The organism is Micromonospora sp. DT43 (genome assembly GCF_049841645.1).
GTDB lineage: Bacteria > Actinomycetota > Actinomycetes > Mycobacteriales > Micromonosporaceae > Micromonospora.
Genome location: NZ_JBNCKR010000009.1, coordinates 1 through 57671 on the forward strand (window position 1 = coordinate 1; position 57671 = coordinate 57671).

General features: G+C 72.5%; 51 protein-coding genes and 1 tRNA gene (1 of these 52 running past the window's edge). 27 read left to right on the forward strand and 25 right to left on the reverse strand.

Annotated features, from left to right (window positions below; all coding sequences use genetic code 11):
• Position 1: 1 nt before the first annotated feature.
• Positions 2-74: transfer RNA gene (locus ACLQ26_RS21035), tRNA-Gly, on the reverse strand.
• Between the two features lie 410 nt (positions 75-484).
• Between ACLQ26_RS21035 and ACLQ26_RS21040 the strand changes: the two genes are divergently transcribed.
• From ACLQ26_RS21040 to ACLQ26_RS21050, 3 genes are all read left to right on the forward strand, one after another.
• Positions 485-1087: a TetR/AcrR family transcriptional regulator gene (locus ACLQ26_RS21040; RefSeq protein ID WP_363682436.1), complete on the forward strand. Its 603-nt coding sequence runs from the start codon at positions 485-487 to the stop codon at positions 1085-1087.
• Positions 1088-1221: 134 nt separating this feature from the next.
• Positions 1222-1803 (forward strand): TIGR03086 family metal-binding protein, encoded by a 582-nt coding sequence (locus ACLQ26_RS21045; RefSeq protein ID WP_425746057.1) that lies wholly within the window; start codon positions 1222-1224, stop codon positions 1801-1803.
• 333 nt (positions 1804-2136) lie between these two features.
• On the forward strand, positions 2137-5070 hold the full coding sequence (locus ACLQ26_RS21050; protein WP_425746058.1) for a M36 family metallopeptidase: 2934 nt from the start codon (positions 2137-2139) through the stop codon (positions 5068-5070).
• An 87-nt stretch (positions 5071-5157) separates the two neighbouring features.
• On the opposite strand, the gene ACLQ26_RS21055 is transcribed toward ACLQ26_RS21050, so the two are convergent.
• Positions 5158-6042 (reverse strand): hypothetical protein, encoded by an 885-nt coding sequence (locus ACLQ26_RS21055; protein WP_425746059.1) that lies wholly within the window; start codon positions 6040-6042, stop codon positions 5158-5160.
• A gap of 150 nt (positions 6043-6192) precedes the next feature.
• On the opposite strand from ACLQ26_RS21055, the gene ACLQ26_RS21060 reads away from it, so the two are divergent.
• From ACLQ26_RS21060 to ACLQ26_RS21080, 5 genes are all read left to right on the forward strand, one after another.
• Complete coding sequence (locus ACLQ26_RS21060) at positions 6193-6861, forward strand: class I SAM-dependent methyltransferase (RefSeq protein WP_363682428.1); 669 nt, start codon at positions 6193-6195, stop codon at positions 6859-6861.
• Between the two features lie 9 nt (positions 6862-6870).
• Positions 6871-8061, forward strand: a complete 1191-nt coding sequence (locus ACLQ26_RS21065; RefSeq protein WP_425746060.1) for a cytochrome P450 — start codon at positions 6871-6873, stop codon at positions 8059-8061.
• A gap of 24 nt (positions 8062-8085) precedes the next feature.
• Positions 8086-8943: a polysaccharide deacetylase family protein gene (locus ACLQ26_RS21070; RefSeq protein ID WP_425746061.1), complete on the forward strand. Its 858-nt coding sequence runs from the start codon at positions 8086-8088 to the stop codon at positions 8941-8943.
• A gap of 83 nt (positions 8944-9026) precedes the next feature.
• Positions 9027-9959 carry an ABC transporter ATP-binding protein gene (locus ACLQ26_RS21075; RefSeq protein ID WP_425746062.1) on the forward strand — a complete coding sequence of 311 codons (933 nt, stop codon included), beginning with the start codon at positions 9027-9029 and terminating at the stop codon, positions 9957-9959.
• A complete protein-coding gene (locus ACLQ26_RS21080) occupies positions 9956-10777 on the forward strand; it encodes an ABC transporter permease (protein WP_425746063.1) in 822 nt (273 codons plus the stop codon). The genes ACLQ26_RS21075 and ACLQ26_RS21080 overlap by 4 nt, the downstream gene beginning before the upstream one ends.
• Positions 10778-10808: 31 nt before the next feature.
• Here ACLQ26_RS21080 and ACLQ26_RS21085 read toward each other — a convergent pair whose 3' ends face one another.
• Genes ACLQ26_RS21085 through ACLQ26_RS21100 form a run of 4 tightly spaced genes read right to left on the reverse strand, consistent with a single transcriptional unit; the run spans position 10809 to position 15048 of the window.
• The gene (locus ACLQ26_RS21085; protein WP_425746249.1) at positions 10809-11426 is read right to left on the reverse strand and encodes a response regulator; all 618 of its coding nucleotides are present in this window, start codon (positions 11424-11426) and stop codon (positions 10809-10811) included.
• Positions 11427-11482: 56 nt separating this feature from the next.
• On the reverse strand, positions 11483-13075 hold the full coding sequence (locus tag ACLQ26_RS21090; protein WP_425746064.1) for a sensor histidine kinase: 1593 nt from the start codon (positions 13073-13075) through the stop codon (positions 11483-11485).
• A gap of 54 nt (positions 13076-13129) precedes the next feature.
• Positions 13130-13834: a dethiobiotin synthase gene (gene bioD, locus ACLQ26_RS21095; RefSeq protein WP_425746250.1), complete on the reverse strand. Its 705-nt coding sequence runs from the start codon at positions 13832-13834 to the stop codon at positions 13130-13132.
• 17 nt (positions 13835-13851) lie between these two features.
• Positions 13852-15048 carry an 8-amino-7-oxononanoate synthase gene (locus tag ACLQ26_RS21100; RefSeq protein ID WP_425746251.1) on the reverse strand — a complete coding sequence of 399 codons (1197 nt, stop codon included), beginning with the start codon at positions 15046-15048 and terminating at the stop codon, positions 13852-13854.
• A 251-nt stretch (positions 15049-15299) separates the two neighbouring features.
• Between ACLQ26_RS21100 and bioB the strand changes: the two genes are divergently transcribed.
• From bioB to ACLQ26_RS21115, 3 genes are read left to right on the forward strand one after another with little or no spacing between them, the layout of a single operon-like run.
• The gene (gene bioB, locus ACLQ26_RS21105) at positions 15300-16295 is read left to right on the forward strand and encodes a biotin synthase BioB (protein WP_425746065.1); all 996 of its coding nucleotides are present in this window, start codon (positions 15300-15302) and stop codon (positions 16293-16295) included.
• Between the two features lie 20 nt (positions 16296-16315).
• Positions 16316-16516 (forward strand): hypothetical protein, encoded by a 201-nt coding sequence (locus tag ACLQ26_RS21110; protein WP_363682414.1) that lies wholly within the window; start codon positions 16316-16318, stop codon positions 16514-16516.
• A gap of 4 nt (positions 16517-16520) precedes the next feature.
• Positions 16521-17027, forward strand: coding sequence for a GNAT family N-acetyltransferase (locus ACLQ26_RS21115; RefSeq protein ID WP_425746066.1), 507 nt, complete (start codon positions 16521-16523; stop codon positions 17025-17027).
• Between the two features lie 68 nt (positions 17028-17095).
• On the opposite strand, the gene ACLQ26_RS21120 is transcribed toward ACLQ26_RS21115, so the two are convergent.
• The 7 genes from ACLQ26_RS21120 to ACLQ26_RS21150 form a co-directional block, all read right to left on the reverse strand.
• Entirely contained in the window at positions 17096-19597 is a 2502-nt protein-coding gene (locus tag ACLQ26_RS21120) for a non-reducing end alpha-L-arabinofuranosidase family hydrolase (protein WP_425746067.1), read from the reverse strand.
• Positions 19598-20073: 476 nt separating this feature from the next.
• Positions 20074-20460, reverse strand: coding sequence for a hypothetical protein (locus ACLQ26_RS21125; RefSeq protein ID WP_425746068.1), 387 nt, complete (start codon positions 20458-20460; stop codon positions 20074-20076).
• Positions 20461-20608: 148 nt separating this feature from the next.
• Positions 20609-23500 (reverse strand): glycoside hydrolase family 9 protein, encoded by a 2892-nt coding sequence (locus tag ACLQ26_RS21130; protein WP_425746069.1) that lies wholly within the window; start codon positions 23498-23500, stop codon positions 20609-20611.
• Positions 23501-23674: 174 nt separating this feature from the next.
• Positions 23675-24160: a hypothetical protein gene (locus tag ACLQ26_RS21135; RefSeq protein WP_425746070.1), complete on the reverse strand. Its 486-nt coding sequence runs from the start codon at positions 24158-24160 to the stop codon at positions 23675-23677.
• A gap of 30 nt (positions 24161-24190) precedes the next feature.
• Positions 24191-27664, reverse strand: coding sequence for an ALF repeat-containing protein (locus ACLQ26_RS21140; RefSeq protein WP_425746071.1), 3474 nt, complete (start codon positions 27662-27664; stop codon positions 24191-24193).
• Positions 27665-27827: 163 nt separating this feature from the next.
• Positions 27828-28904 (reverse strand): GNAT family N-acetyltransferase, encoded by a 1077-nt coding sequence (locus ACLQ26_RS21145; RefSeq protein ID WP_425746072.1) that lies wholly within the window; start codon positions 28902-28904, stop codon positions 27828-27830.
• Positions 28905-29170: 266 nt separating this feature from the next.
• Positions 29171-29872: an amino acid-binding protein gene (locus ACLQ26_RS21150; protein ID WP_425746073.1), complete on the reverse strand. Its 702-nt coding sequence runs from the start codon at positions 29870-29872 to the stop codon at positions 29171-29173.
• Between the two features lie 150 nt (positions 29873-30022).
• Here ACLQ26_RS21150 and ACLQ26_RS21155 point away from each other — a divergent pair, with 150 nt between their 5' ends.
• Entirely contained in the window at positions 30023-31102 is a 1080-nt protein-coding gene (locus tag ACLQ26_RS21155; protein WP_425746074.1) for a phosphotransferase family protein, read from the forward strand.
• Positions 31102-32310 carry an acyl-CoA dehydrogenase family protein gene (locus ACLQ26_RS21160; RefSeq protein ID WP_425746075.1) on the forward strand — a complete coding sequence of 403 codons (1209 nt, stop codon included), beginning with the start codon at positions 31102-31104 and terminating at the stop codon, positions 32308-32310. The genes ACLQ26_RS21155 and ACLQ26_RS21160 overlap by 1 nt, the downstream gene beginning before the upstream one ends.
• Positions 32311-32446: 136 nt before the next feature.
• Here the strand turns inward: ACLQ26_RS21160 and ACLQ26_RS21165 are convergent, their stop codons facing one another.
• The 6 genes from ACLQ26_RS21165 to ACLQ26_RS21190 all read right to left on the reverse strand — a co-directional run bounded on the left by ACLQ26_RS21165 (position 32447) and on the right by ACLQ26_RS21190 (position 39145).
• Positions 32447-33493, reverse strand: coding sequence for a LacI family DNA-binding transcriptional regulator (locus tag ACLQ26_RS21165; protein ID WP_425746076.1), 1047 nt, complete (start codon positions 33491-33493; stop codon positions 32447-32449).
• Positions 33494-33575: 82 nt separating this feature from the next.
• The gene (locus ACLQ26_RS21170; RefSeq protein ID WP_425746077.1) at positions 33576-35009 is read right to left on the reverse strand and encodes a GH1 family beta-glucosidase; all 1434 of its coding nucleotides are present in this window, start codon (positions 35007-35009) and stop codon (positions 33576-33578) included.
• Positions 35006-35908: a carbohydrate ABC transporter permease gene (locus ACLQ26_RS21175; RefSeq protein WP_425746078.1), complete on the reverse strand. Its 903-nt coding sequence runs from the start codon at positions 35906-35908 to the stop codon at positions 35006-35008. The genes ACLQ26_RS21170 and ACLQ26_RS21175 overlap by 4 nt, the downstream gene beginning before the upstream one ends.
• 13 nt (positions 35909-35921) lie before the next feature.
• Complete coding sequence (locus ACLQ26_RS21180; protein WP_425746079.1) at positions 35922-36908, reverse strand: carbohydrate ABC transporter permease; 987 nt, start codon at positions 36906-36908, stop codon at positions 35922-35924.
• Positions 36909-37020: 112 nt separating this feature from the next.
• Positions 37021-38331, reverse strand: coding sequence for an ABC transporter substrate-binding protein (locus ACLQ26_RS21185; RefSeq protein ID WP_393294995.1), 1311 nt, complete (start codon positions 38329-38331; stop codon positions 37021-37023).
• A gap of 268 nt (positions 38332-38599) precedes the next feature.
• The gene (locus ACLQ26_RS21190; RefSeq protein ID WP_425746080.1) at positions 38600-39145 is read right to left on the reverse strand and encodes a plasmid pRiA4b ORF-3 family protein; all 546 of its coding nucleotides are present in this window, start codon (positions 39143-39145) and stop codon (positions 38600-38602) included.
• A 150-nt stretch (positions 39146-39295) separates the two neighbouring features.
• Here ACLQ26_RS21190 and ACLQ26_RS21195 point away from each other — a divergent pair, with 150 nt between their 5' ends.
• Positions 39296-40042 carry a pyrimidine reductase family protein gene (locus ACLQ26_RS21195; protein ID WP_425746081.1) on the forward strand — a complete coding sequence of 249 codons (747 nt, stop codon included), beginning with the start codon at positions 39296-39298 and terminating at the stop codon, positions 40040-40042.
• Positions 40043-40046: 4 nt separating this feature from the next.
• On the opposite strand, the gene ACLQ26_RS21200 is transcribed toward ACLQ26_RS21195, so the two are convergent.
• Entirely contained in the window at positions 40047-40466 is a 420-nt protein-coding gene (locus tag ACLQ26_RS21200; protein ID WP_425746082.1) for a hypothetical protein, read from the reverse strand.
• Between the two features lie 238 nt (positions 40467-40704).
• Between ACLQ26_RS21200 and ACLQ26_RS21205 the strand changes: the two genes are divergently transcribed.
• The 10 genes from ACLQ26_RS21205 (at position 40705) to ACLQ26_RS21250 (ending at position 51981) form a co-directional block, all read left to right on the forward strand.
• Positions 40705-42456: an ATP-binding protein gene (locus tag ACLQ26_RS21205; RefSeq protein ID WP_363682380.1), complete on the forward strand. Its 1752-nt coding sequence runs from the start codon at positions 40705-40707 to the stop codon at positions 42454-42456.
• Between the two features lie 18 nt (positions 42457-42474).
• Positions 42475-43623 (forward strand): exonuclease SbcCD subunit D, encoded by a 1149-nt coding sequence (locus ACLQ26_RS21210; RefSeq protein ID WP_425746083.1) that lies wholly within the window; start codon positions 42475-42477, stop codon positions 43621-43623.
• A complete protein-coding gene (locus tag ACLQ26_RS21215) occupies positions 43623-46097 on the forward strand; it encodes an AAA family ATPase (RefSeq protein WP_425746084.1) in 2475 nt (824 codons plus the stop codon). The genes ACLQ26_RS21210 and ACLQ26_RS21215 overlap by 1 nt, the downstream gene beginning before the upstream one ends.
• Entirely contained in the window at positions 46094-47062 is a 969-nt protein-coding gene (locus ACLQ26_RS21220; protein ID WP_425746085.1) for a hypothetical protein, read from the forward strand. The genes ACLQ26_RS21215 and ACLQ26_RS21220 overlap by 4 nt, the downstream gene beginning before the upstream one ends.
• A gap of 16 nt (positions 47063-47078) precedes the next feature.
• Positions 47079-47936: a spermidine synthase gene (locus ACLQ26_RS21225; protein ID WP_425746086.1), complete on the forward strand. Its 858-nt coding sequence runs from the start codon at positions 47079-47081 to the stop codon at positions 47934-47936.
• 154 nt (positions 47937-48090) lie between these two features.
• Positions 48091-48783 carry a sigma-70 family RNA polymerase sigma factor gene (locus tag ACLQ26_RS21230; RefSeq protein WP_425746087.1) on the forward strand — a complete coding sequence of 231 codons (693 nt, stop codon included), beginning with the start codon at positions 48091-48093 and terminating at the stop codon, positions 48781-48783.
• A complete protein-coding gene (locus ACLQ26_RS21235) occupies positions 48780-49562 on the forward strand; it encodes an anti-sigma factor family protein (protein WP_425746088.1) in 783 nt (260 codons plus the stop codon). Before ACLQ26_RS21230 ends, ACLQ26_RS21235 begins: the two co-directional genes overlap by 4 nt.
• A gap of 204 nt (positions 49563-49766) precedes the next feature.
• On the forward strand, positions 49767-50417 hold the full coding sequence (locus tag ACLQ26_RS21240) for a COG4315 family predicted lipoprotein (protein WP_007457034.1): 651 nt from the start codon (positions 49767-49769) through the stop codon (positions 50415-50417).
• 117 nt (positions 50418-50534) lie between these two features.
• Positions 50535-51455 (forward strand): DNA-3-methyladenine glycosylase family protein, encoded by a 921-nt coding sequence (locus tag ACLQ26_RS21245; protein ID WP_425746089.1) that lies wholly within the window; start codon positions 50535-50537, stop codon positions 51453-51455.
• 31 nt (positions 51456-51486) lie between these two features.
• The gene (locus ACLQ26_RS21250; RefSeq protein ID WP_425746090.1) at positions 51487-51981 is read left to right on the forward strand and encodes a GNAT family N-acetyltransferase; all 495 of its coding nucleotides are present in this window, start codon (positions 51487-51489) and stop codon (positions 51979-51981) included.
• Here the strand turns inward: ACLQ26_RS21250 and ACLQ26_RS21255 are convergent.
• The gene (locus ACLQ26_RS21255) at positions 51956-52378 is read right to left on the reverse strand and encodes an SRPBCC family protein (RefSeq protein ID WP_425746091.1); all 423 of its coding nucleotides are present in this window, start codon (positions 52376-52378) and stop codon (positions 51956-51958) included. The two genes, ACLQ26_RS21250 and ACLQ26_RS21255, sit on opposite strands and share 26 nt — an antisense overlap.
• A 131-nt stretch (positions 52379-52509) precedes the next feature.
• Positions 52510-52722 (reverse strand): hypothetical protein, encoded by a 213-nt coding sequence (locus ACLQ26_RS21260; RefSeq protein ID WP_039905709.1) that lies wholly within the window; start codon positions 52720-52722, stop codon positions 52510-52512.
• A gap of 135 nt (positions 52723-52857) precedes the next feature.
• On the opposite strand from ACLQ26_RS21260, the gene ACLQ26_RS21265 reads away from it, so the two are divergent.
• Both ACLQ26_RS21265 and ACLQ26_RS21270 read left to right on the forward strand, forming a co-directional pair.
• Entirely contained in the window at positions 52858-53973 is a 1116-nt protein-coding gene (locus tag ACLQ26_RS21265) for an ATP-dependent DNA ligase (protein ID WP_425746092.1), read from the forward strand.
• A 58-nt stretch (positions 53974-54031) separates the two neighbouring features.
• Positions 54032-55603, forward strand: coding sequence for an alpha/beta hydrolase (locus ACLQ26_RS21270; protein WP_425746252.1), 1572 nt, complete (start codon positions 54032-54034; stop codon positions 55601-55603).
• On the opposite strand, the gene ACLQ26_RS21275 is transcribed toward ACLQ26_RS21270, so the two are convergent.
• Entirely contained in the window at positions 55530-56042 is a 513-nt protein-coding gene (locus ACLQ26_RS21275; RefSeq protein ID WP_425746093.1) for a potassium channel family protein, read from the reverse strand. The genes ACLQ26_RS21270 and ACLQ26_RS21275 overlap by 74 nt on opposite strands.
• Before the next feature lie 73 nt (positions 56043-56115).
• Between ACLQ26_RS21275 and ACLQ26_RS21280 the strand changes: the two genes are divergently transcribed.
• Positions 56116-56568: a GNAT family N-acetyltransferase gene (locus ACLQ26_RS21280; protein WP_425746094.1), complete on the forward strand. Its 453-nt coding sequence runs from the start codon at positions 56116-56118 to the stop codon at positions 56566-56568.
• A 47-nt stretch (positions 56569-56615) separates the two neighbouring features.
• On the opposite strand, the gene ACLQ26_RS21285 is transcribed toward ACLQ26_RS21280, so the two are convergent.
• The gene (locus tag ACLQ26_RS21285) at positions 56616-57341 is read right to left on the reverse strand and encodes an ABC transporter ATP-binding protein (protein WP_425746253.1); all 726 of its coding nucleotides are present in this window, start codon (positions 57339-57341) and stop codon (positions 56616-56618) included.
• Positions 57342-57352: 11 nt separating this feature from the next.
• Positions 57353-57671 carry the final stretch of an ABC transporter ATP-binding protein gene (locus tag ACLQ26_RS21290; protein ID WP_425746095.1) on the reverse strand. 677 nt of this gene lie beyond the right edge of the window, so 319 of the gene's 996 nt are visible here — the last part of the coding sequence; the start codon falls outside the window, past its right edge — the gene reads right to left on this strand; it ends in the stop codon at positions 57353-57355.

Here is a 57671-nt window from a genome sequence, read left to right on the forward strand (position 1 = left end):
GAGCGGACGACGGGATTCGAACCCGCGACCCTCACCTTGGCAAGGTGATGCGCTACCAGCTGCGCTACGTCCGCACGCCCCCGGCGTTCCCGGGTGACGGATGAGAACTTTAGCCGAGCCGGTGAACGACTGCCAACTCGGGGTCTGGGTCGGCGCGCCCTCTCCCTCTCGGACGGGTCGGTCGTGCCGGGCGCCGGGGACGTCCGGCCCACCCATCGCAGGTTTCCTAGGGAGCTGGACTGGTTTCTCGGTTGACGTCCGGCCGGCACGGTCCGGCATGAACCGACGGTCGGTGTGGCCTCGGAGCGAAAGGCCGTTGACCGGCGGCGACGGACCTCGTCGACGGGCGGCGGACCTCGACGAACGTGACCCGGAAACCGGCCCACGGCACCTGCGGAAACTGTCCGGATTCCGACTCTTGCCCCACGAATCGGACGGTAGCGGTAACTGTTCGTGTTCGGGGGGATGGGCTACGGTAACGGTCGTGACGAGACGTGCGGCCGAGATCCGCCTGGATGCCCTGCTGCGCACCGCCTGTGACGTGATCGTGGAGCGCGGTCTGGCCAACACCCGCACGGCGGACGTGGCACAGGCCGCCGGCGTGAGCCAGGCACTTGTGTTCTATCACTTCGCCACCAAGGAGCGGTTGCTCGCGCAGGCGTTCGCGTACGCCGTCGAGCAGGATCTGGCGCGCCTCGACGCGGTCACCCGCTCCTCCGCCCCGCCGTTGACGAAGCTCCGCCGCATTCTCAAGCTCTACACCCCGGCCGGCCGGGCGACCTCCTGGTCGATGTGGATCGACGGCTGGTCCGAGTCGCTGCGCACCCCCGAGCTGGAGAAGGTGTCCCGCCGGCTCGACCTGCGCTGGCGGCAGGACCTCGCCGCCGTGATCTCCGCCGGGGTCGCCGACGGCACCTTCCAGTGCGCCGACCCGGAGGGGGCCGCCTGGCGGATCAGCGCCGTGATGGACGGCCTCGCCGTACAGCTCGCCGTGCACGACCGGGTGATCTCCCGCCGGCAGCTCGGGGAGTGGGTACGCCTGGTCACCTCACGGGAGCTGGGCCTGGCCCCGACCGACCTGGACTGAGCGGGCCGGGCGGGGCGACACCGATCCCCGCAGCGGGCAGCACGACCCGGGCTCCGCTGCGGGCAGCACGACTCGGGCTCCCGGGCCGGGCAAAACGGCTCGGGCCACCGCCGGCGAGGAGAACAATCGACGGCATGGATCTACTGGAGGCGTACCGCCGGAGCCTGGCCGAGTTCGTCGACCGGGTGGACCAGATCGGGCCCGGCCAGTGGGCCGAGGAGACACCGTGCCCGGACTGGGACGTCCGCACCCTTGTCAACCATGTGGTCGGCGAGGACCGGTGGAGCGTGCCGCTGCTCGCCGGCCGCACCATCGAGGAGGTCGGCGACCGCCTCGACGGTGATGTGCTCGGCGCCGACCCGGTCACGACGGCGCGGGAGGCGACGGCGCAGGCCGAGATAGCCGTCACCCATCCCGGCACGATCGACCGCACCGTGCACCTGTCCGCCGGCGCGACCCCGGCCGCCGAGTACGTCCAGCAGCTCCTCGCCGAACACCTGGTGCACGGCTGGGATCTGGCGGTGGCGATCGGCGCCGACCCGCGCCTGGACCCGGACGCGGTGCACGTGTGTGCCCAGTGGTTCGCCGGCCGGGTCGACGACTACCGCCGCGACAAGCTGGTCGGCGACGGCGCACAGGTGCCCGCCGGCGCCGACGAGCAGGACCGCCTGCTGGCCGCCTTCGGCCGCGACCCCGACTGGGCCCCGGGCGACTGAGCGGTCACCGTCGGGGCCCCGTGTTTGTCGGGCCCACGTCACCACCGTCGTGCGCGAGCACCCGGTGGTCCATCACCCGCCGCCACAGCGGCGGGACCAGCGCCACGACCGCCATCGTCGCGTGCCCGGCGGGCAGCGGCGGTGAGGCGGCGAAGCTGCGCCGCGTCTGGTAGCGGGCGGTCTTTGTGAAGTCGACCTATCTCGATTGAGTGGCGCATCAGCGACCTCGGGCCTTGCCGCCACTCCCACCGACTGATATCCACAGATGCGCATGCGTCACCGCGCTGTGTCGGTCGGCAGCCGCCGGCCCTTCCGCTCCCACGAGGAGGTCCCGTGCCACAACCGGACTGGTCACCCCCGATGAGCCGGCGTCGACGCCGGCTCATCGCCGTCCTGGCGACTACCGCGACCATCGCCGCGCTGCTACCCACAGGCGCGAGCACCGCGGCCCCCGCCGGCGGCACGCCGTCCACCCAACGCTCGTCCGGACCGTTCGCCGAGGGCAACCACGAACCCGCCGACCTCGACAACCGCCCCGGTACGGCGGCACCCGACGCCCGGCAACGCGGCCTGGCCCGCGCCGCCGATCCCGACGTGCGGTGGAACCGGTTCGGCACCCCGCAGGCGCTCGGCCCCGGTCGTACCCCCCTCGCCAGCGGACTGCCAGGCGACCCGGAGGCCGCCGCCCGCGCCTACCTGAGGACCAACCGTGACCTGTACGGCATGGACGCCGCGACGGTCGCCGACCTGGAACGGGTGCTGGTCCGACCGATCGGCAGCGGCGCCGTGGTGACCCTGCGGCAGCACTTCGGCGACCTGCCGGCCGGGCCCGACGGCCTGGTCACAGTCGCGGTCTCCGGCGGCTCGGTGCTCGCCGTCAACTCCTCGCTGGCCCGCGACACCAGCGCACCCGCCCCGGCCACCCGCACCGCCGAGCAGGCGTACGCCGACGCCCTCGCCGACGCCGGGCTGACCGCGACGGCCGTGGCCAGCCACACCGTGCGCGCCGTGGCCGTGCCCACCCCGCTGGACGGGCCCCGGGCGGCCTACGAGGTGACCATGATCGGCGCGGACACCGACCACCCGGCCGCGTTCACCAGCTACGTGGACGGCAGCACCGGAAAGGTGCTGGTCCGCGAGGACCTCGTCGACTTCGACTCGGACAACCCGAGCTGGGCGGTCTTCCCGGCCACCCCGCCCCGCGACCTCGCCGCCGGGCAGGACCCCCGGGTGCGCTGGTGCGGCGACCCGGCTCCAGGCTGCCAGGCCGCCCAGCGGGACCCGGCCACCGGCCAGCCGTGGGACGTCGACGCGACCACCGGCACACCTACCTTCACCTCGCGCGGCAACTCGGCCAACACCGTGCTCTCCTGGGGCGCCGGCACCCCTGTCGTCCCGGCCACCCCCAGCCCGGAACGCCGCTACGAGTACCCGTTCACCGACCAGTGGCACCAGGCGAAGTGCAACCCGGAAGTGTTCACGTCCGCGCAGCGCAACGACGCGGACGCGGCGATCGCCAACCTCTTCGTCATGCACAACCGCATGCACGACTGGGCGTACCAGTTGGGCTTCACCGAGTCGGCGTGGAACCTCCAGGCGGTCAACCTGACCCCGTCCGGACTGGGCGGCGACGCCGAGCAGGGCCGCGCCCAGCAGGGCGCGCTGACCGGCAACCGCAACAACGCCAACCAGGGCACCGGGCGCGACGGCCAGCCGCCGACCACGAACATGTACCTGTGGCAGCCCCAGGCCGGCGGCCCGTACCCGCCGTGCGTTGACGGCGACTACGACATGACGGTGATCGGCCACGAGTACACGCACGCCATCACCAACCGGATGATCGCCGGCCCGGACAGCGGGATCGGCGGCCACCAGGGCGGGGCGATGGGTGAGTCGTGGGGCGACCTGCTCGCCGGCGAGTACCTCTACCAGAACGGGCTGCGCGCCCCCGGCGAGACGCCCTTCGTCACCGGCGGCTACGTCACCGGCAACCTGGTCAGCGGCATCCGCAACTACGACCTGAGCCGCAGCCCGCTGAACTACTCCGACATCGGTTACAACACCGGTGGCCCGGCCGTGCACGCCGACGGGGAGATCTGGGGCGCGACCAACTACCGGGTCCGCTCGGCGCTTGTCAAGCGGTACGGCCTCGGCACGCCGCAGCGGCAACTGGAGTGCGCACAGGGCAGGGTCGCCGCCGACAGGTGCCCGGGCAACAGGCGCTGGTCGCAACTGGTCTTCGACTCGTTCCTGCTCCAGGCGGCCAGCCAGGTCAGCATGCTCGACATGCGCGACAACATGCTCACCGCCGACCTGCTGCGCTTCGGGGGCGCGAACCAGGACCTGATCTGGGCCGAGTTCGCGCGCTCCGGGATGGGCCGCGACGCCGCCACCAACGGCGCCGCGGACACCGACCCGACGCCGAGCTTCGCCTCGCCCCGCGGCGGCAACGCGACGTTCACCCTGCGCCCCCGAGGGGACAGCGTCGACGCGCCGATCCGGGTGTACGTCGGGGCGTACGAGGCGCGGGCCACCCCCATCGCGGACACCGATCCGGCGACGCCGATCCCGGACACGGTGGAGCTGGTGGCCGGCACGTACGACCTCCTGGCCGTCGCGCCCGGCTTCGGGCACCAGCGGCTCAGCGTGGTCGCCGAGGCCGGCCGGACCGGTTACGTGGACCTGCGGATGAGCCGCAACCTCGCGTCCACGGCCTCCGGGGCCACGATCACCGGCGACGGGGTCAACCTGGACCGGATCGCCGACGACACCGAGGCGACGAACTGGGCCTCCCTGGACGGGGTGGCCGGCCGGCAGCTCACAGTGGACCTGCCGGGCGACGGCCCGCAGACGGTCAAGCGGGTGAACGTCAGCGCGATGCTGCGTCCCGCGATCACCGGGGACGCCGACACCGGCAGTCAGAACGCGCTCACCGCACTGCGCTCGTTCGCGGTGTCCGCGTGCGACGCGACGACTACCGACTGCACGGATCCGGCGCGCTGGCAGCGGATCTACACCAGCGCGGGCGACGCGTTCCCCGGCGGGGCGTACCGGGCGTACAGCCGCGACATCAACCTGCGGACGTTCGCGGTGCCCGCCACCCTGGCCACCCATCTGCGCCTGGAGGTGCTGGCCAGCCAGTGCACCGGCGGCCCGCAGTACGCCGGTGAGCAGGACGACGACCCGGCCACGACCACTGACTGCGCGACCGCCAGCCCGGCCCGTGCCCAGGTCAGGATCGCCGAGTTCCAGGCGTTCACGAAGTGACACCGTCGGGGCCGGCGGATCTCCGCCGGCCCCGACACCTCCGGGCACAGCGGCGGCGGTCGCCGGGCCGGCCGGCATGACCCCGGGTCAGCGGCGGGCCGGCCGCCAGGGGTCGGCCGGTGCCTGTCGCTCCCAGAGCCGGTCCACCGGCGGGTCGTCCTCCACCGCCGTCGCGGCCCGGGTGAGGTGGCGCAGCCGCAGCAGCAACCCCAACCCGAGCGAGAGCAGCAGCCCGCCGAGCAGGAACGCGGCGTGCACCACGCCGAATCCGCCGGTCTGGGAGACCGGACGGCCGGCGCCGGCCGCGGGTGGCGCGGCGTCGATCGGCTGGTCCGCTACCGGCTCGTCGGCCGGGCTGCTCTCCTCGGCCTGCTCGCTCGGGGGGTCGGTGGGCTCCGGTGGTGTCGGGGTCGGCTCGGCCGATGCGCTTGGCGTGCCGCCCACTCCCACCACCGAACGGGTGGCCGTCTGGCGGGCCAACAGGCGCAGGTTGACGTCGTACGCCTCGGCGGCGAGGGTGACCCGTCCCTGGGTGACGTCCTCGTCGAAGGCCACCCGGTAGCGGGCGGTCACCGTGCGGCCCGGGCAGAGCGTGCCCGGGTCGAGTTGCCTGTCGGTCAACCGGGCCACGTCGCCATCCGCCCGGATCTCCAGCGGGAAGTCGCCGGTCTCCTCCACCCGGTCCATCTTCACCTGGTCGAGCCGGATGCCCTGCACGCGGAGCACCATCGACCAGCGCACCTTCGCGCAGCGGCCGCGCCGGTCCGTCTGCGAGACCACCGCGGAGATCGTGCGGACCTGGTCCCCGGCGGTGAACCGGGCCGGTAGGCCGCTCATCTCGGTCGCGAAGGCCGCCTGCGCCGGAGCGGCCAACGCCAGCTCCACCCCGCTCAGGCAGGCCAGCACCACCCCGATCCGTAGCGCACTTCGCCACACCGTCACCACAGCCGCCCTCCGTTCGGTCGCCTCCACCCCGCAACGCTAGGAGCGCGGTGTCGAGGGAGCCAGACGGGTGTGTTCGCACCGGGCGGCAAGGAGAGGGGGCCTTATCACCGACAGTGGTGAACCGGTCACCGGGCCCCGCGACACGCCCGGCAGTCGGCCGCTGGGACAATCGCCAGCGTGTCCGAGCTCTCCAGCACGTTCGTCCGGCTGCACGCCCGGCTGGCCCCGGTGGCGTTCGTACCCGAGGTGCGCCTGCACCAGGCGGACGAACCGATCGGGCTCTGGGAGCTGACCGAGGGTGAGTTCTCCAGCGACCGGCCGCCGCCGTTCTGGGCCTTCGCGTGGGCCGGCGGGCAGGCCCTCGCCCGGTACGTCACCGACCACCCGGAGCTGGTCGCCGGCCGCCGGGTGCTCGATCTCGCCTCCGGCTCCGGTCTGGTGGCCATCGCCGCCGCCCGGGCCGGAGCGGCGTCCGTGCGAGCCGTCGAGGTGGACGAGCTGGCGGTCGCGGCGGTCGCGCTCAACGCCGAGGCCAACGGGGTACGCGTCGACGCCGAGTTCGGCGACATCCTCGACGGCGACGCGGGCGACGCCGAGGTGGTGCTCGCCGGGGACGTGTTCTACAGCGAGGCGATGGCCCGCCGGGTGCTGCGCTTCCTGCTGCGGGCCGCCCGGGCCGGGGCGCCGGCGCTTGTCGGTGACCCCGGCCGGGCGTTCCTGCCCCGGGACCGCTTCGACGAGCTGGCCGCGTACGACGTGCCGGTGCCGGAGGCCCTGGAGAGTGTCCGGGTGAAGCGCACCACCGTCTGGCAGTTGCGCGCCGGCCTGCCGGGGGCTGCCGGCTAGCGTGTCGACGTGCTGTTCTCCGGCTGGGCGTCCGAGGTCGAGGCACCCTGGCCGGACGTCGCCGAGGTGACCGACCACGTCGGCGTACGTCACCTCGTCGTCACCCGGCACGCGCTGGTCCGCCAGGTCCTCGCCGACCCGGTCCGCTACCGACCGGACAACGCCCTGGACGCGGTGACCCCGATGCCGGTGACCGCGCTGCGGGTGCTCGCCGGGCACCGGTTCCGGCTACCGCCGACCCTCGCGAACAACTCTGCCGCCAGCCATCCCGGAATCCGGGCGATCGTCGCCGACGCGCTGCACCCCACCCGGGTCGCCGCGCAGCGGCCCTGGCTCACCGCACTGGTTCGGGATCGGGTGGCCCGGCTGCGTGCCGCGCTCGACGCCGGTGCGCCTGTCGACCTGTACGCGGACCTCGCCGCCGACCTGCCCCTGCTGGTGCTGGCCCGGCTGGTGGAACTGCCCGACGCGCCGGTCGGCGCGGTCAAGGAGTTCGCCCGGGCGGCGCTTGAGTTGTTCTGGGCGCCCCTGGACGACGACAGGCAGGTGGCGCTCGCCACCGAGGTGGGCCGTTTCCACGGCGTCCTGCGTGAGTTCGCTGCCACCGGCGGTGGCCTGGCCGCCGAGCTGCGCGCGAACGGCCACCCACCGGACGTGGTGGTCGGCGCGCTCTTCTTCCTGTTGGTCGCCGGTCAGGAGACCACCTCGCAGTTCCTCACCCTGCTGCTGCACCGGCTGGCCGGCGAACCGGCGGTACGCGCCGGTCTGCGCACCGGCGATGTTGCGGTCGCCGACGTCGTCGAGGAGGGCCTGCGCCTCGAACCGCCCATCGTCACGTGGCGTCGCGTCGCGGCGGTCGACGGCACGCTGGGTGCGGTCACCGTGCCGGCGGGCACCAGCATCGTGCTGTGGCTGGCCCGCGCCGGCCGGGACCCGGCGATCGTCGAGTCGCCCGACGAGTTCCGCCCGGGGCAGCGCGGGTCGCGCCGGCACCTGGCGTTCGGGGCGGGTGCGCACCGCTGCGTCGGGGACGTCCTGGCCCGGATGGAGGCGGCTGTGGTGGTGGCCGAGGCGACGTCGCTGCTGGACGGGGTGACAGTGCTCCGGCCGCCGTGGTGCCCGGACAACCTCACCTTTCGGATGCCTGACGCGTTCGTGATCCGCCGTGGGCCGCAGAGGACCGGGCTGACCGGATCCTGACATTCACTCGGTATGTTTCCGGGCGTGTCCGCCACCCCTGTCCGTCGGATCCTCGCCGCCGCAACGCTTCTGGCCCTGCTGGCGCTGAGCGCCTGCACAGTCGGACCGGCGTTCCACGCCCGGCAGATCACCGCGGCCCCGCCGAGCCCCGCGGTTCCGACAAGCATGCCGTCGGCCCCGCCATCCCCGTCGGCCGCGCCGACGACGACCCGGCCCGCCCACGGGAGCCTGGACTGGTACCTGTCCCAGGTGCCGACCTTTCCCGAGGCGCCGCCGCCGCAGCCGGTGCCGCTGACCGCGACCGGAGCGCTCCCGTTCTGGCACCGCCTGCCGACCGAGCAGAAGGTCGCCTTCATCACCATCGACGACGGTGGGCTGGCCCGCCCGCCCGCGGTGGCCGAATTCATCTGGCGGGCGCACATCCCGGTCACGATGTTCCTGAACTCACCGGCGGCCGAGGAACACGACGTCTACTTCCGGCAGATCCAGGTGGCCGGCGGGGTCGTGGAGAACCACACGATCAGCCACACCTCGCTGGCCGGCCGGTCGTACGACTACCAGAAGCAGGAGATTTGCGGCGCCGCGGACAGGCTGGAGACGCTGTTCGGCAAGCGGGCGACCCTGTTCCGCCCCCCGTTCGGCGAGTACGACAGCACCACGCTTACCGCCGCGCGGGACTGCGGCGCGAAGGCGGTCCTGCACTGGTCCGAGACCGTCCACGAGGGCAAGGTGCGCTACCAGACCCCGGAGAAGGTGGTCCAACCCGGCGACGTGCTGCTCATGCACTTCCGACCGGCGCTGATGGACGACCTCCTCGCGGCGTTGAAGGCGATCCACCGGGCGGGGCTCACCCCGGCGCTGCTGGAGGACTACATCCGCTGACCCGGGCGGCCTGACGAAAGTCAGGGTCGGGTGCTGTCCTTCGGGCGCGGCGGACCGGCGTGGCGGACGCCTAGCGTCAGCGCATGATCACATTACGTGGGTTGACGAAACGGTTCGGGCCGACAGTCGCGGTCGACGCGCTGACAGTCGACATCGCGCCCGGTCGGGTCACCGGTTTCCTCGGCCCCAACGGCGCCGGCAAGTCCACGACCATGCGGATGATCCTCGGCCTGGACCGGCCCACCTCCGGAACGGCGCTCGTCGACGGCCGGTCGTACCGGGAGCTGCGGCGACCGCTGCACGAGGTGGGCGCGCTGCTCGACGCCCGGGCCATCCACCCCACCCGGTCCGGGCGCGCGCACCTGCTGGCCATGGCCCGCAGCAACGGCATCCCCGCCCGACGGGTCGACGAGGTGCTCGACACCGTCGGGCTGGACGCGCGTGCCGCCGCCAAACCGGGCCGTACCCTCTCCCTGGGCATGGGCCAGCGGCTCGGCATCGCCGGAGCGCTGCTCGGCGATCCGCCGGTGCTGATGTTCGACGAGCCGGTGAACGGCCTCGACCCGGACGGGGTGCGCTGGGTGCGGCACCTGTTGCGCTCCCTGGCCGGGCAGGGCCGCACGGTCTTCGTCTCCAGCCACCTGATGAGCGAGATGCAGCTCACCGCCGACCAGCTCGTGGTGATCGGCCGGGGACGACTGCTCGCCGACGCCCCGGTCGGCGACGTCATCGCGGGCAGTGGGAACGCCGTACGGGTCCGCAGCCCGCACCCGGAAGGGCTCGCCACCCTCGCCGCACGTCTCGCCGCGCACGGCGCCACAGTCGACCCGGCCGGCCCGGACGAGCTGACAGTCACCGGCACCACAGTCGACCGGATCGGTGACCTGGCGTACGAGCTGGGGGTGCGGTTGCACGAGCTGAGCCCGCACGGCGCGTCGCTGGAGCAGGCGTTCATGGAGCTGACCGCCGACAGCGTCGAGTACGCCGGCGGCCCGACCGGAGGTGACGCACGATGAGCACAAAGACAGTGGTGGGCAGCCGTCCCACCGCCACGCCGGCGGTAAGCGCGCCGGCCGCCTTCCGCGCCGCGGTGGCCGCCGAGTGGACCAAGCTGGTCTCGGTACGCAGCACCTGGTGGACGATGCTGGCCGGGCTGCTCGTGATGGCCGCGAGCGCCGGACAACTCGCCATCTACGCGGCCAACGCCAACACCAACGACGACCCGGCCGACGACCGGGGCATCGTCGCCGCCGGAAGTGTGCTGATCGACGCCGTCGACCTGACCCAGTACGCCGTGCTGGCGCTGGGCCTGCTCGCCATCACCACGGAGTTCACAAGCGGCACCATCCGGACCACCCTGCAGTGCACCCCGGCACGCGGCCGGGTGCTCCTGGCCAAGGCCGTGGTGGCCGGCGCCGTCACCTTCGTCCTCGGACTGCTGCTCGGCGGTGTCGCCGTCCTGGTCGCCCGGCCGGTGCTCGGCGAGTGGGGCAGCGCGCCGCTCGCCGGCACGATCGGCGACATCGTGGCGGTGGCGACCTACCTGGCCCTGGTCAGCGTCCTCGCGCTCGGCCTGGGCGCGGCACTGCGCAGCGCGGTGCTCACGATCGTCGTGCTCTTCGCCACCCTGATGATCGTGCCGCTGTCCCTGCAGGAACCGGACATCGCCGTCCTGAACCGGATCGCGGACGCGTTCCCCGGCGTGGCGGGTGGGCACTTCATGGCCGGCGACACCGACCCGTATCCGGGCTCGGTGGGGTTGCTGGTGCTCGCCGGTTGGGCGGGCGCGGCCCTGCTGCTCGGCCGGGCCGCCCTGCGCCGCCGCGACGCCTGAGGCAGTGAGCGGGGGCCCGCGCGGCCCCCGCTCACTGCTCGACCAGCCCCGCCTCGTACGCGAGGATCGCCGCCTGCACCCGGTTCCGCACGTCCAGTCGGGTGAAGATGCTTGTCAGATAGCTCTTCACGGTGCCCTCGACCAGGTGCAACCGGCGGGCGATCTCGGCGTTGGACAGCCCCGCCCCGACCAGGGCCAGCACCTCACGTTCCCGCTCGGTCAGCCCGGCCGTCCGGTCCCGCGCGGCGGGTCGGCGCGCCAGCCGCCCGGCCCCCAACTCGATCACCCGACGGGCCACCCTCGGCGACAGGTACGCCCCGCCGTCCGCTACCGCGTGCACCCCGGCGATCAGCTCGCGCGGGTCGCCGGACTTGAGCAGGAACCCGCTGGCGCCGTGCCCGAGCGCGCGGGCCACGTGGTCGTCCTCGCCGAAGGTGGTCAACATGAGCGTCGCGGTGGCCGGCGCGACCCGGTGGATCTCGGCGGCCGCGGCCAGTCCGTCCAACCGGGGCATCCGGATGTCCAGCAACGCCACCCGGGGTCGGTGCGCGCGCACCAACTCCACCGCGGCCCGCCCGTCGCCGGCCTCGGCGACCACCTCGATGCCCGGATCGGAGGCGAGGATGGCCCGGACGCCGGCCCGGATCATCGCCTCGTCGTCGGCGAGGACCACCCGGACCGGCGCCGGCACTGTCGTGTCGGTGTTCACGACTCGATCCGCTCCTTGCTGGCCAGTCGGCCGTCGGTGAAGCAGAGCCGCCACGTCGGCTCGGCGAGGGGGAAGTTGCCGTCGGTGTAGTACTCGCAGCCCGGCGACGACACGCCGAGCGGCGGCGTGAGCTGCCGGCGGGGCAACCCGGGCAGGTCGGCGCGCTCGGTCCCGGGCCGCATCCGGTCGTACGCCGACTCGTCCAGCACCGTCCCGGCCGTGGCGAACGAGTAGTAGAGCAGCGACAGGACGAGCCCGAAACCGGCCGGGGCGGCGAGGGCCGTCAGCAGGCTGCGCCGAGCCCGCCGACGCGCCTCCCGCAGCCGACGCTCGGCGTCCGCCGGCCGTTCCGGGCCCCCGCCGACCAGGGCGGCACCATCGAACGTCGCATCGATCACGGCCCCCGCCGGAGCGGGCAGCCCCGACCAACCCGCGCCGGAGCGCGATTCGACGGGCAGCGGCAGCCGGGCGCGCACCGCGAAGCCACCATCGGGTGACGGGCCGGCATCCAGTACGCCACCGGCCAGCCGGACCCGCTCGGCGAGGGCCAGCAGGCCACTCCCCGAGGAGGCCGGTCGGGGCAGCGGGCCGGCCGGCGGCGACGCGTTGCGTACCCGCACCTCCACCCCGTCCGCGTCGCGGGCCAGGGTGACGGTCACCGGCGCGCCCGGGGCGTACCGGGCCGCGTTGGTGAGCGCCTCCCGCACCACCTGATGGGCGGCGGAACCGGTCATCCCGGGCAACTCCACGGTGTCGGGCGGGGCGTCCAGCAGTACCGCCATCCCTGCCTCCCGGGCCCCGGCCACCAGGTCCGCGACGGTCTCGCCCACCGGGCGGACGCCGGCCGGACCACCCTCCTCCCGCAGCACCCCGATGATGCCGTGCAGGCGTTCGGTGGCCGCGGCGACGCTGGCCCGCAGCTCACCCACTGCCGTCCGGTGCTCCGGGGCGAGGTCGTCGGCCAGCTCCAACGCGGCGGCCCGCACCGCGATCAGGCTGAGATCGTGGCCGAGCGAGTCGTGCATCTCCTCGGCGATGCGGGCCCGCTCCCGCAGCCGTACCCGCTCCGCAGCGCCCCGCCGCTCCCGCGTCAGCGCCTCGACGTGCCGGCGGCCGGCGTCGGCCAGCTCCTGCTGCTGTCGCCGGTACCGGCCCACCAGCCAGGGGAACACCCCGGCGAACAGCAGCACCGAAGCGAGCAGGAACCAGGTCGCCGCCCCGGTGCCGAGCAACCCCAGGTTCAGCACCGTGCCACCGAGGGCGATCACGCCGAACAGCACGGCCGCCGGCGCGGGACCCGCACTGCGGCGCCCGCTCAGATAGCTGAACACCGGGATGGCGAAGACGAAGTTGCCGTCCACCAGCGAACCGAGCACCACCAGCAGCAACCCCGCCAGCGGCCAGCGCCGCGCCGACGCCACCGCGGCCGCCAGCAGCGCCAGCGAACCCAGCAGCAGCGCCACGTCGAAACGCGGGTACGGCGGACTCAGCCGGGCAGCCGCGATCGGGGCGGACACCACCGCCCACAGCAGCACGTCCAGCAGCGGACGCCGCCACCGCCCGGGCACCGACCGGTCCAGGATCCTCACGGCGGCCAGGCTACCCACGCCCGACCTGCGCGGACACCGACGAAAGTCAGGTGTTCAGCTGCTCTCCTCGGCCCAGACGCGCCAGTCGTCGAGCACCCCGTGCAGCGCCGGCGTGAGCCAACCCGGCGCCGACCGCCGGAACACCCCCGGGTCGATCGCGCCCGCGCCGGCCGGCACCGCGCCCAGCAGGTTCGGCACCAGGTCGGTCAGGTTCGTCCAGTGCACCAGCTCCGGCGACGCCGGCCAGGCGCCGATCACCACGCCGGCCGGCACCGCACGACGGTCCAGCGCCTCCAGGGTCAGCGCGGTGTGGTTGAGCGTGCCCAACCCCGCGCGGGTGACCACCACCGCGGGCGCGCCGAGCGACACCGCCAGATCGGCCATCGTCCACGCCTCGCCGGACGGCCGCAGCCCCATCGGCACCAGCAGGCCACCGGCCCCCTCGACCAGGACCAGGTCGTGCTTGTCCGCCTCCTCCCGGACGGCGTCCACCGCCGCGTACAGCTCCAGCGGCGGCAGGTCCGCGACCCGGGCGGCGGCCAGCGGGGCGAGGGGATCCGGAAAACTCGCAAGCGTACGACCGGTCAGCGGGGCAGCCAGCCGATTGACCGCGTCCACGTCGCCCGGCTCCCCACCGGCCGTGCCGGTCTGACCCGGCTTGACCACCGCCACCCGCAGGCCGGCGGCCTGCGCGGCCGCCGCGATCGCCGCGGTGACCACCGTCTTGCCCACCTCGGTGTCGGTGCCGGTGACAAGCACCGGCCCCTCCCACGCGCTCACGGCGTCGCCTCGGTTCGCGACTGCGGGGCTCGCAAAACCGGCTCACTCCTCGCGCTCACCGGACCACACTCCACGATGACGTCCAACGCCCGCTCGAAATCCGACCGGGACACCCCGGCGCTGACGGTGAGGCGCAGCCGGGAGCGGCTGTCCGGGGTGGAGGGCGGCCGGAAGCAGCCCACCGCGACTCCCCGGTCCCGGCAGTCGGCCGCCCAGGCGGTCGCCGCCTCCGGGCCGGGCGCCGCCACCGAGATCACCGCCGCGTCCGGCGCGGAGACGGCAAGGCCGGCCGCGCCCAGTCGACCGACCGCCAACGCCACCCGGTCGGCCAGCTCGGCGCGCAGATCGTCGCCGGCCCGGGCCAGCCGCAGCGCCGCGTGCACACCGGCCGCGACGGCCGGCGGCAGCGCGGTGTCGAAGATGAACGTACGGCTCGTCTCGACCAGGTGTCGGACGAACTCCGCCGGGCCGGCGACCACCCCACCCGCCCCGCCGAGTGCCTTGGAGAGGGTGGCGGTGACCACCACGTCCGGCTCGCCGGCCAGCCCGGCGGCCGCGACCGCGCCGGCCCCGGACGGCCCGGTCACGCCCAGTGCGTGCGCGTCGTCGACAAGCAGCAGCGCGCCGTAGCGGCGGGCCACCGCGTGCAGGTCGGCAAGCGGCGCGAGGTCGCCGTCGACCGAGAAGACCGACTCGGTGACCACCACCGCCGGGCGTCCCGGCGCCACGGCCAGCGCGGCGGCCACCGCCGTCACGTCGGCGTGCGCGCTGACCACCGTCTCCGCGCCGGAGATCCGGCAGCCGTCGATGAGCGACGCGTGGTTGTGCGCGTCCGAGACGAGCAGGGTCCGGGGCTGGACGAGGGCCCGCAGCGCGCCGAGGTTGGCCAGGTATCCGGAGGAGAAGACGAGAGCCCGGTCGGTGCCCAGCCACTGCGCCAGCTCGTTCTCCAGGGCCTCGTGCGCGTCGGTCGAACCGCGCACCAGCCGCGACCCGGTCGCTCCCAGCCCGTACGCCGACAGTGCCGCCGTGGCCGCGGCGGTGACCTCCGGGTGGGTGGCCAGGCCGAGGTAGTCGTTGCCGGCCAGGTCGGTCATCCGGTCGTCGGCGGGACGCGGGTGCAGCCGACGGGTCAGGCCGGCCTTCGCCCGCAACTGCGCGCGACGATCGAGCGCCGCCAGCCAGTCCGCCACCGTCACCCCTTCACCGCCGTCCGCGCCGGTCACGCCGACACCCGCCGGGCGAAATTACCACCCGCCACCACCGACCCGGCGAATCCACGGCACGCGGGGCCACCCACTGGTGAAGCCGAGGAGCGAGCGACCACCCAACGTCAACGATCAGTGACTCGCTGCCACCGCGCCGTCGGCGCGGCGTCGCTGGTGGAGATCGACCGGACGGCAGGTCGTACCCGCCTGACCGGGGGCCTTGTAGGGTACGAGCCATGCCAGAGATCCTCGACCAGGCCCGCACCCAGGTCCTGGGTGACGGCGTCGGCCTCGACCAGGCCGGCGTCCTCGCCGTGCTGAACCTGCCCGACGAGCACCTGCCCGCCGCCCTCCAGCTCGCCCACGACGTGCGGATGCGGTGGTGTGGCCCGGAGGTCGAGGTCGAGGGCATCGTCTCGCTGAAGACCGGCGGCTGCCCGGAGGACTGCCACTTCTGCTCGCAGTCGGGCCTGTTCACCTCCCCGGTGCGCTCGGTCTGGCTGGACATCCCGTCGCTCGTCGAGGCCGCGAAGCAGACGGCGAAGACCGGGGCGACCGAGTTCTGCATCGTCGCGGCGGTGCGCGGCCCGGACGACCGGCTGATGAAGCAGATGCGCGAGGGCGTCGCCGCCATCAGGGCCGAGGTCGACATCCAGGTCGCCGCGTCGCTGGGGATGCTCTCCCAGGAGCAGGTCGACGACCTGGTCGACATGGGCGTGCACCGCTACAACCACAACCTGGAGACCTGCAGGTCGTACTTCCCCAACGTGGTCACCACCCACTCGTGGGAGGAGCGGTGGGAGACGCTGCGGATGGTCCGCGACTCCGGCATGGAGGTGTGCTGCGGCGGCATCCTCGGCCTCGGCGAGACCGTCGAGCAGCGCGCGGAGTTCGCCGCGCAGCTCGCCGAGCTGAACCCGCACGAGGTGCCGCTCAACTTCCTCAACCCGCGCCCCGGCACCCCGCTCGGCGACCGTCCGGTGGTCGAGGGCAAGGACGCGCTGCGGGCCATCGCCGCGTTCCGGCTGGCCATGCCGCGCACCATCCTCCGGTACGCGGGCGGCCGGGAGATCACCCTCGGTGACCTGGGCACCCGCGACGGCCTGCTCGGCGGCATCAACGCGGTGATCGTCGGCAACTACCTGACCACCCTGGGTCGGCCGGCGACCGCCGACCTGGACCTGCTCGACGAGCTGAAGATGCCGGTCAAGGCCCTGTCCGCGACCCTCTGAGCTGAACCGGTGAGGACGACGTGACCGAGGTTGTGGCAGCACAGCGCTGGTGTGACCGCTGCGGTGAGGACGCGTCGGCCGCCGGGCACGAGTCGTGCGCGGCGGCCCGGGCGCTGGAGCCGCCGCGCTACTGCCCGGCTTGCCGACGCCGGATGAAGGTGCAGGTGCTGCCGGTCGGCTGGTCGGCGGTCTGCGTCGAGCACGGCGAGAGTCGGGGCTGAACCGATGCTGCGTGGGCGTGCGGTGACCCTCCGACCGGCGACAGTCGCGGACGTGCCGGCCCTCGCGGCCATCCGGGCCGACCCGGAGGTACGCCGGTGGTGGCGCGGCGGCGACGACCTGACCGCCGCCGTCCACGCCGACCTGGGCGACGACGACCTCGCCCTGTACGCCGTCGAGCACGACGGCCGGCTGATCGGTGCGATCCAGTGGCACGCCGAACCGGACCCGGACTACCGGCACGCCAGCCTGGACATCTTCCTCGACCCGGCGGTGCGCGGCGCCGGGCTCGGCGTCGACGCGATCCGCACTCTGGCCCGGCACCTGATCGACGAGTACGGCCACCACCGGTTCACCATCGACCCGGCCGCGGCGAACAGCGCGGCCATCCGGGCGTACGCGAAGGTGGGTTTCCGTCCGGTGGGCATCATGCGCCGCTACGAGCGCGGCGAGGACGGCCGCTGGCACGATGCCCTGCTGATGGACCTGCTCGCCGACGACCTGACCGACTGAATCGGAGGGGCGTGCCCGGCACCGCATGGTGCCGGGCACGCCCCGGTTATCCGTGAAGGGAGTGACGCCTAGCGCTGGAGGGTCAGCACACCCGGCCGCCACGGCAGCCGGTTGTAGTCGCCGCTCGCGTTGGGGTCCTTGCCCTGGTACAGCAACTGCAGGTTGCAGGCGTCGACGGTCTTGGTCTGGTCGGGGTTGGTGCGGACCAGGTCACCGTGGCTGATGTCGTTGGTCCACGTCGCGCCGCTGTTGGCCTTGCCGGCGAACGGGTTGCTCTCGCTGGCGGCCTGCGGGGTCCACGAGCCGCCCAGGCTGCTGGACGTGAACGACCGGAAGTAGCGTTGCCCCTGGCTTCCGATCGCCTCGACGATCATGAGGTACTGGTTCTGGCCCTGCACCTTGTAGACCTCGACGCCCTCGAACAGATTGTTCGTCGAGTCGGTCATGACAGTCGTGTAGCTCGAGCCGAAGCTGCCCGGGAAGTTCCCGAGCGGCATGCTCGACCGGTAGATCTTGCCGTTGTCCCCGGCGAAGAACAGGTACATGTTCTGGTCGTCGCCGATGAGGGTCTGGTCGATCACGCCGTACGGGGCGTCCGGGAGGGTGGCGGTGGACAGCGTCTGCGCCGAGGACCAGCCGTTGGCGTTCGTCGGGTCGCTCGACGTCTTGTAGCTGAACGAGGTCGGTCCCCACTGGTACGCCAGCACCCAGGTGTTCTTCGGGGCGAAGTACAGCAGCGTGGGCGCCACCGTGCCCTGACTCATTCCGGTCTGGCTGGCCGAGGCCATGTCGGACCAGTTCGTGAACAGGCCAAAGTTCATCGAGCCGTACGAGCCGCTGCTGTTGACGTTCGACGCGTAGACCAGGTGCTTGCCGTTGTAGACGACGTTTGTGAAGTCCTTGACCGAGAGCCAGCCGTTCTTCGGGCTCGTCAGGGCGCCTGTCGACGACCACCGGTAGGTCGACGGGAGCGCGCAGCCGCCCGGCGGCGCCGTGGTGGGCGGCGTGGAGGTCGGCGGCGCGGAGGTCGGCGGCGCGGAGGTCGGCGGCGTGGTGCCACCGAAGTCGGTCCGCCACTGCTGGTTGGTCTGCCCGTGGCAGTCGTACAGCTGAACCTGCTGGCCGTTGCCGGTGCCCCAGACGTCCAGGCACCGGCCGGACTGCGCGCCGCTGATGGTGCCGTTGGAGTTGATGTTCCACTGCTGGTTCGACTGGCCGTTGCAGTCCCAGATGATGATTCCGGTGCCGTTCGCGGAGCCCGCGCCGTTCGCGTCGAGGCACTTGCTGCCGTAGACCCGCAACTGCTTGCCGGTGGTGTACGTCCACTGCTGGTTCGACTGGCTGTTGCAGTCGTAGAGCTGGACGCGTGTGCCGTTGGTCTGCGTGGAGTTGGGCACGTCGATGCACCGGCCCGACTGCACGCCGGTGATCCGGCCGGTGCCGCCACTCGGCGGCGGGCTCGTGGTCGGGCTCACCGTCGGACTCACGGTTGGGCTCACCGTCGGGCTCGCGGTCGGGCTCGAGGTCGGGGGGGCCGCGTTGAGCGCGTTGAGGACCGAGTTGTAGGCGGCCTTCTTGTTGCCGCCGCCGTCGAAGAGCAGCGGGCTCTCGTTGGAGCGCCAGGAGTCGCTGTCGCGTACGCCCCAGACGGTGATGCCGATGCAGCGCGGAACGTTCAGGCACGCCTGGGTCAGTCCGGCGTACTGGGTGGTGGAGGAGTTGGTGACGTCGACCTCGGTCAGCGCCACGTCCACGCCGAGCGCGGCGAAGCTGGACAGCGTGGTCTGGAAGTTGCTCGGCAGCGAGCTGCCGCCGGTGAAGTGGGTCTGCAACCCGACGCAGTCGATCGGCACGCCACGGGACTTGAAGTCCTGGATCATGCGGTAGACGCCCTGCGTCTTGCCGTACGACCAGTTCTCGATGTTGTAGTCGTTGTAGCAGAGCTTGACCGACGGGTCGGCCGCCCGCGCGGTGCGGAACGCCACCTCGATCCAGTCGTTGCCGGTGCCCTGGAGGTTCGACGAACGACGGCTGCCGTCCTCGTTGAACGCCTCGTTCACCACGTCCCACGCGGCGAGCTTGCCCCGGTAGTGGCCCATCACGCCGTTGATGTGGTCGATCATCGCCTGACGCAGGGTGCTGCCGTTCAGGCTCTGCATCCACCCCGGCTGTTGCCCGTGCCAGGCCAGGGTGTGCCCACGGACCTTCAGGCCGCGCTGGGTCGCCCAGTTGTAGATCTGGTCACCGGAGTTGAAGTTGAACTGGCCCCGCTGGGGCTCCGTCGCGTCCGGCTTCATCTCGTTCTCGGCCGTGATCATGTTGAACTCGCGCGCGGCGATCGTGCTGTACGTCGAGTCGCCGAGTCTGCCCGCCGCGATGGCGGTGCCGAAGTACCGGCCCGACTGCGCGGCGGCCGCGCCGAGCGTGGTCGCGGCGGCGTTCGCCGAGGGCATCATCACCGCCACGGCGGCCACAGTCACGACGCTGAACGCGCCGGCGAGCAGCGCTCGGACGGCGGGCGATCGCCGTCGCCGAGTCCGGCCGGGATGATCGGTTGGGCTCATTGCCATTTCGGCCTCCTAATTGGCCAACACCAGGGCCGCCGAGGCGGGACGACCGGAGGTCTCGGGGGGAATCCAACTCAGTCGATGCTTGCACACGCGCCAGCCCGGGCAATGATGTTTCGGAAAAGTTTCGGAACCGCGTCGGGCCGGCCGGCGATCGGTGACCTGGACCTGCTCGACGAGCTGAAGATGTCGGTCACGGCCCTGTCCGCGACCCGCTGAGCTGACCGGTGCGGACGACGTGACCGAGCTCGCGGAGCGACGGGCCTCAGCCGACCCGGCACAGGTGCCCGTCCGGGCGCCGACGGGCACCCTCGGCGGGCTGGTGTGGGCTGAGCCGTCCCCCCGGCAGGAGGTGCGTCACAGGCGTCTCGTGGCCGATCACCGCGACGTCGGCGATCAGCCGACGATGGCATGCCCCGTATCCCGCCGGCTTATCCCCGGTCCGCGGCGAGATCACGGCAACTGTCCACGATCCGGGGTCAGGTGAGCGGTGCGGTGGGTTCCGACCGCTGCGGCAGCCGCCGGGCGGCGTTGGTGGCGAGCACCCCGGCGACCAGCGCGGTCAGCACCCCGACCAACTGGATCGCCTGTCCGGTAGCCACGTCGGCCCCGTGCCGCCCGAGCAGGTTGTCCACGCCGGTGGGGCTGATCGCGAACCCGACGGCCACGAACAGGCCCAGCAGCGCCCCCACCGCGGGCGAGAAGCGCCACGGGGCGAGCGCGACGAAGAGAGCGCCGGCCAACAGAATGATCATCCCGGGTGGTACGGCGATGGGGAACTCGACTCCGGCGGCCCACAGCACGCCGATGCCCGCGGCGCCGACGACGAGGCCGGCGATGGTGAAGGTCCGTGCGGTAACAGTCATCTCACCACCCTGGTCCGACGCGATCCGGTCCGCGTCCGCCCGGCGACGTCATCCCTGGTACGACTGTGCGCGTACGACGGGCGCAGATCGTGGACAGTTTCCGTTCTGGCTGAACGGAAACTGTCCTCGATCTCGAAGGTTCGAAGCCTCAGGCCACCGTGCAGGCGGTGGTGTTGACGGTGAAGGCGGTGGGCTTCGGGTTGGTGCCGGTGTGGTTGCCGTTGAAGCCGAAGCTCACCGACGCGCCCGGCGCGATCGTGCCGTTGTAGGACAGGTTCGTCGCGGTGACCGCGGCGCCGGTTTGGCTGACCGTCGCCGACCAGCCCTGGCTGACGGTCTGCCCAGCGGGGAAGCTGAACCGCAGCGTCCAGCCGTTGATCGCGGTGGTGCCGGTGTTGGTGATCGTCACCGTGGCGGTGAAGCCGGTGCTCCAGTCGGTGGTGGCGTACCCCACCGAGCAGGTGCCGCCGACCGGGGCGGGCGCGGTGGTCACCGCGACCGGCGCGGACGCCGCGGAGGTGTTGCCCGCCGCGTCCACCGCCACCACGTAGAACTGGTACGCCGTCGAGGCCGTCAGCCCGGTGACGGCGAGCGTGCTGCCGCTCGGCGAGCCGACGAGCGCGTCGGTGGCGCCGGCCTCGCGGTAGACCCGGTACCCGGTGACGCCCACGTTGTCGGTCGACGGGGTCCAGGCCAGGGTGAGCCCGGTGGCGGTGACCGCCGAGGCGACAGGGGTGCCGGGTGTGCTCGGCGCGGTCGTGTCGGCGGAGCCGGTGGGCGGTGTGGTCACGGCGAGCACAGGTGAGGCCGCCGACCGGTTGCCGGCGCCGTCGCGGGCCACGACGGCGAACTCGTACGTGTGCTCCGGCAACAGTGTCGAGATGGTGAGCGTGGTGCCGGTGACGGGCCGGTTCACCACCGTGTCACCACCGACCAGGACCTCGCGGACGTCGTAGCCGGCCAGCCCGCTGCCGCCACTGTCGGTGGATGCGGCCCAGGTCAGGGTGACCGAGCGGGGCGCGAGGCCGGACGCGACGGGCTTGCCCGGAGTGGTCGGGGCGGTGGTGTCCGGCACGACCGGCCCCGGCTCGTCACCCCAGACACGGGTGGTGCCGGCGTAGAGCGGCACCTTGCGGTTGGGTCCGGCGGTGGCCTGGTACGACGGGTCGTTGGTCGGGTCCCAGGTGCCGCCCTCCGGCACACCGATCTTGAACTGGATCTCCATCCGATGCTGCGACTGACCTGCCGGGGCGATGGTGTACCCGGTGCAGTCGACCTCGACGTACCAGATGTCGCCGCTGTACTGCTTGGCCGTGGTCGGGGACGGGCAGCCCTGGGTGTAGCCGGCGGTGACCTGCACCGGGCCCGTGCCGTCGGGACGGAAGTAGTACCGGAACTTCCCGTTGGTAAGCGCCCGGGCCGGGAACGCCGACTTGTTGTAGACCATCACCTTGAGCCCGGTGGCCCGCGGCTCGGCCTGCGTCACTGTGGTCTCCACCGTCAACTCGTCCATGTCCGGCGTCTCGGCGACCGGGAAGTTGGCAAGCGGGCTGCCGCCGTACTCGGAGGTCAGCCGGACCAGCGCGGAGGTGAAGCCGGCGTTGTAGTCGGTGGCCACCTCGTTCATCACGTAGTCGGACCGGCTGTCGTTGTACGCGTCGTTGGCCGAGGACGGGCCGCCGACAAGCGCGCCGTAGAGGGTGTGCCGGGTCTGCACGGGCACGGTCTGGCTGTCCCACCAGGACCCGTGGGCGGTGCGGTGGTGCGGGTTCTTCGGTGCGTTGGCGCCGAACCCGATGACGTAGCTGGAGCTGCGGGGGTTGTCGCCGAGCGCGTAGTTGATCTGCCGGACGGCGAAGTCGTGGTAGCGCGCCTTACGGGCGGCGTCGGTGGTCTTGTCGCTGTAGACAAGCGCCGCGAAGGACGTGTTGGCCGCGTAGCGCAGCGCACCCCAGGAGTCGAGCACCGCCATCCCGCCGGGCGAGTACGGAACCCGCTGCCCGTTCACGCCGACGGTCCAGTAGTCCAGCCAGCGGTTGGCGTCGTCGACGTACTTCTGCTTGCCGGTCAGGTTGGCCAGCAACACGTACGCGCCGAACTGCTTGTTGTCCCAGGCGATGGTCCACTTGTAGGAGCGGGTGGTGGACTGCGGCTCGGTGCCGAGCTTGTCGTACTCGCTCTCGGCCTTGCTGAGGTAGCTGGCGTCGCCGGTGGCCCGGTACAGCCAGATGGCGGCCCACACCAGCTCGTCCTGCCAGCCGCTCCACGACTTGTAGAACGACGCCGCGTCGGTGATGCACTCGCTGTAGGACTTCCGCACCGTGTCGGCGAAGGTGTAGAGCTGCCGGGCGTGGGTGAGCAGCTTGTCGGCGTAGGTCGCGTCGGTGGGCCGGAACACCATCGAGGAGGCGGCCATCGCGGCCGCCGTCTCGCCGGCGAGGTCCGCGCCGCCACAGCTCGCATCGATCTTGTACGCGGGACGCGCCATCGGCAGCACCTCGGCCGGACCCCACCACTTGTGGTCGTCGTCGCCCTTGCCGACCTGCCCGTAGAGGACATTTGCCGACGGGTGCGCCTTGATGAAGTAGTCGTTGACGAAGCGCAGGTTGTTGAGCAGGTGCGGCAGTTGGCCGGAGGCCGTGTAGCCGCTGCGGTACTCCACCGCGCCCCAGGCCAGCATGGTGGCGCTGAACGCCATCGGGAAGCCGAACTTCACGTGGTCGCCGGCGTCGTACCAGCCGCCGGTGAGGTCCAGCCCGGCGCCGGCGCCGTCGGTGAGCGCGGAGTCGCCGCGCCAGGAGACCCGGTTCCAGTCCGGCAGCTTGCCCGACTGCTGCGCCTCGTAGAAGAGCAGCGACTTCTGCAACGCCTCGGCGTAGTTGAAGGCGGGAGCGGCGGACGCGGGGCCGGCCGGCGGCGCGGTGACCGCGAGGGACAGCCCGGTGAGCAGGGCGAGGCCGGCGGTCAGCAGTCGTCGGGGCCAGGGCTGGTCTCGCACCGGCTGCGCGGGCCGCCGGCGAATCCGTGCCGGGTAGGACATGGCGCACTCCTGTCGGTGGTGCCGCCGGGCAGCCCGATCGAGCGGGACGGCTTCGGGTGTACGGGTTGCCCGGCGGCTGTGGTGGTGGAGTCGGAGGCGCCTCGGGAGCGCTCCCACAGATGGACGTCAATCTAGCCCGGAGCTGGCGACTTGTGAAGAGTCGACGGCTGCGGGCTAGAACTCCACGCCACGCAGGTAGACCCGGCGCCGCTCCCCCGCAGTCGCCACCTCGACGGTGATCTCCGTGTCCCGAAGTGGCCTGTTCCGGAGGCGCTGGTAGGAGGCACTACCGTCCTCGTACCAGCCCCAGTCGGTGGTCTTCGTGTCGCGAAACCGGAGAGCGTCGTCTCGACTGACGGTGGTGCCGCCGGCGAGCTCGTTGTCCCGAAGGAAACCGTCCACGCAGGCGGCGTCGGACTCGAACGTCAGGTACAGGTTGTCGTCGATGTAGTCGCCCGACCAGTAGCGCAGATCGTCGAGAGCACAGTCGGGCACGCGTACCCGAAACTGATCGAAGATCTCACCCATCGACTTGTCCCACCTGCTCGACGGGTAGGCCCGCCCGTCGAAGGGGCCCTTGCCCCACAGCGCCACGCCGAAGGCGGCGGCGAGTACGACCAACGCCGCACCCGCCACCACCAGACGCCGCCTCCAGGCCATAGCCGGTAACCCTACGGCGGAAGGCACCTGTCAGCCCAGACTCTGGGTGCTGCTGGTGCCCTTGACCGTGAACTCCTGTGCCACCCCGTACGTGTGCATGGCTGCGTAGTCGCTGAACGAGATGCCCCAGATCTCCTCGTCCGCGTCGAAGTTCCAGTCCTTGTAGACATCGACCCGGTAGCTGCCCGACGTCTTGGGGACACCGTTGACCGTCGAGACGCTGACGGACCCGCTCACCCGGTACTGGACACCTCGAACCCCCAGCCGGTAGTCGAGGTTCTCGGTCATGCTCACCCCCCGCCACATCGAGTCGATGTTGTAGATGCAGGACGACTGTCCGCTGCTGGCGCACCGGCTACGGGCCGAGGCGAGCAGGCCCTCGACGTCGGTGTTGACGGCCGACCGGAACTGGCCGTCCCTCAGGTAGTCGTCCACGTTGACGGAGAAGTCGTCGCCCGAGGCGTTGTAGTAGTGCTTCCACAACGCGCAGGCCTGGGTGGTCAACGCGCAGACGCCCTGCATGGTCGTCCAGAGTTGCGCCCGCATCTCCAACAGCGCGGTCGGCTCGTTCCACGGCGGGGTCTTCGAGCCGAAGGCGCCATTGTCCGAAGGCGTGGTCGGATCGTAGGGATCCTTCTGCGGATCGGGCTCGGTGACGATCAACTGGCCGGCCAGCCGCGCCTGCTCCTCGTCCCGCTGCTTCTGCACCGCGATCTGCATCGCCTCGAGCGCCGCCTGGGCCGCGAGGACGGCGTCCTTTCCTGCCTCGATCGCCGAGGCGCGGGCCCGAGCCGCCGACGACTGGGCCGCCACGGCGTAGTTGCGGGCCTGGGCGGCCGACGCGTTCGCCTCACTCGCCGACCGCGTGGCCGACTGAGCGGCCCGCTGCGCCGAGGCAGCGGCGTCCCGGGCCCGTTGCGCGGCAGCCGCGGCCTGGTCCGCCGAGGCCTTGGCCTGCACCGCCGACGCCTGCGCGTCGGCGGCGTAACCGGCCGCCAGCTGGGCGGACTGGCTCGCCTGCCGGGCGTACGCCTCGGCCTCGGCCTGCGCCCTGCGCGCCACCGCCGCCGCGTAACCGGCGTCGGCCGCATCCTTCTGGGCATTGGCGGCGTACTGACCCGCCTCCGCGACGTAGCGCCGCACGGTGGCGGCGTGTGTCGCTGCCTCCTGGTCACGCTGACGGGCCTTGAACTGCTCGGTCTCAATGAAATACCGGATGTAGCCCCGAGGTCCCTCGAGGGCGATCCGACCGGCGGCTTTGACCTCGGGACCGCCGGCGGTGATGATCTGGCCGGCGGTGATCCGGTCGTCGATCTCCGCCGCCTCGTACCGGCCGGTGCGCAGGAACCGGACCACGGCGTCCGTGCCAGCGTTCAGCGCGGTCTGCGCCGCCGCCTTGGTGGTGGGCCCGCCGGCGCTCATGATCTGGCCGACCTTGACCCGGTCGTCCAGCTCCTTGCCCGGGTAGTCCCTGCCGTCGAGGAACGCACGGACAGCGTTGTGGTCGCCGCCGAGCGCCGCCTCCGCGGCCTCCTTGAAGGCCGCCGGTCCGCCACCCTCGGCCAGGTGCAGCACCCGCCCACGGTCATCCTGCTCGGCGGCCAGCAGACGGCCGGTGGTGAGGAACTGCCGCAGGTCCGCCTCGGAGCCGGTCAGGGCGTCCTCGGCGGCGGCCCGGGTCCACGGGCCGGCGATGTCCAGTAGGCGAAGGGCCGCCTGCCGCCCGCTGGCCAGCACCGTGCTGGCGGGCGCTCCCGGAGCCGACGCCTCGGCCAGCAGCCGCTCGGTCTCGTCGTCCACCCGATCCAGCTCAGGACGGTCGAACGGAATCTCCACCGGACGGTCGAGATCGGCGGTGCGCGCCTTCTGCGCCTCCTGGACAGCCTGCTCGGTCTCCAGGTCCAGACGCAGCACATCGGCCTGCCGGGCCGTGGCCTCGACCTGATCAGCCTGGGCCGCGGCCTGCGTCGCCACGTCGGCGGCCACCTTCGCCGACGCGGCATGGCGAGTCGCCTCGCCCGCCGCGTCCGCCGCTTCCCCGGCGTGCGCGGCGGCGTCGTCCGCAGCCGCGGCGGCCGCTCGGGCGTGCCGCGCCGAATCCATGGCGAACTGATACGCCTGCCGGGCGGCACGCCCGGACTCCCGCGCCAGAGCCTCGGCGGCGTCCGCCGCACGGTCGGCGATGGCGGCCTGCCGTCGTGCCTCGGCCGCGGCCCGCTTGGCGCGCTCCGCCTCGCCGCCGGCGGCCTGGGCGTAGTTACCCGCCTCCTCGGCCGCCGCGGCGGCGGCCTGGGCGTTGGTCACGGCATTACGCGCCGCGTGCGCCGCGGCACCCGACGCGTCGGCGGCGTTCGCCGCCTTCTGGGTCGCGGCGGCAGCCGTCTCCGCCGCCTCGGCGGCAGCTCGCGCCTGTTGCGCCGCGGTTCGCGCCCCCGCCGCCTTGCTGGCATCGCCGGCCGCGGCACCCGCCGCGGAGAACGCCTTCGAGGCGGCCTTGCCGGCCATCGCCGCGGCGGCGGCGGCCCTGGACGCCGCATTCGCGGCGACCCGCGCGGCACGGTTCGCCGCGCTGGCCGCGTTCGTCGCGTCCTGGGCGGCGTCGGCGGCCCGTCGGGCGGCATCCGCGGCCCGACCGGCGGCAGCGGCGGCCTTCGCGGCCGACCCCTGCGCCGCGGCGGTCTCCGCCGCTGCCTTCTCCGCCGCTGCCTTGGCGAGCTGGGCGGCCGTCACCGCGCGCTTCGAGGCGTCCTCCGCCGCCAGCGTCTCCTCTGCGGCCGTCTGGCCCGCCTGGCGAGCCAGCTCGGCCAGCTGGGACACCGAGAGGATCTCCTGATCCCGCGCCCGCGCGACCTCCTGACCATGGTCGAGGAAGTACCGGATGTCGTCCACGGTGCCGTTGAGCGCCGTCTGCGCGGCGGCCCTGACGGTCGGCCCGCCCGCCGTCATGATCTGCCCGACCAGGATACGGTCGTCCTGCTCCTTGGCCTGCTGTTGGGTGACGACCAGGAAGGTGGCGATGGCTTTCTCGTCACCGTTGAGCGCCTGCTGCCCGGCGGCCTTCATGACCGGCCCGCCCTGGCTCATGGCCCGACCCACCTGGATCCGCAGATCCTGCTCCATCGGTTCCTGGTAGCCGGTCTCCAGGAAGGTCCGCACATCCTGCTCGGTCTTGCCGAGCACCACCTGCGCGGCGGCATTCGTCGTCGGGCCGCTCAGGCTCATCATCTGCGCGAGGCGGACCCGGTCGTCGGACTCTCGCGCCTGCTGCTGGCCGGTGGCGAGGAACTGGCGCACCTCGGCGTCCGAACCCAGCAGACACGCGCGGGCGAGCCGGGACACGTTCGGACCGCCCGACTTGAACAGCGCGAGCACCTGCGCGCGGTCGGACAGCGGCGCGTCGGCGGCCTCCGCCCCGCCGACGCCGACACTTACCACAAGCGACAGTGCCAGTGCCCCGGTCAGCGCGCCGCGAGCGAGCCGACCTCGGCCCCGGAATCTGGACATGGTTCTGCCCGGACTGAACATCGAACCCCCATGAATCTTCGATGGTCACCGGGGCCACGGATCGCCCCGGGCGGGCCCCAGGATATCGAAGATCGCCGCCCCGCATCGCCCCGTGGGAACAGTGTGGACGGTGCCCGTCCCGGTTCCTGAGCGGGGGCCTTCGTCAGGGCACGGACGCCACGCCCGGCCGCTCCGCCGGGGCGGCGACGGCGACGGCGAGCGGAACGGTGAGGGTGAGCAGCGCGCCGTCGTGCTCCACCGAGCCGGGCCGGTCCAGTCGCCGCAGCGTCCGCAGCATCGGGGTGTTCTCCGCCTGGACGTGCAGCACCAACGCCGCGTACCCGGCCGCGTCGGCGTGCCGGACCAACCGGCGCAGCAACGCCGAGCCGAGCCCTCGCCGCTGCCAGTCGTCGCGCACCAGCAGCGCGACCTCGGCCTCGTCGCCCTCGCCGAGCAGGTTCGCCATGGCAACCACCGACTCGGCCGCGCCGTCGGCACCGCTGCTGGTGGCGATCAGCGTCAGCCCTCGGGTCGGCTCCAGCAGCCGGCGTAGCCGGGCCGGCCGCGGCAGCGCCGACCCGCCCAGATAACGCCGCTGCCGACTGCGCGGTGAGCACGCCTCGTGCAGCTCCACCACACCGGACAGATCGTGGGCGCCGGCCGGCCGGACGACCACCTCGGCCCCGTCGGGCAGCACCACTGTGACCTGTTCGGCGGCCCGGCGCGTCACGGTGGCGGCCAGCTCGACCAGGGCCTGTGCCCGCGCGTACTCCGCCGGGGTGAAGTCGGGCGCGGCGCGGCGCAGCGCGAACGAACCGCCCGCCGGATCGGCCAGCAACATGCTGGCCCCGGTGATCCCCCGTTCGACGCCGACCAACGCTGGCCGCCAGCTGACAACATCGGCAGCCAGCAGGGTACGCAGCGCCTCACCCGTCGCGTCCGGGTCACGCACCAGTCGGTTGGCCAGCCCGAGAACCCGGGTCGGCTGGTCGGCCAGGCCACGCGCCTCGCTGCGCGCCACCCAGCAGTCCCGGCCACGACCCCGCTCGACCGCCGCGATCAGCTCGGCCTCGTCGAGCGCGTCCGGCGCGTCGACCAGGAAGTCGTCCACCGCACCCTGCTCGGTGGGCTGCACCTGCACGGTGAGGATGTTGACCCCACGCAGCGCGAGGCTCGCCGTGAGAACCGACAGGTAACCCGGTCGGTCGTCCACGGTGGCCCGAATCCGCCACAACGTCATGGTTGGCTCCCTTCCCCACCTCAGAGCCTCACCCCCGGCTGTTGCCGCCCGGTTGCTCGGCCGTGTCGGCCCGGGAACTCCCCGGGCCTGTTTCAGAAGGGCGGTCGAGCCGAGGCGGAGTCCGGGCGGCGATCCGGCAAGGCGCGGTTTCGTCCGGATACCGGTGTTGTATCCAGACGAAACCGCAACGCCGCCGGTCGTCGTCCGGGCCTGCCGCAGGCCGGCCAGTTCTTCTGAAACAGGCCCTCAGGCCGCGCAGAGGCCGTTCAGGGGCCGGCGACCACCGGCGGAGTGCCGACGAGGTCGAGCCGGTCACCGAGGATCACCGCGCTGGCCCGGACGAGCTGGGCGAGCCGGTCGACCTCGGTGCTGTGGAAATTCGCCGCGCAGAGGGTGTCGTTGTGCTCGCGGGCCACCACCAGCACGAGGCCGGCCCGGCCGAACGGCGCGATCGCGTGGTGGGTGCCGTCGGGCGTGGTCATCGACCGGCCGCGCAGCGGGGTCACCTCCGGCAACCGCAGCGGTACGGGAGCACGCCAGCTCGCGTGGCCCACGGTGGCGCCACCGCCCCCGGTGCGCGAGGCCCAGTCCACCGGGACCACGGCGGCGACCGCCCAGTCGGCGGCCAGCAGTCCCGGTACCGCGTCGACAAGGGTCGCCAGCCCGTCGGCCGGGTTGGCGGCGACCTGCGCGAGCAACTCCGCGTCCTGACCGGTGGTGGTGGGCGCGCCGATCGCCCGCCACACCCCGTCCACCCGTACGCCTGGAATCGCCGCGAGGCCGGCCAGCAGCCGCTCGACCCGAGCCGCGCCGGGCCACACCACTGTGAAGTCGTCCACCGCGCGCCCGCCGAGACGCTCGAGGACCACCACCTGGACGATGTCCGCGCCGGAGACACCCAGCGTGCGGGCGACCTGGCCGAGGGTGCCCGGACGGTCCGGCAGGGTGACCCGAACTCGCAGCAACATGTCTGTCCCTCCGCTCGGCGGGCCGGCGACAGGCGGCCGGCAGGCTGCGTCACAGCCTGCCTGTTGACCATTTCGTCCCTGTTGCCGAGCCATGTCCCGAGGGGAAAATCTGACCTTGACAACGTGAGCGGGCTGCCATCAACTAGTCGGATGACCGATCCGGCCGTCAGCGCGCTTCGGCCGGGCGCGGTTCCGGCCTCCCCCGCCGGGCTCGACCTCGATCGGCTCACCGCCTATCTGGCGGCGCACCGACCCGACCTCGCCACGGGGCCGGTGCGGGCCCAGCTGATCGCGGGCGGCAAATCCAACCTCACCTACCTGCTGCGCCTCGGCGACCGGGAGCTCGTGCTGCGCCGGCCGCCGCTGGGGCACGTGCTGGCGACCGCGCACGACATGGGCCGCGAATTCCGGGTCATCTCGGCGCTGGCCCCGACCGAGGTCCCGGTGCCCGGCGCGCTGCTGCTCTGCACCGATCCCGAGGTGATCGGCGCGCCGTTCTACCTGATGGAGCGGGTGCCCGGCGAGGTGTTCCGCACCCGCGCGCAGACCGACCCGCTCGGCGACGAGCGACGACGGGCGCTCGCCATGGCGATGATGGACACGCTGGCCGCGCTGCACACAGTCGAACCGGCCGCCGTCGGGCTCGGCGACTTCGGCCGCCCCGAGGGCTACCTGGCCCGGCAGGTCCGCCGCTGGGCCGGGCAGCTCGACCGCTCGCGCAGCCGCGACCTGCCCGGCATCGACGAGCTGCGCGACCTGCTGGCCGCCACCGCCCCGGAGGGCGCGAACGCCGGCCGGATCGTGCACGGCGACTACCGACTGGACAACCTCCTCGCCGCGGCCGACCCGGTGGCCGTGCACGCCGTCCTCGACTGGGAGATGGCCACCCTCGGCGACCCCCTCGCCGACCTGGGACTGCTCCTGACGTACTGGGATGTCCTCGGCGGCAGCGACACGGCCGAGGGCAACCCGGTCGCCGACGGGCTCGGGCCGCGCGCGGGCTTCCCCACCGGCGCCGAGCTGATCGAGCGGTACGCCGGACGCAGCGACGTGGACGTCGGACCGCTGCACTGGCACGTGGCGCTGGGCTGTTTCAAGCTGGCGGTCATCTGCGAGGGCATCCACTACCGCCACACGCTCGGGCAGACGCTCGGCGAGGGCTTCGACCGGATCGGCGAGATGGTGGCACCGCTGGTCGCGCACGGGCTGACCGCTGCCAGGGAGCGGTGATGGACTTCTCGTACGACACCCGGACCGAGGAGCTGCGCGACGAGCTGACCCGGTTCCTGACCGACCACGTCTACCCGGCCGAGGCCGTGCACGCCGAGCAGGTCGCCGCGGGTGACCCGTGGTCGCGTACCCCGGTGCTGGCCGAGCTGAAGGCGGAGGCCCGCAAGCGCGGCCTGTGGAACCTGTTCCTGCCCGACCCCCGCTACGGCGCCGGCCTGACCAACCTGCAGTACGCGCCGCTGGCCGAGCTGACCGGGCGCAGCCCGCACCTCGCGCCGGAGGCGGTCAACTGCGCGGCACCGGACACCGGCAACATGGAGCTGCTGGCCGAGTTCGGCTCGGAAGCGCAGCAGCAGCGCTGGCTGATGCCGCTGCTGGAGGGCGAGATCCGCTCCGCGTTCTGCATGACCGAGCCGGACGTCGCCTCCTCCGACGCCACGAACATCGCCACCCGGATCGTCCGTGACGGCGACGAGTACGTCATCAACGGCCGCAAGTGGTGGTCGTCCGGCGCGATGGATCCGCGCTGCGAGATCTTCATCGTGATGGGCAAGACCGACCCCGACGCCGAGCGGCACCGCCAACAGAGCATGGTGCTTGTCCCCCGGGACACTCCCGGGGTGCACGTCCGCCGGGGCATGACCGTCTTCGGCTACACCGACGGCTCGCACGGCGGGCACGCCGAGATCGACTTCACAGACGTCCGGGTGCCGGTGGAGAACCTGATCGGCGCCGAGGGCACCGGCTTCGCGATCGCCCAGGCGCGGCTGGGCCCGGGCCGGATCCACCACTGCATGCGATTGATCGGAATGGCCGAGCGGGCTTTGGAGCTGCTCTGCAAGCGGACGCTCGGGCGGGTCGCGTTCGGCCGGCCGCTCGCCGAGCAGGGCGTCGTCCGGGAGTGGATCGCCGAGTCGCGGGTGCGTATCGAGCAGGCCCGCCTGCTGGTGCTCAAGACGGCCTGGTTGATGGACACCGTCGGCAACAAGGGCGCGCACACCGAGATCCAGGCCATCAAGATCGGCACGCCGGCGATGGCGGAGTGGGTGATCGACAAGGCCATTCAGGGGTACGGCGGCGCCGGTGTCAGCCAGGACACTCCGCTGGCCGCCCTCTGGGCGCAGACCCGCACCCTGCGCCTCGCCGACGGCCCCGACGAGGTGCACCGCAACTCCCTCGCCAAACGCGAGCTCCGCCGCTGGACCTAAACCACCCACCCACCCCACCCGTGACCTCTGTCGATCATGAAGTTATTGCCCTGACACGCCGATGGCGAGGGCAATAACTTCATGATCGACGCGCTCCCCCCGGGGGGGTGGGGGTGCGGGGGGGTGGGGGTGGGGGTTAGGCGGAGGCGCGGTGCACCAGTTGGGTGTCCAGGAGGATGTGCGGGGCGGGGAGGTCGTCGCCACGGATGCGGGCGACAAGCAGCCGGGCCATCTGCCGGCCCATCTCCTCCACCGGCTGGAACACAGTGGTCAGCGGTGGGTCCGCCTGCCGGGCGACCGGCGCGTCGTCGAAACCGATCACGGCGACGTCCTCGGGAACACGCCGGCCGGCGTCACGCAGCGTACGCAGCGCGCCGAACGCCATCAGGTCGGACGCGACGAAGACGGCCTCCAGATCCGGGCAGGACTCCAGCAGCCGGCGCATGGCGGTCGCGCCGCTGCCCTCGCTGAAGTCCCCGTACGCGATCAGGTCGGGGTTGACGCCGGCACCGGTGGCCTTGACGGCCTCGGTGTAACCGGCCAGGCGGGCCAGACCCGCGCCCATGTCCTGCGGGCCGGCGATGGTGGCGATCCGCCGCCGTCCCTGGCCGGTCAGGTACTCCACCGCCTGCCGGGCGCCGCCAACGTTGTCCACGTCGACGAACCAGGCCGGCTGGGCGCCGGGTTGCAGCATCCGGGCCGGCCGGCCACCGAGCACCGCGGGCAGGCCGCGCTCCTCCAGCAGGGTGGGCAGCGGGTCGGAGTCGTGCAACGACAGCAGCAGTACGCCGTCGACGTGCTGGTTGGTGAGGTGGTGCTCGACGCGCTCCCGCTCGACAGGCGACTGGGCCATCGCCAGCCAGAGCTGCATGGGCGTCTCCAGCAGGCCGGAGCTGATCCCCCGCACGATCGCGGCGAAGAACGGCTCGGTGAAGACCCGCTCGCCGGATTCGGAGACCACAAGTGCGACGGAATCGGTCCGCTGGGTGACAAGCGCGCGGGCCGCGCGGTTCGGCACGTACCCCAGTTCGGCGATGGCCTGCTGGACCGCGGCCCGAGCCTCCGGGCTGACCTGGGGCGAGCCGTTGACCACGCGGGAGACCGTGCCTCGACCCACGCCGGCGCGCGCCGCGACCGCGTCGAGGGTCGGGCGCCCGAGCGACCGGGTGCGCTGCGTTGTCATCGTCTGCTCCTCCGACGGCGGGCGGGCCCGGTGCCACCTGTGGAAGGTGGACACCAGGACCGCCCTGATGGCTGGCCCGAGCCTATTGTGCGGCCAGACCGTTGCGTCGGATCACCGAGGCGTACCACCTGGCGCTGGACTTGGGGATGCGAAGCTGGCTGTCGTAGTCGACGTGGATCATGCCGAAGCGCTTGGTGTAACCCCAGGCCCACTCGAAATTATCCATCAATGACCAGGCGAAGTAGCCCCGCAGGGGCACGCCCGCGTCGATCGCCTCGTGGCAGGCGCGCAGGTGGGCGTCGAAGTAGGCCAGCCGGTCGGTGTCGTCGACCTGCCCGTCAACGACCGTGTCGACGAACGCGGAGCCGTTCTCGGTGACGTACAGCGGCAGGTCGGTGTACTCCTCGTGCACCCGCCGCAGCGTCTCGACCAGGCCCGGGGCGTCGATCTCCCAGTCCATGTCGGTGACCGGGAAGCCCCGGGTGACGAAGCGGACGTCCTCGCTGCCCGGCCAGCAGGACGGCTCCCGCCAGTTCGGCTCGGGCTCGGCGGCCTCGACCGGCGCGGCGACCACGTGCCGGCTGTAGTAGTTGATCCCGACCAGGTCCAGCGGCGTGGCGATGGTCGCCAGGTCGCCGTCGCGCACGTGGTCGAAGTCGGTCACCGTGCGCAGGTCGGCCACCAGGTCCGCCGGGTACGACCCGCGCAGCAGCGGATCGAGGAAGAAGCGGTTGGCCAGCCCGTCGATCCGCCGGGCCGCATCGACGTCGGCGGGGGCGTCACTGGCCGGGTCGACCGGGTACAGGTTGACTGTCACGCCCACCTCGGCGGTGGGTCGCGCGGCCCGCAGCGCCTGCACGGCCAGGCCGTGCCCGAGCATCAGGTGGTGCCCGGCGCGGACCGCGTCCGCCCCGTTCGACCGGCCCGGGGCGTGCACGCCGGAGCCGTAGCCGAGGAACGCCGAGCACCAGGGCTCGTTCAGCGTCGTCCAGTAGCGGACCCGGTCGCCGAGCGCGTCGGCGACGAGCGTCGTGTAGTCGGCGAAGCGCGCCGCGGTATCCCGCGACGGCCAACCGCCGGCGTCCTCCAACTCCTGGGGCAGGTCCCAGTGGTAGAGGGTGAGCCACGGCTCGATGTCGTGGGCCAGCAGCTCGTCGACCAGCCGGCGGTAGAAGTCCAGACCCTGCGCGTTTGCCGCGCCCGAGCCGCCGGGCTGCACCCGGGGCCAGGAGACCGAGAAACGGTACGACTTCAGGCCCAGCTCGGCCATCAACGCGACGTCGTCACGGAGCCGGTGGTAGTGGTCGCAGGCCACGTCACCGGTGTGTCCGTTGATCACCCGACCCTCGGCGTGGCTGAACGTGTCCCAGATCGACGGGGTGCGGCCGTCCTCGGCCGCCGCCCCCTCGATCTGGTAAGCCGCGGTCGCGGCACCCCACAGGAAGGCGGGTGGGAAGGTCAGCCCGGGGCGCTCGTCGAGGACGTCGACGGCGGGTGGGCTGGCGGGGTTGCTCACGACTTGACGGCACCTTCCATGATCCCGCCAATGATCTGGCGGCCGAACAGAACGAACACGATGAACAACGGAAGGGTCGCGATGAGCGTACCCGCGAAAATCTGAGAATTGTCCGCGAAGTACGCGGTGTTCAGACTGCGCAGCGAGATCTGCACGGTCGGATTGGCCGGGTCGGCGAGCACCACGAATGGCCAGAAGAACTGGTTCCACTGCTCCATGAAGGTGAGCAGCCCGAGCACGGCCGCCGCGGGTCGCAGCGCCGGCACCACCACGTGCCAGTAGACGCGCCAGGTGGAGCAGCCGTCGACCCGGGCCGCCTCGATCAGCTCGTTGGGCACGGCCTGTTCGGCGTACTGGCGCATCATGAAGATGCCGAATCCGCCGATCAGGAACGGCACGGTCACCGACGGCATGGTGTTGAGCCATTCCAGCTTCGCCATCAGGATGTACAGCGGCAGCACGCCGAGCTGAATGGGGATCATCATCGAGGCCAGGATGATCAGCAACAGCGCGTTCTTGCCGCGGAAACGCAGTTTCGCGAACGCGAATCCGGCGAGCGAGCCGAAGAACACGGTAGCCACCGTGATCGTGCCGGACACCAGGAACGAGTTCAGCAGGCCCTTGACGACGTTCGCGTCGCCGTTGTCGAGCACCCGCTGGATGTTCTCGCCCAGCTTGCCACCCGGCAGGAAGGGCGGCGGCCAGGAGTTCGCGGCGTCGCTGGTCCGCGAGGCGATGACGATCATCCAGTAGAACGGGAAGAGCGACAGGATCACGCCGAGGACGAGGCCGAACCAGGTCAGCGGACTGGCCGTCCAGAGCTTCTCCGCCCGGTGGCGAATGCCGGGGCGACTGGCCGGTGGCTGGACCGCCGGCGGTCGCAGAGTGGTACTGGTCATGGGTGGGCCACCCTCACTTGTCGGAGCTGATTCGGCGGGCCAGCAGGTAGTTGAGGAACGAGACGGACGCGATCAGCAGGAAGAGCACCAGCGCGACGGCGCCCGCGTATCCCCACCGGAACCGCTGGTTCATGACGTCCAGCAGGTACATCGTGATCGTCTGGAACTGCCCCTCCGTGCCACCGGAGAGTGCGCCCGAGCCGCTGGTGAACATGAGTGGCTCGGTGAAGAGCTGCAGACCGCCGATGGTCGAGATGATCAGCGTGAAGATGATTGTGGGACGCAGCTGCGGGATGGTGATCGACCAGAACTGCCGGCGCTGGGAGGCGCCGTCCAGGGCGGCGGCCTCGTACACGTCCTTGTTGATCGACTGCATCGCCGCGAGGTAGATCAGGGCGTTGTAACCCACCCACCGCCAGTCGACCATCGTGGCGATGGCGAACCAGGAGGCGAAGCGGTTGGCACGCCAGTCGATCGGGCCGACGCCGACCAGGTCGAGCAGCCAGTTCATCAGGCCGAAGTCGCGGGCGTAGATCATCGAGAAGATGAGCGCCACGACGGCGGTCGAGGTGATGATCGGCATCGCGATGGCCAGCCGGAAGAACATCTGGCCGCGGATGCGCCGGTTCAGCGCGTTTGCCAGCAGCAGCGCGATGATGAGCTGCGGGATGGTGGAGAGCGCGAATATCCCGAAGGTGTTCACCACCGCGTTCCAGAACTGCGGATCGTTTGTGAACAGCTCGACGAAGTTGTCCAGCCCGACGAAGCTGATCGTCGCGTTCATCGGTGACCTGTCGGTCATCGCGATCCAGAACGTGTAGACGATCGGGTAGACGCCGAAGATCGCGAAGAGCACGAAGAACGGCAGGACGAGGACGTACGGGGTGAAGCGCAGGTCCAGCCGGTTCAGCTGCCGGCGGCGCGCCGGTGAGTGCCGCGGGGCGGGGCGCGACCGGCGGGCCGACGCACCCGGTGGCGCGGGGGTCTTCAGGGAGCTCATGAGCGTTCCTTCACACTCGGCGGCACCGTCGCGGGCGCCGCGGCAGGGCGTTCCGACGCGGGTTCACGGGTGGCGCCGGAGTCCGGCACCACCCGTGAGCGCGTCACAGCCGTTACTTGCCTGCGGCCTGGCCGTTCTTCACCGCGTCCTGCCAAGCGGCGTCGGCGGCCTTGCCCTGCTCGATGCTGCGCAGCGCGTTCTCGACCGCGTCCCGGACCGCCTGGTTCTTCGGGCCGAGGTAGACCGGCTTCAGCTCGGTCGCGCCGGCGGCGAAGATCTTGCCGATCGGCGCCTTGCTGAAGTAGTCGTTGGTGGCGGCGAGCACGGCCGGGTCGTTGAGGGCCTGCGGCGACGAGGGCAGGTTCCCGACCTTCTTGAACGCCTCGGTCTGGCCCTTGGCGCTGGTCAGGAACTTGGCCAGCTCGGCGGCTTCCTTCTGGTGCTTGCTGGACTTCGGCACGGCCAGCCAGGAACCGCCCCAGTTGCCGGCGCCGCCGGGTGCCTTGGCGACGTCCCACTTGCCGGTCGCAGCGTCACCGGCCTGCCCCTTGATGACACCGGTCATCCACGCCGGGCAGCCGATGGTGGCGAAGCTGCCGTTCTTGAAGCCGGCGTTCCACTCGTTGGAGAAGCTGCGCAGGTTGTTCGACAGACCCGCGCTGATCATCTTGGTGGTCTGCTGGAACGCGGACTGCACGTCCGGGTTCTCGCCGACGACGAGCTTGTTGCTCTTGTCGAAGTACGTGTAGCCGCTGCCGGCGCCCGCCGTCTGCATCAGCACGATGTTGTAGAAGTTGGTGGCCGAGTCGACGAACTTGTGCTTCGTGTCGGCGGCGGCGAACTTCTTGCCCTGCTCGATGAAGGCGTCCCAGGTCGGCCAGAGGGCGCCTACCTGCTCGCGGTCGGTCGGCAGGCCGGCGGCCTTGAAGAGGTCGCTGCGGTAGCAGACGGCCATGCCACCGACGTCGGTGCCGAGACCCAGCACCTTGCCGTCCGGGGTGACGCCACCTTCCCACTTCCAGGGCAGGAAGTTGCCCTTGAGGTCGTTGGCGCCGTGGTCGGCCAGGTTCACGAACTTGTCGGCCTGCGCGAAGAACTGCACGATCGTGCCCTCTTCGAGGGCTACGACGTCGCCGGCGCCCGCGCCCGCGGTGATCTGCTGCGTCAGCCGGGTGTTGTAGTCACCCAGGCCGAGGCCCTTGCCGCGCTCCTGGATGGTGACGTTCGGGTGCTCAGTCTGGTACTGCTTGTAAAGATCTTCGTAGCCGAAGCCCTGGTCGCCGAAGACGTCGACGACCAGAGTGACCTTGCCGCCGTCCTTGTCGGACGACGAGTCGTCGCCGCCGCAGGCGGTCGCCGAGGCGAGTACGGCGACGGACGCGAGCGCGATCGCCGCAAAGCGGCGACGTGAGGTGACGCTCATCCTGACCCCTCTCAAGTGGTGAGGCTTGGTGTGTCGTGCGTGGTGGGGGGGTGCTGCAGCGCCCCTGCCGTCGCCGGACCGGTGGTCGTGGACGATCTGGGGAGAACTGTGAAGGAGACTTCGGCCACTCCCCCGGGAGCGCTCCCATGAGATTGCCGGGGCGCTACCAGGGTGTCAATAGACCATTGGGAGCGTTCCCAGATCGTTACCGCCCTGTTTCAGGCCGACGCCGGACGTGCCGGACGTCGACCCGAGCGACCGTGCGGGGTCAGCAGAAGCGGCGCAGCAGAGTCGTGGCGACGGCCGGATCGAAGAACGTCGGGTCGAAGCCGTCACCGACCCAACCCCGCAGCTCCGCCCGCTCCTGATGGGTCGGATCGGCAAGCGCCGCGAGCAGCGCCTGGTAGCCCGGCGACCCACCGATGCCCTCCGGGGGGCAGGCCCGCTGACCGTCCAGGCAGATCGGGTACCGCTCGTCGTGGTCGGCGGTCAGCGCGTCCTCGACGACCAGGTCGTGCTCCCACCAGTCGCCGAAGTCGTACGTGTAGGAGAACCTGCTGCCCTTGCCGAGCACCGCGTCCAGCCGGACGTCCAGCTCGTCGTGCAGCGCCAGGCCCCCGTCCGGGTCCGGCTCGCCGTACGCCACCGCGTCGATCTCGAACGAGTGCAGGTGGCAGTCCCGCCAGCCCATCGCGTGCTGGGCGACCCGGTGCAGCCGGTCCAGCGTGTAGCCGGCCGGGACGAGCACCCGCCGCCACACCGGCGGACGAACACCGGCGAGGGACATCTTCAACTGGAAGATCTGACGCGGCATGCTGTCCTGTCCTCCCGCGGCTTAGGCTGCGAGCATGATCTGCCGAGCGTGCCGGGCCCGGCGGCACGACGACTGCCCGGGCCGGAACTGGTGCGACTGCCAGCACCGTACCGCCGAACCGACCCCTCCGGTCACCGGTCCGGCCGGCGAATGACGGTCGGAATCCCGATCCGGCGGCTCTGGCCCGAGCCCTCCACCGAGCCGCTCGACGACTCCACGCTCACCGCGCTCTACCGCCGCGCCGACCAGCCCCGGCTACGGGTCAACTTCGTCGCCAGCCTGGACGGCGCGGTAAGCGTGGACGGCTACTCCGCAGGCCTGTCGGGCGAGCCGGACAAGCGGGTCTTCGGCCTGCTGCGGATGCTCTGCGACGCGCTGGTGGTGGCCGCCGGCACCCTGCGCCACGAGGGGTACCGCGCGGTCCGCCTCGACGAGGGCCGACGCGCCTGGCGTCGGGCGAACGGGCTTGCCGCGTACCCCACGCTTGTGGTCGTCTCCGGCTCCCTCGACCTGGACCCGGCGCAGGCCGCCTTCGCCGACGCGCCGGTCCGGCCGATCGTGCTCACCCGCGCCGACGCCGACCCGCCGCCCGGCCTGACCGACGTCGCCGACCTGCTGCGCTGCGGGACCGACCGGGTCGACCTCGCCGCCGGCCTGACCGAGCTGCACCGGCGCGGGCTGACCCAGCTGCTCTGCGAGGGCGGCCCGCACCTGCTCGGCGCGCTCACCGCCGCCGACCTGGTGGACGAGTTGTGCCTCACCGTCGCACCGCTGCTCGCCGGTCCCGGCCCGGGCCGGATCACCGCCGGCGACGCCAGCGCGCCCCGGCACCTGCCACTGCGGCACGTGCTCGCCGCCGACGACGGCGTCCTCCTGCTCCGCCACGGCCGCGGCTGAGGGCTCAGTCGACGAGCACCGCCCCAGGAGCCCACGGGATCCGGTAGCGCCTACCGTCCTCGGTGCTCGCCCAGACCTGCACCTCGTCGTAGGGCTCGGCGGCGACCACCTCGACCACCGCGCCCCGCGGCGCCGCGCCGACCGGATGCGGCACGCCGTTGGCGACCACCTCGACGGTACGGCCCTGCGGCGCCTGGACCAGGACGTAGAGCCGTCCGCCGGAGCGCCTGGCCACGGCGACGCCCAGCCCGCCGCCGGTGGATCGGACGGCCGCGCAGACCACGTCGCCGTCGACACAGGCCAGGTCGTACGAGAGGTAGTCGAGCAACCGGCGCGGTTCGCCCCCGTCCGCGACGGTCAGGACCTCGGCCGCCTGCCCTCCCGCGCGGGCCGCTCGTCGCGACGAAAGCGCCGAAGTCGTCACTCATGCGTGCTCCATGCCTAGGTAACGCGACCCGCGCCTCGGGGGTTGAGTCCGGACCTCGCGCGGTGCGGGCCGAGACGACTCCCGCCCACCTCGTGCGCTCGGCCGAGCACCCAGCGTCATGAGTGTGACGGCGCATGGTGTCGTCCGCCGCGTCGCGTGGCGACCTGTCGTACTCCTCGGGCAGGATGCAGGGCATGCGCCCCGACCGTGCCGCCCGACCGACCCGAGTCGCCCGATGACCGACGCCGACATCGACAGCCCTGGCGAGGCGGTCGGGCGGGTGCTGGGAACCGCCGACGCCACCCCGTTGCAGTTCTGGACGGCCGTGGCGCCCGGCAGTTACCTCCAGCTCGACGACGTGGTGGTCACCCGCCGCGAGCTGCCCGACCGGGAGCCGGTGACGATCGCCGGGGTGGTCACCCAGGTCCGCGCTCGGCACGAGGGCGCCCAGTTCGACTCCGACGTGTTCGCCATCGCCGACGGCACGCTGCCCGCACAGGTGCAGGAGGCGGCCGAGGTCACCACCACCCGCGTCGATCCGGAGCTGTACGTGCCGCCGACCCCGGGCGCGGTCGTGCACCGGGCCGAAGGCGACGCCCGGGCCCGCGCGCTGCACTTCGACCGGATGGAGCGGCGCATCCCGATGGGCATGGGTCGCGACGGGGTGCCGGTCTACCTCAACGCCGACTTCCTCGACGGCAGCCGGGGCGCGCACGTCTCCATCTCCGGCATCTCCGGTGTTGCCACCAAGACGAGCTTCGCCACCTTCCTGCTCTACTCGGTCTTCCGCTCCGGCGTCCTGGGCGGCGACGCGGTGAACGCCAAGGCGCTGATCTTCAACGTCAAGGGCGAGGACCTGCTGTTCCTCGACCACCCCAACCTGCGCCTCGACGAGCCGACCCGAGCGGCGTACGCGAAGCTGGGCCTGAGCGCCGGCGCCTTCCCCGACGTGCGGGTGTACGCCCCGCCGCGGGTCGGCGACGCCGCCGGCACACCGGACGTGAGCAGCCGACTCACCGGCGTGGACGCCTTCTACTGGACGCTCAGCGAGTTCTGCGCCGACCGCCTGCTGCCGTACGTCTTCGCCGACGCGGACGACGAGCGCCAGCAGTACACGATGGTCGTGCACTCGGTCACCGCGCACCTGGCCCGCCACGCCCAGCCCGCCGACGGCGGGGTGAGCATCGACGGGGTCCGGCTGGGCTCCTACGGCGACCTCGTCGACCACATCGTCGACGCGCTCAACGACGACGAGACCCGCTCCGATTGGGCGGGCAGCGCGGTCGGCCTGGGCACCGTCAACGCGTTCGCCCGCCGGCTGATCGGCAGCAAGAAGGACCTGGCCCGGCTGATCCGTGGCGACCTGGCGACCCGTCGCCCGCACTCGATCAACACCAGCGAGTCGGCGCAGGTGACGGTGGTCGACCTGCACAACCTTCCGGATCGGGCCCAGCGGTTCGTGGTAGGTGTGACGCTCAAGAGCGAGTTCGAGCGCAAGGAGAAGTCCGGCACGGCCAAGCCGTTGCTGTTCGTCGTCCTCGACGAGCTCAACAAGTACGCGCCCCGGGAGGGCTCCTCCCCCATCAAGGAGGTGCTGCTCGACATCGCCGAGCGCGGGCGGTCGCTCGGGGTCATCCTCATCGGCGCCCAGCAGACGGCGAGCGAGGTGGAGCGGCGCATCGTCACCAACTCGGCGATCCGGGTGGTCGGCCGGCTCGACCCGGCCGAGGCGTCCCGCCCGGAGTACGGTTTCCTGCCGCCCGCCCAGCGGCAGCGGGCGCTGCTCGCCAAGCCGGGCACCATGTTCGTCAACCAGCCGGACATCCCGGTGCCGCTCTGCCTGGAGTTCCCGTTCCCGGCGTGGGCCACCCGGGTCTCCGAGGCGGGCCGCGCCCCCTCGGAGACGCTGCGCTCGATCACCCAGTCCGCCGACCCGTTCGCCGTGGTGGGCTCCGGCGGCGGCACCGACGACGACATCCCGTTCTAGGCAGGGGCCGGTGCAACTGTGAAGATCCTGCACACCTCCGACTGGCACGTGGGCAAGGTGCTCAAGGGGCAGTCCCGGGCCGAGGAGCACAAGGCCGTGCTGGCCGGGGTGATCGACATCGCCCGTGCCGAGCAGCCGGATCTGGTGATCGTCGCCGGTGACCTCTACGACACGGCCGCGCCGACCTCGGAGGCGACCAGGCTGGTCACCCGGGCGCTTACCGCGCTGCGTCGCACCGGCGCGGACGTGGTCGCGATCGGCGGCAACCACGACAACGGCCCGGCGCTTGACGCGCTGCGGCCGTGGGCCGAGGCCGCCGGCATCACGCTGCGCGGCGGCGTCCGGGAAAATCCGGCCGAGCACGTGATCGACGGCACCACTGCCGGCGGGGAACGGTGGCAGCTGGCCGCGCTGCCGTTCCTGTCCCAGCGGTACGCGATCCGCGCGCTGGAGATGTACGAGCTGACCGCCGCGGAGGCCAACCAGACGTACGCCGATCACCTGGGCCGGGTGCTGGGCCGCCTCACCGAGGGCTTCGCCGAGCCGGACCGGGTGCACCTGGTCACCGCGCACCTGACGGTGACCGGCGCGGCGGCCGGCGGCGGCGAGCGGGACGCGCACACGGTGCTCGGCTACGCGGTGCCGGCCACGGTCTTCCCGGCGAACGCGCACTACGTGGCGCTGGGCCACCTGCACCGGGCGCAGCAGGTCGCCGGCCCGTGCCCGGTGCGCTACAGCGGCAGCCCGCTCGCCGTCGACTTCGGCGAACAGGAGAACGTGCCCTCGGTGACGGTGGTGGAGGTGACCGCCAGCACGGCCGCCCGGGTGCGGGAGGTGCCGGTGACCGCCGCGAGCGCGCTGCGGACGGTGCGCGGCACTCTGGCCCAGCTCGCCGAGATCGAGGCGCCGGACGCCTGGCTGCGGGTGTTCGTCCGGGAGCAGCCCCGCGCCGGCCTGCGCGAGGAGATCCAGGAGCTGCTCCCCCGGGCGCTGGAGATCCGGATCGACCCGGAACTGCTCGCCGCGCCGGGCAGCGGCGCGCGCATCGCGCAGCGGTCGGGGCGTTCGCCTCGCGAGCTGTTCGCCGACTACCTGGACAGCCGGGGCCACGCCGACGAGGGCGTGCGGGAACTCTTCGACGAGCTCTTCGAGGAGGTCGAGCACTGATGCGGCCCATGCGGTTGGACATGGCCGGCTTCACGGTCTTCCGGGACGAGACGACTGTCGACTTCACCGACGCCGATTTCTTCGCGCTCATCGGCCCCACCGGCTCGGGCAAGTCCACAGTGCTGGACGCCATCTGCTTCGCCCTCTACGGCACGGTGCCCCGCTGGGGTGGCGCCCGAGGGCTGGCCAACGCGCTGGCGCCGTCGGCGACCGAGGCCCGGGTCCGGCTGGTCTTCGAGTCCGGCGGCGCCCGGTACGTGGCGACCCGGGTGGTGCGCCGCGACGGCCGGGGCAACGTGAAGACAGCGAACGCCGGGTTGCAGGTGATGCCGGCCGGCTTCGACGTGACCAAGCTCGACACCGGGTTGAGCCCGGACGACCTCGGCGAGGTGATCGCCGGCACGCCCGCCGAGATGGAGCAGGCGGTGCTGGAGGCGGTCGGCCTGCCGTACGAGCAGTTCACCAGCTGCGTGGTGTTGCCGCAGGGGCAGTTCGCCGACTTTCTGCACGCCAAGCCGGCGACCCGGCAGCAGATCCTGGTCAATCTGCTCGGTCTCGGTGTCTACGAGGACGTGCAGAAGCGGGCGACGGCGCGCGCCACGCAGGCGGAGGCCCGGCTGGACGCGGTCGACCAGGTGCTCGCCGGTCTGACCGGGGTGGACGACGAGGCGCTGGCCGAGGCCGACGCCCGGGTGGGCCGGATGGTCGAGCTGGCCGCCGCCGTGACCGGGGCCGTGCCGGAGCTGGCGGCAGCCCGGACGCGCGCACGGGAGGCGGCGGCGGCGCTGACCGCCCTCGACGACGAGCTGAGCGTGCTGTCCGGGGTGCGTGCCCCGCGCGGGGTGGCCGAGGTGGCCCGCGCGGTCACGGCGGCGCGGGCCGAGGCCGACGCCGCGGCCACGACGGTGTCGCTGGCCGAGGAGCGGGAGGAGAAGCTGCGCGGTGAACTGGCCGGCGCCGGTGACGAGAGCGCGCTGCGGTTGCTGCTGCGGGCGTACGACGATCGGGATCGGTTGACAGGCGAGGCCGAAACGGTCCGCGCGGCCGTGCGCGCGGCGGACGAGGAGCACGCCACGGCGGTGGCGGCGCTGGCGGCGGCCCGGACGGACGCCGAGCGGGCCGACGCCGAGTTGGAGGCGGCCTTCCGGGCGCACGAGGAGGCGAAGGCCACCGACCTGGCAGTCAGCCTGCGGGTGCACCTGCATGCCGGCGCGGCCTGCCCGGTGTGCGAGCAGCCGGTGGCCGAGGTGCCGGCGGTTCCGGCGGATTCGGCGGTGGCCGCCGCGACGGCGGCTGGCAAGGCGGCGCGGGCCGCCACCAAGGCGGCGCAGGCGGCGGTGCAGCAGCGCGACGCCGCGGCGCGTGACCTGGAGCGGCTCTTGGTGCAGGCGCACGCCCGGCAGGAGCAGGTGGACGCCCGCCTGGGCGAGCTGGCCGGGCAGCTCGCGGGCGCGGCCGAGCCGGCGGTGCTGCGCCGGGAGTTGGCCGAGCACGCCCGGCTGCGACGTGCCCTGGAGGAGGCGGCGACCGCCGTGCGGGCCGGCCGGGACAGCGCCCGCCAGGCCCGCGCGGGTGTGGACGCGGCCGAGGAGCGGTTGCGGGCGGCGTGGCGGGGTTTCGACACCGCCCGCGACGGGCTGGCGCGGTTCGGTCCGCCGGCGGCCGACCGGGACGACGTGGCGGCCTCGTGGACGGCGCTCACCGACTGGGCGACGGCCGAGGCCCAGCGCCGCCGCGCCGACCGGGAGGGCCGGGCCACAGTGGTTGCCGAGGCGGAGGCGGCGGCCGAGGAGGTGCGGCGGCGGATCGCCGACATCTTCGCCGCCGCGGACGTGCCGGTCGGCGACGACCCGGTACACGCGGCGACGGTGGCCGTGGAGCGGGCCGAGGCGGACCTCCGCCGGCTCGCCGAGCGCCGCGAGCAGGCCGGTACGTTGCGCGAGCAGCGGGCCGGGCACGAGCGCGAGGCGCAGGTGGCGCGGGCCCTCGCGGGGCACCTGCGGGCCAACAACTTCGAGCGGTGGCTGCTGGCGGAGGCGTTGGATCTGCTTGTCGACGGCGCGTCGGGCATCCTGCGGGAGCTGTCCTCGGGGCAGTACGAGCTGGTGCACGACAAGGGCGAGTTCTTCGTGGTCGACCACCACGACGCCGGGCTGCGCAGGGGTGTACGCACCCTCTCCGGTGGTGAGACGTTCCAGGCGTCGCTGGCCTTGGCGCTGGCGCTCTCCGAGCAGCTGGCCGGCATGTCGACGACCGCGGCGAGTCTGGAGTCGATAGTCCTGGACGAGGGTTTCGGCACGCTGGACGCGGCGACACTGGACACGGTTGCCGCGACCCTGGAGAACCTGGCCGCCCGGGGTGACCGGATGGTAGGCGTGGTCACCCACGTCTCGGCGCTGGCCGAGCGGATTCCGGTCCGCTTCGAGGTGCGCAAGGATGCCCGCTCGGCGCGCGTGGAACGGACGGGCCGGTGAGCGTGCCGGGCGACGCCGCGTTCTTCGTCGACTCGTGGGATCCGGCGTACGGGGCGTCGTTCGAGGCGTCCGCGTCGGGGCCGGCGGCGCCGAGCAGCGCGCAGGTCGACGCCGACGTGGAGCTGCCGGCCGTCGACTGGCGGGCGATCGGGGTACGCGCGGACGTGCGGGCCCCGGACGTCGTGTTGCTCGTCGACGGGGTTCGCCGGATCGACGCGAGCATCTGGACGGCCGAACCGGACGGCGTGTCGTTTCCCGGTGTGGCGGCGTCGTACGCGGCCGGGGTGGTCCGCTGCGACCTCGGTCGGGGTGCGGCCCAGTTGGCGGGTACGCGGGTGGGCCGGGGTCTGTTCACGGCGAGCCCGTCGGCGCAGGACGTGGTGGCGGGTTCGATCCGCTACCCGGTGCACCGGGTGGGCGGCACCGGCGAGTTGGCGAAGCTGCCGGCGGCCGTGCAGGGCCCGTTGACCGCGCTGGAGGTGGCGGTGTCCGACGCCGCCCGGGTGGACGGTGACCTGTTGGTGGTGGACGGCCCGTTGCGCAGTCGCCGTCAGTTGCCGCGCACGCTCGGCTACATCAAGACGCAGCACAGCCAGTATCTGGACGCCCGGCTGACGGCGGTGGTGACCGGCCTGGCGTCCGGTGAGCGGTCACCTGTGTTCCGGCTCGGTACGGCCTGGGGCGGGTGGTCGTGGTATTTGCGGCTGCCGGTGGCGGTGGGCGCGCCGTGGGCGGGGATCGTCCGGGTGGAGTGTTCCGCCGACCTGCCCGTCGAGGCGGCGATCGATCTGGCCGACCTGTCGCTGGTCACGCTGCCCCGGTTCGCGTCGACTCCGTACAAGGATCCGCGGGCGCCGCAGAACCTCATCCCGATCGCCGGGCTGGAGCGCCGCCTGCGGGCGCTGCTCGGCGATTCCCGTCTGCTGCACCGCGCGTTGAGCACCGCGGCGCGCGTCGGTCGCTGAGCGGGGACCTGTCGCGATGGGACGCAAACGATCCGATGACCGGCTGGTCGAGCAGGTGGACACCGGGCGGGCCGAGCTGGTGCCGTCGCCGGACCGGGCCGGTTCGTGGACGCTGCTGCTGGACGGGGCGCCGCAGTCGCACGTCGACCTGACCGACCCCACACATCTGGAGTTCGAGTACGTCCGACGGCTGGCCGCCGCACTGGACCTGGTCGCGCCGTCCGGCGAGCCGCTGCGGGTGCTGCATCTCGGCGGTGGCGCGCTGACCCTGCCCCGCTACGTTTCGGCCACCCGGCCCGGGTCCACCCAGCGAGTGTCCGAGGTGGACGGTGCTCTGGTGGAGTTGGTGCGCCGCGCGTTGCCGTGGCCGGTGGACGCCCGACTGCGGGTGCGCGTCCAGGACGCGCGGGCCGTGCTGGCCTCGACCCGGGACGCCAGTTACGACGTGGTGGTCGCCGACGTCTTCGCCGGCGCCCGCACCCCGGCGCACCTCACGTCGGTGGAGTACGCGGCCGAGGTGGCCAGGGTGCTCCGCCCGGCGGGCTGGTTGTTGGCGAACCTGGCCGACGGACCGCCGCTGCGGTACGCCCGCAGCCAGGTCGCCACGGTCCGCTCGGTGCTGCCCCAGGCGTGCCTGGTCGGCGACGCGGCGGTGCTGCGCGGCCGCCGGTACGGCAATCTGGTGCTGGTCGCCGGGCGGACGACGCCTCCGGTGCCCGCGTTGACCAGGCGGGCCGCCGGGGACTGGTTCCCCGGCCGAGTGGTGGCCGGCGACGAGCTGGACCGCTTCGTCGGTGGCGCGGCCGTGGTGCGCGACGCGGACGCCACCGGCTCGGATCCGCCGCCGCCGGGGCTGTTCTCCGTCCGCCGCTGACCGGTCCGTCGGAGTCCGCCGGCCGGCCTGGGCGCGCCCGCCGACCCGCTGGCGAACTTTTTTCGCCGTTTGTTGATCCGCTCGGGGCGCCGCTGCGTACCACCGGGCGGCCCGCCTTGTGGCGGCGATGGTGACGGACATCCCGGAGGTCTGCATGCATGCGGTGGCGGCCGGTTGGCATGGCGACTCGGTTCGCGCAGACTGGTTGTCCGCGCGGTCGTCGTCGCGGCCGACCTCGACTGCCCGGGGGGTCGACGCCCGAGCCACGTCTCGCCAAAATGGTCCGGTGACGCCCCGACCGGCGCCCGGGCGCCATCAGGCGACGACAACCGAGGCGAACCACTCCGACCAGTTGATCCGGCTGCTCTACGCCGAGCACGCCGGTCCGTTGCTGATGTTCGTCATGCGGCTCACCGGGGGGGACCGGCAGCGCGCGGAGGACATCGTGCAGGAGACGCTGCTGCGGGCCTGGCGCAACGCGCACCGCCTCGGCGCGCAGGGGCAGGGTTCGCTGCGGCCGTGGCTGGTCACGGTGGCTCGTCGGATCGCCATCGACGAGCACCGCAGCCAGGAGGCCCGGCCGCCGGAGACGTACGACCGGGACCTGACCGCGTTCGCCGAGGCGGACAGCACCGACCGGGTGCTGCGCACGATGACGGTGGCCGACGCGCTGCGTACGCTGAGTCAGTCGCACCGGGAGATCCTGATCGCGACGTACTTCCGGGGGCGGACGGTGCCGGAGGCCGCCGAGGAGTTGGGGCTTCCGCTGGGCACCGCCAAGTCGCGGGTCTACTACGCGCTGCGCGCGCTGCGCACGGCTCTGCAGGAGCGGGGGGTGACAGAATGAGCCGGCCAGAGCACATGGACGTCGCCGCGTACGCGCTCGGCGTGCTCGACGAGCAGGACACCGAGCGGTTCGAGGAGCACCTCGCCGCGTGCTGGGCGTGCGCGGCGGAGCTGGAGACGATGGTGCCGGTGGTCGGGCTGCTCTCCGGCATCGACGGCGAGACGATGATGGCGCTGGAGCAGACCGCCACCGATCCGGCGCTGCTGGACCGGACGTTGGTCGCGGTCCGGGCCGACCGGCGGCGCACCCGGTTTCGTCAGATGCTCGCGACCGCCGCGGCGGTGGTGGTCTTCGGCGGTCTGACGGGTTACGGCTTCGTGAGTGTGGCAGGTGACGAGACGCCGGGGATTCTCGCGGATCCGACGACGAGCGCGGCTGCCAACGACCCGCCGACGAGTGCGCCTACCGCGCCACCGAGCGGGCCGGGCGTCGGCGGCACCGAGGAGGAGGGCGACCAGGTCGACGCCACCGATCCGACGACCGGCGTGCAGACGACAATGTTCCTGGTCGAGCGGGAGTACGGCACCCGCATCAATTTCAGTCTGCGGAAATTGCCCGGCCCACGAATCTGCCGACTGGTGGTGGTACGCAAGAACGCCGCCACTGAGGTTATTTCGACGTGGTCGGTTCCCGACGGCGGGTACGGCACGAGCAGTCGCCCGCAGGGTCTTGAGCTGAGTGCGTCGACGTCGGCGTTGGCGAACGACATCAAGCAGTTGCAGGTGCAGTCGGTCGACGGCAACGGTGTGGCCAGTCCGCTGGTCACGGTGCCTATGTAGGGTCGCGTACCATCCTCGGCGCCGGTCATTTTCCAATGGCCGGCGCCGATCTTTCTGTGTCGTCGGAGGTCCCGCGCGGAGCCGTACGGATGGCCGCGATGTTCGGTTCAATCCGGTCGAGTGAAATTGACCACTGTTACTGCTTCAACCTTGACAGCCTGCCCGCCGTACCTATGGGTGAACTGCCAAGAATGAGGAGGGCACGTGGCACAGATGAAGCGGACCGTCATCGTCGCGAGCGCGATGGTCGCACTAACGGCCTGCGCTCCCGCGGGTTACGACGGGGCGAACTCGAGCGCGGCCGAGCCGGTCGCCGTCGCCGCGGCCGAGCCCACCGCGTCGGCGGAACCCGAGGCGTCGGCATCCGCGGAGGCGCCGGTCGCCGACGCGCCGCCGCCCGCGGACGTCGACCTGACCGAGCAGTTGATCGGCAAGAAGATCGCCCGGATGGGCAACGTCGTGACCGACCAGGACGGCTGGGTCCTGTACCGCTTCGACAAGGACACCGCCGACCCGCCCGCGTCGAACTGTGTCGACAAGTGCGCGCAGGTGTGGCCGCCGGCGTTGACCGACGGCAACCCGCAGCTCACCGGCCTCTCCGACGACAAGGTCGGCAGCGTCACCCGACAGGACGGCACCCGCCAGCTCACCATCGGCGGCTGGCCGGTGTACCGCTACATCGGCGACAAGAAGCCCGGCCAGTGGAAGGGCCAGGCGGTCGGCGGCACCTGGTTCGTGGTCGACCAGAACGGCAAGAAGAACCTCACCTGCCTGCCCACCTCCACGCCGAAGGCCGTCGCCCCGCCGGCGGACAGCGGGACGAGTGATTCCGGCGGTTCGGGCTACTCGTACTGATCCCGACAACGTCAGGGCACGGTGGCCGGTCGCAGCCCGGGGAGGGCGCGGCCGGTCACCGTCGGGTCCGGGGGCTGCGGTGACCGTGGTCGCGCCCCGACCTGGCAGAGTGGCGGGGTGACCGACACCGAGCCCGCCGCGACCCGGTTCCTGCACCCGCCGGTCGGGTACCGGCTGGCCGCGTCGGTCCGCGCCCTGACCTTCAGCCCGTACGACCCGTGTGCGCGCATCGCGGCCGGCACCTTCTGGTGGGCGACCCGCACCCCGGACGGGCCGGCCACCCTCGCTCTGCGGCCGGCCGGCGGTGAGCTGCTCGCCGAGGGGTACGGGCCGGGCGCCGCACACGTGGTGGCCCGCGCCGACGCGATCGCCGGGCTGCACGACGACCTGACCGGCTTCGCCGACCTGGCGGCGGCGCACCCGCTCGTCGCCCGGCTGGCCCGGGAGCACCGCGGGCTGCGGATGCCCACCACCGGGCAGGTCTTCCCCCGGCTGCTGCGGGCGGTCTTCGAGCAGAAGGTCACCGGCAAGGAGGCGTACCGGGCGTACGCGGCGACCGTGCGGCACTTCCGGGAGCCGGCGCCCGGCCCGCTGCAACCGCTGCTGCTGCCACCCGAGGCCGCCGCGGTGGCCGCCACCCCGTACTGGGTGTTCCACCCGTTCGGCGTGGAGCAGCGCCGGGCCGACACGCTGCGCCGCGCCGCCGCGCTCGCCGACCGGCTGGAGCGCTGCGTGGACGCCACCGAGGCCACCCGCCGGTTGACAGCCATCGCGGGCATCGGCCCGTGGACCGCCGCCGAGGTGGTCCGCATCGCCTACGGCGACCCGGACGCGGTGAGCGTCGGCGACTACCACATCCCGAACACGGTGGCCTGGGCGCTCGCCGGCGAACCGAGGGGTGACGACGCTCGGATGCTGGCCCTGCTGGAGCCGTTCCGGGGGCATCGGGGTCGGGTCTGTCTGCTGCTGGAGGCGGCCGGCATCCAGGCGCCGAAGTACGGCCCACGCGCACCGATCCGCTCGTTCGCCCGGTTCTGAGGACCCGGGGTGGCCGTGGTGTGCTGAAGCGATGAGCGTCGAGCCCCGCATCAGCCCGGCCGGTGTCGCGGACGCCGGTGAGATCCTCACCGTGCAGCGCGCCGCGTACCTGACCGAGGCACAGCACTACGCCGACCCGTTCCTACCGCCGCTGACCGAGACGCTGGACGAGGTCCGGGCGGTGCTGAGCGGCCCGACCACAGTCCTCACCGCCCGGCTGGGACACCGGCTGGTCGGCTCGGTGCGGGCCCGCCTGGACGGGCTCACCGCGCACATCGGACGCTTGTCGGTCGCCCCCGACCAGCAGGGGCGCGGCATCGGCGCCCGGCTGCTCGCCGCGATCGAGGCGGCCTGCCCGGCCGAGGTGGCCCTGTTCACCCTCTTCACCGGCGCGGACAGCACCCGCAATCTCCGGCTCTACCAGCGGCGCGGTTACCGGGTCGTGGCGCACCGACCGGACCCGAACGGCGTTCCGCTCGCCGTGCTCGAGAAGCCGGCCGTCAGCTCCGCTCGGCTCGGGCCCTGAGCCCGTCGGCCTCCAGGCCCAGGTAGCGGCGCAACAGGCCGCCGTACAGCCGGCCGATCAGCCCGGCGAGCGGTCCGGACTGGTCGATGGCCAGCTCGACCCGGGTACGCCCGTCGGGCAGCGGCAGCAACCGGTGCTCGCCGCGGGTGTGCACCCCGGGAGTGTCGGAGACCCAGGTGAACTCCCGTCCCTCGGTCAGCTCGGTGACCCGCCACACCGCGGGCCGCAGTTTCGGCTGGGTGAGGCGGGCCGTCGCGCCGACCGCGAGGGGCCCCGACTCGCCCCGCTCGGCCCGACGCACCGAGGCCGTCCATTCCGGCCACCGTGGCACGTCGACGAGCACCGCCCAGACCCGCTCGACATCGGCGGCGATCTCCGTACCCGTTTCGAATCGCATCGCGTCCCCTCCCCGGCGGCGCCGGCCGGCGCCCATGCCCTGCCGACGACGCTGCCCGGTGAATGGTGACGGCGGCATCCACCGGCCGGTCCGATCGTCGAGCCGGCCGCGGGTCCGCCGGCCGCGCGGGATCAGGCGGCCTCGCGCAGGTCGGCGAGGCTCAATGGGGTACGCCGACGCAGCAGCTCCTCCAGCTCCGCCACCGAACCGACCTCGCCGAGCACGTTGCGACCACCGCCGAACCGCTGCGGGTATCGGCGGGTCAGCCGGTAGCGGTAGCGGCCCCGGATCAGCTCGACGCTCACCCGCCACCGCCCGCAGCAGTCACAGACCCACTCGGACACCCCGCGAAACTAGCTCTGACCTGCGGTTATCCGATTCGCCCACCGGGGACGAGCGGCGCGCGGTCGGACACGCCCCCGCCGCGCCCACGGTGATCTGCCTCACGACTGTCGGCCCCGTCTGATTGACTGGTCGCCGTGGACCTGCCGATCAACCCGCCCGTCGAGCCGATGCTGGCCAAGAGCGTCGCGAAGCTGCCCACCACCGCCGGGGTGACCTACGAGCCCAAGTGGGACGGGTTCCGGTGCATCGTGTTCCGCGACGGCGACGAGGTCGAGCTGTCCAGCCGGGGCGGCAAGTCGATGACCCGATACTTCCCCGAGGTGGTCGAGCAGGCCCGCCGTCAACTGCCCGAGCGGTGCGCCGTGGACGGCGAGCTGATCGTGATCAGGCGGGACGGGCCGTCCGGTCAACCCCGGCTGGATTTCGAGCTGCTGGCCCAGCGCATCCATCCGGCGGCGTCGCGGGTGAAGCTGCTCGCCGAGACGACGCCCGCCGACTTCGTCGCCTTCGACCTGTTGGCGATCGGTGACGAGGCGTTGCTCGACCAGCCGTACCCGCGCCGCCGGGAGCGGTTGGTCCAGGCGCTGGCCGGAGTGCGACCCCCGGTGCACGTCACCCAGGTGACGACCGACCCGGACACCGCACGCCGCTGGTTCGACGTCTTCGAGGGCGCGGGGCTGGACGGGCTGATCGTCAAGCCGGCCGACCTGCCGTACGAGCCGGGCAAGCGGTTGATGTTCAAGGTCAAGCACTCGCGCACGGCCGACGCGGTGGTGGCCGGCTTCCGCTGGCACAAGTCCGGTCCGGTGGTGGGTTCGCTGCTGCTCGGCCTCTACGACGACGCGGGCGTCCTGCACCACGTCGGGGTGAGCGCGTCGTTCAGCATGGCCCGCCGCGCCGAGCTGCTCGACGAGCTCGCGCCCTACCGGGACACCGGCGGCGAGCATCCGTGGGTGCACGGCGACCACGAGCGTGGCCAGCGCATTCCGGGTGGGGTGAGCCGGTGGACCGGCACCAAGAACCTGGAGTGGGAGCCGCTGCGCCCGGAGCTGGTGGTCGAGGTGGGTTACGACGCGATGGAGGGTGAACGGTTCCGGCACACCGCCCAGTTCGTCAGGTGGCGGCCGGACCGTGATCCCCGCTCCTGCCGCTACGACCAGCTCGATCGTCCGATCCGCTTCGATGTGGACCAGGTGCTGCGCGGCGATCCGGCGATCACCCTTGATCGGGCCGCCACCGGTCCGGCGTAGCCTGGCCGTCGACCCGACACCGGAGGATCACGTGAGCCGCACCGCCGACCAGCCTCGGATGGCGACAAGTCGCCGGGTCCGTCGCAGCCTCGTCGTCTTCGCCGTGGTGGCGCTGCTCACCGCCGGCTGCACGCTGCCGGCGTTCGCGCCGCGCACCGATGTGGAGGGTACGGCGGCGCCGGCCGGCTCCTCGGCGACCTGGCGGCCCTGCCCGGAGGCGGCCGAGGACCTGGTCGGTCGGGGCGCGCCCGACATGCGCTACGAGTGTGCCCGGATCGCTGTTCCCCGCGACTGGGGCACCGGCGGCGGGGCGACCGCCGGGCCGGGCGCCGGACAGACCTTCGAGATCGCCCTGCTGCGGGCACGGTCCACCAAGCAGCGGGACCGGATCGGCTCCCTGGTCGTCAACCCCGGCGGTCCGGGTGGCTCCGGTGTGGACACCGCCGTCTACCTCTCCTTCGGCCCCCAGTTCGGCGGCCTTCCCGCCTCGGTCACCGAACGCTTCGACATCGTCGGCTTCGACCCGCGCGGAGTCTCCCGGTCCAGTCCGGTGAAGTGCATCTCCGACGCCGACCTGGACACCAGCTTCGGCTACGACCCGGATCCGGCGAGCCAGGCGGCGTTCGACGGCTTCGTCGGGCTGAGCCAGCGCATCGGGCGCGGCTGCGGGGACCGCTACGGCGACCAGTTGCCGCTGTACGGCAGCGAGCAGGCCGCTCGGGACATGGACGCGGTCCGCGCGGCGGTCGGCGACGACAAGCTCACCTACCTGGGTTACTCCTACGGCACGTTGCTCGGCGCCATCTACGCCCAGCTCTACCCGCAGCGGGTCCGCGCGCTGGTGCTCGACGGCGCCGTCGATCCGCAGCAGCGGCTGGTCGCCGGCTCGGAGAGCCAGGCCCGCGGGTTCGAGCGGGCCTTCGACAACTTCACCCGCTGGTGCGCCGCCAACGCCGCGCGCTGCCCGATCGCCCCGGACGCCCGCGCCGCCGTGACCTCGGCCATCGACAAGGCCAAGGTCTCTCCGGTCCGCGGCGACGACGGGCGGGAGGCCACGGCGGGCTGGGTCTTCTACGCGGTCATCTCCTCGCTCTACACCGAGGCCGGCTGGCAGGAGCTGGCCCGCGCCATCGACCAGTTGGCCGAGGGCGACCCGAAGGACGTGTTCCGCCTCGCCGACTCCTACGCCGGCCGGGAGGGCGACGGGCACTACTCGAACCTGTTCGACGCCAACCTCGCCGTCAACTGTGCCGACGAGACCGAGAAGCCGAGCCGGGAGCAGATCCGCCAGTTGCAGTCGCAGTGGCGCACGAAGTATCCGCTGTTCGGTCCGGCGCTCGCGGTCGGCATGTTGAGCTGCGTCGAGTGGCCGGGTGGTCGGGATGCGTACCCGACCGGCCGGGCCGACGGCGCGCCGCCGATCGTGGTGGTCGGCACGACAGGCGACCCGGCCACGCCGTACGAGCAGACCGGCCGCCTCGCCTCCATGTTGGGGGTGGGCCGGGTGCTCACCTGGGAGGGCGAGGGGCACACCGCGTACCCGCAGACCTCCTGCATCACCGAGACCGTCGACGCGTACCTGCTCGAGCTGACCGTTCCCCGCGAGGGCCTGCGCTGTCCGGCCCGCTGACCGGTCGGGTCGGCGGCAGTGGGGGCAGCTCGATTCCCTGCCTGGTGGCCATCTCCTCCAGCAACGTCCGCATCCGGCGCACGTCGGCCTTGAGCTGTTCCTGCTCCTCGTGCACGAAGGCGTCGTCGTCGACGATGAGCCGGCTCGCGAAGTGTGCGGTGATCAGCGGGATGACCAGCAACACCATGGTCGAGATGAGCAGCGCGGCAAGCGTCCGACCCGCCCAGGTGGTCGGCGAGATGTCGCCGTACCCGACGGTGGAGGCGGTCACCACCGCCCACCAGACGGCGTCGGCGGGGCTGCGGTGCTCGACCTCGCCGTAGATGACCCCCGCTACCACGATCATCAGCAGGTACGACGTGATCAGGGTGCGGGGCGAGTTCGCGAACCACACCAGCGCCCGGTAGATCCAGCGGAACGGCAGCAGCACTAGCTCCATGCCGCCCCATGCTGCCCGTTGCCCGCAAGCGGCACCGACCCATTCGCCGGTTTCGCTGTGCCAGGCTCACGGAATGACCGATGTGACCTACCGGGAGGCGGTCCGCGCCGACCTGCCCGCCGTCATCGCCCTGCTCGCCGACGACGTCCTGGGCAGGGCCCGCGACTTCACCGAGGTCGACGAGGCGTACGAGCGGGCGTTCGGCGCCATCAGCGCCGACCCGCGCAACCTGCTGATCGTCGCCGAGCAGGGCGGCGAGCTGGTCGGGTGCCTCCAGATCACCTACATTCCGGGGTTGGGCCGGCACGGCGCCGAGCGGTCCCTGATCGAGGCGGTGCGGGTCCGCTCGGACCGGCGTGGCCAGGGGCTCGGTCGGGAGCTGATGACCTGGGCCATCGAGCAGGCCCGCGAGCGTGGCTGCGCCCTGGTGCAGCTCACCACGGACAAGACCCGCGCCGATGCGCACCGCTTCTACCTGGGGCTCGGCTTCGTGGCCAGTCACGAGGGCATGAAGCTCCCGCTCTAACCCACCGGGCAGGTTCGGTGGGGACGTGGGCAGGCCGCACCCCCGCCTCAGCCGTCGACCAGGCGGCCGTCGCGCAGGACGAGCACCCGGTCGGCGAGGTCGATCAGGGCGGGGTCGTGCGTGGCCACCAGGGCCGTCATGCCCCGGGCGTGCACCACCGCCCGCAGCAGGTCCATGATGGAGCGGCCGGTCTCCGAGTCGAGCTGACCGGTGGGCTCGTCGGCGATGAGCAGGTCCGGTTCGTTGGCGAGCGCGCGGGCGACCGCCACACGCTGCTGCTGCCCACCGGACAGCTCGTACGGGCGCTGCGCCGCGTGCCCGCCCAGCCCCACCAGTTCCAGCAGCACCGCCACACGCTGCTCCCGCTCCACGGCCGGCACCTGCGCCAGTCGCAACGGCACCCCCACGTTCTCGGCGGCGGAGAGGATCGGCACCAACCCGAAGGTCTGGAACACGAACCCGACGGTGCCGCGCCGCAGCCGCAGCAGCTCGGCCTCCCCGGCCGAGGTCACCTCGTGCCCGGCCACCACGACCTGGCCGCTGTCCGGCCGGTCCAGCCCGCCGATGAGGTTCAGCAACGTGGTCTTGCCGGCCCCGGAGCGGCCCCGGATGGCGACGAGTTCACCGCGGTTGGCGCTGAACGAGACGTCCCGTACCGCCTGTACTGCCTGTTCGCCGCGGCCGAAGGTCCGGCTCACGCCACTGACCCGCACGACCTCGTCCGCAGGTGTTCCAGCGCCACCACTGAACCCGGCCGCTCCGGTCACCACCATGTCCTGAGGGCTCACGCCCGTGCCTCCCGCTCGTCCGAGGCCCGGTCACCGGGCCGTACCTGCACGTGGTCGGGCTCCAGATCGAGCCGGACCCGCTCCTTCAGCGACAGCGCGTCGACGAACGCGGCCGGCAGTTGCATCCGGCCACTGCGGTCCAGCACCGCGTACTCCTCGCTGACCAGTTCGGTGTTGCCGTCCGCATCGACGCGCGCGGTCCGGCGTACCTCGGAGGCGGTTCGGCCGTCGCGGATCGCGACGGTCCGGCGGACCTGGGTGGCCACGGCGTGGTCGTGGGTGACGACGACGATGGTCACACCCAGTTCGGCGTTG

Coding starts and splice junctions, on each gene's coding strand:
- ACLQ26_RS21275 (WP_425746093.1), bottom strand. CDS start 56,042: ATGGAGCTAGTGCTGCTGCCGTTCCGCTGGATCTACCGGGCGCTGGTG.
- ACLQ26_RS21205 (WP_363682380.1), top strand. CDS start 40,705: ATGACCGACGCCGACATCGACAGCCCTGGCGAGGCGGTCGGGCGGGTG.
- ACLQ26_RS21270 (WP_425746252.1), top strand. CDS start 54,032: ATGGCGACAAGTCGCCGGGTCCGTCGCAGCCTCGTCGTCTTCGCCGTG.
- ACLQ26_RS21080 (WP_425746063.1), top strand. CDS start 9,956: ATGAGCACAAAGACAGTGGTGGGCAGCCGTCCCACCGCCACGCCGGCG.
- bioB (WP_425746065.1), top strand. CDS start 15,300: ATGCCAGAGATCCTCGACCAGGCCCGCACCCAGGTCCTGGGTGACGGC.
- ACLQ26_RS21120 (WP_425746067.1), bottom strand. CDS start 19,597: ATGGCAATGAGCCCAACCGATCATCCCGGCCGGACTCGGCGACGGCGA.
- ACLQ26_RS21165 (WP_425746076.1), bottom strand. CDS start 33,493: ATGACAACGCAGCGCACCCGGTCGCTCGGGCGCCCGACCCTCGACGCG.
- ACLQ26_RS21250 (WP_425746090.1), top strand. CDS start 51,487: ATGAGCGTCGAGCCCCGCATCAGCCCGGCCGGTGTCGCGGACGCCGGT.
- ACLQ26_RS21075 (WP_425746062.1), top strand. CDS start 9,027: ATGATCACATTACGTGGGTTGACGAAACGGTTCGGGCCGACAGTCGCG.
- ACLQ26_RS21155 (WP_425746074.1), top strand. CDS start 30,023: ATGACCGATCCGGCCGTCAGCGCGCTTCGGCCGGGCGCGGTTCCGGCC.
- ACLQ26_RS21185 (WP_393294995.1), bottom strand. CDS start 38,331: ATGAGCGTCACCTCACGTCGCCGCTTTGCGGCGATCGCGCTCGCGTCC.
- ACLQ26_RS21180 (WP_425746079.1), bottom strand. CDS start 36,908: ATGAGCTCCCTGAAGACCCCCGCGCCACCGGGTGCGTCGGCCCGCCGG.
- ACLQ26_RS21195 (WP_425746081.1), top strand. CDS start 39,296: ATGACGGTCGGAATCCCGATCCGGCGGCTCTGGCCCGAGCCCTCCACC.
- ACLQ26_RS21145 (WP_425746072.1), bottom strand. CDS start 28,904: ATGACGTTGTGGCGGATTCGGGCCACCGTGGACGACCGACCGGGTTAC.
- ACLQ26_RS21175 (WP_425746078.1), bottom strand. CDS start 35,908: ATGACCAGTACCACTCTGCGACCGCCGGCGGTCCAGCCACCGGCCAGT.
- ACLQ26_RS21115 (WP_425746066.1), top strand. CDS start 16,521: ATGCTGCGTGGGCGTGCGGTGACCCTCCGACCGGCGACAGTCGCGGAC.
- ACLQ26_RS21255 (WP_425746091.1), bottom strand. CDS start 52,378: ATGCGATTCGAAACGGGTACGGAGATCGCCGCCGATGTCGAGCGGGTC.
- ACLQ26_RS21085 (WP_425746249.1), bottom strand. CDS start 11,426: ATGATCCGGGCCGGCGTCCGGGCCATCCTCGCCTCCGATCCGGGCATC.
- ACLQ26_RS21140 (WP_425746071.1), bottom strand. CDS start 27,664: ATGTCCAGATTCCGGGGCCGAGGTCGGCTCGCTCGCGGCGCGCTGACC.
- ACLQ26_RS21280 (WP_425746094.1), top strand. CDS start 56,116: ATGACCGATGTGACCTACCGGGAGGCGGTCCGCGCCGACCTGCCCGCC.
- ACLQ26_RS21045 (WP_425746057.1), top strand. CDS start 1,222: ATGGATCTACTGGAGGCGTACCGCCGGAGCCTGGCCGAGTTCGTCGAC.
- ACLQ26_RS21235 (WP_425746088.1), top strand. CDS start 48,780: ATGAGCCGGCCAGAGCACATGGACGTCGCCGCGTACGCGCTCGGCGTG.
- ACLQ26_RS21160 (WP_425746075.1), top strand. CDS start 31,102: ATGGACTTCTCGTACGACACCCGGACCGAGGAGCTGCGCGACGAGCTG.
- ACLQ26_RS21130 (WP_425746069.1), bottom strand. CDS start 23,500: ATGTCCTACCCGGCACGGATTCGCCGGCGGCCCGCGCAGCCGGTGCGA.
- ACLQ26_RS21225 (WP_425746086.1), top strand. CDS start 47,079: ATGGGACGCAAACGATCCGATGACCGGCTGGTCGAGCAGGTGGACACC.
- ACLQ26_RS21125 (WP_425746068.1), bottom strand. CDS start 20,460: ATGACTGTTACCGCACGGACCTTCACCATCGCCGGCCTCGTCGTCGGC.
- ACLQ26_RS21285 (WP_425746253.1), bottom strand. CDS start 57,341: ATGGTGGTGACCGGAGCGGCCGGGTTCAGTGGTGGCGCTGGAACACCT.
- ACLQ26_RS21230 (WP_425746087.1), top strand. CDS start 48,091: ATGCATGCGGTGGCGGCCGGTTGGCATGGCGACTCGGTTCGCGCAGAC.
- ACLQ26_RS21150 (WP_425746073.1), bottom strand. CDS start 29,872: ATGTTGCTGCGAGTTCGGGTCACCCTGCCGGACCGTCCGGGCACCCTC.
- ACLQ26_RS21215 (WP_425746084.1), top strand. CDS start 43,623: ATGCGGCCCATGCGGTTGGACATGGCCGGCTTCACGGTCTTCCGGGAC.
- ACLQ26_RS21190 (WP_425746080.1), bottom strand. CDS start 39,145: ATGCCGCGTCAGATCTTCCAGTTGAAGATGTCCCTCGCCGGTGTTCGT.
- ACLQ26_RS21135 (WP_425746070.1), bottom strand. CDS start 24,160: ATGGCCTGGAGGCGGCGTCTGGTGGTGGCGGGTGCGGCGTTGGTCGTA.